General features: G+C 44.7%; 60 protein-coding genes, 3 tRNA genes and 1 pseudogene (2 of these 64 running past the window's edge). 46 read left to right on the top strand and 18 right to left on the bottom strand.

Annotated features, from left to right (window positions below):
* Nucleotides 1–956: the 5' portion of a recombinase family protein gene (locus tag MD535_RS01295; protein ID WP_265673093.1), read on the bottom strand. It extends 589 nt beyond the left edge of the window; only the first 956 of its 1,545 coding nucleotides appear in the window; its start codon is at nt 954–956; its stop codon lies beyond the left edge, outside the window.
* Nucleotides 957–1,017: 61 nt separating this feature from the next.
* Here MD535_RS01295 and MD535_RS01290 point away from each other — a divergent pair.
* Together MD535_RS01290 and MD535_RS01285 are read left to right on the top strand one after the other, a co-directional pair.
* Nucleotides 1,018–1,221, top strand: a pseudogene (locus tag MD535_RS01290) (PhzF family phenazine biosynthesis protein); the annotation flags it as partial.
* A 97-nt stretch (nt 1,222–1,318) separates the two neighbouring features.
* Nucleotides 1,319–2,350: a hypothetical protein gene (locus MD535_RS01285; protein WP_265673092.1), complete on the top strand. Its 1,032-nt coding sequence runs from the start codon at nt 1,319–1,321 to the stop codon at nt 2,348–2,350.
* 246 nt (nt 2,351–2,596) lie between these two features.
* Here the strand turns inward: MD535_RS01285 and MD535_RS01280 are convergent, their stop codons facing one another.
* On the bottom strand, nt 2,597–4,024 hold the full coding sequence (locus MD535_RS01280; RefSeq protein ID WP_265673091.1) for a DUF2867 domain-containing protein: 1,428 nt from the start codon (nt 4,022–4,024) through the stop codon (nt 2,597–2,599).
* A gap of 265 nt (nt 4,025–4,289) precedes the next feature.
* Between MD535_RS01280 and MD535_RS01275 the strand changes: the two genes are divergently transcribed.
* From MD535_RS01275 to rlmF, 6 genes are all read left to right on the top strand, one after another.
* The gene (locus tag MD535_RS01275; protein WP_265673089.1) at nt 4,290–4,961 is read left to right on the top strand and encodes an ABC transporter ATP-binding protein; all 672 of its coding nucleotides are present in this window, start codon (nt 4,290–4,292) and stop codon (nt 4,959–4,961) included.
* Nucleotides 4,942–7,395 (top strand): ABC transporter permease, encoded by a 2,454-nt coding sequence (locus MD535_RS01270; protein WP_265673088.1) that lies wholly within the window; start codon nt 4,942–4,944, stop codon nt 7,393–7,395. The genes MD535_RS01275 and MD535_RS01270 overlap by 20 nt, the downstream gene beginning before the upstream one ends.
* The gene (locus MD535_RS01265) at nt 7,396–8,511 is read left to right on the top strand and encodes a lipocalin-like domain-containing protein (RefSeq protein ID WP_265673086.1); all 1,116 of its coding nucleotides are present in this window, start codon (nt 7,396–7,398) and stop codon (nt 8,509–8,511) included.
* A 339-nt stretch (nt 8,512–8,850) separates the two neighbouring features.
* Nucleotides 8,851–10,020 (top strand): Na+/H+ antiporter NhaA, encoded by a 1,170-nt coding sequence (gene nhaA / locus MD535_RS01260; RefSeq protein WP_265673085.1) that lies wholly within the window; start codon nt 8,851–8,853, stop codon nt 10,018–10,020.
* 231 nt (nt 10,021–10,251) lie between these two features.
* Nucleotides 10,252–10,767 (top strand): YgjP-like metallopeptidase domain-containing protein, encoded by a 516-nt coding sequence (locus tag MD535_RS01255; RefSeq protein ID WP_265673084.1) that lies wholly within the window; start codon nt 10,252–10,254, stop codon nt 10,765–10,767.
* The gene (gene rlmF, locus MD535_RS01250; protein ID WP_265673083.1) at nt 10,745–11,773 is read left to right on the top strand and encodes a 23S rRNA (adenine(1618)-N(6))-methyltransferase RlmF; all 1,029 of its coding nucleotides are present in this window, start codon (nt 10,745–10,747) and stop codon (nt 11,771–11,773) included. Before MD535_RS01255 ends, rlmF begins: the two co-directional genes overlap by 23 nt.
* 3 nt (nt 11,774–11,776) lie before the next feature.
* Here the strand turns inward: rlmF and pilW are convergent, their stop codons facing one another.
* The gene (gene pilW / locus MD535_RS01245) at nt 11,777–12,487 is read right to left on the bottom strand and encodes a type IV pilus biogenesis/stability protein PilW (RefSeq protein WP_265673082.1); all 711 of its coding nucleotides are present in this window, start codon (nt 12,485–12,487) and stop codon (nt 11,777–11,779) included.
* Nucleotides 12,488–12,726: 239 nt separating this feature from the next.
* On the opposite strand from pilW, the gene MD535_RS01240 reads away from it, so the two are divergent.
* Nucleotides 12,727–14,388 carry an AMP-binding protein gene (locus tag MD535_RS01240; protein WP_265673081.1) on the top strand — a complete coding sequence of 554 codons (1,662 nt, stop codon included), beginning with the start codon at nt 12,727–12,729 and terminating at the stop codon, nt 14,386–14,388.
* A gap of 109 nt (nt 14,389–14,497) precedes the next feature.
* On the opposite strand, the gene metA is transcribed toward MD535_RS01240, so the two are convergent.
* Nucleotides 14,498–15,439, bottom strand: coding sequence for a homoserine O-acetyltransferase MetA (gene metA, locus MD535_RS01235; protein ID WP_265673080.1), 942 nt, complete (start codon nt 15,437–15,439; stop codon nt 14,498–14,500).
* Between the two features lie 194 nt (nt 15,440–15,633).
* On the opposite strand from metA, the gene MD535_RS01230 reads away from it, so the two are divergent.
* From MD535_RS01230 to MD535_RS01220, 3 genes are all read left to right on the top strand, one after another.
* Nucleotides 15,634–16,005 (top strand): ATP-binding protein, encoded by a 372-nt coding sequence (locus tag MD535_RS01230; RefSeq protein ID WP_265673079.1) that lies wholly within the window; start codon nt 15,634–15,636, stop codon nt 16,003–16,005.
* 138 nt (nt 16,006–16,143) lie between these two features.
* Nucleotides 16,144–16,581, top strand: a complete 438-nt coding sequence (locus MD535_RS01225) for a DUF3859 domain-containing protein (protein ID WP_265673078.1) — start codon at nt 16,144–16,146, stop codon at nt 16,579–16,581.
* Nucleotides 16,560–16,913, top strand: a complete 354-nt coding sequence (locus MD535_RS01220; protein ID WP_265673077.1) for a ribosome recycling factor family protein — start codon at nt 16,560–16,562, stop codon at nt 16,911–16,913. The genes MD535_RS01225 and MD535_RS01220 overlap by 22 nt, the downstream gene beginning before the upstream one ends.
* 112 nt (nt 16,914–17,025) lie before the next feature.
* On the opposite strand, the gene MD535_RS01215 is transcribed toward MD535_RS01220, so the two are convergent.
* Both MD535_RS01215 and MD535_RS01210 read right to left on the bottom strand, forming a co-directional pair.
* Nucleotides 17,026–18,132: a M20/M25/M40 family metallo-hydrolase gene (locus MD535_RS01215; RefSeq protein WP_265673076.1), complete on the bottom strand. Its 1,107-nt coding sequence runs from the start codon at nt 18,130–18,132 to the stop codon at nt 17,026–17,028.
* A 103-nt stretch (nt 18,133–18,235) separates the two neighbouring features.
* Nucleotides 18,236–19,210 (bottom strand): DMT family transporter, encoded by a 975-nt coding sequence (locus MD535_RS01210; RefSeq protein WP_265673074.1) that lies wholly within the window; start codon nt 19,208–19,210, stop codon nt 18,236–18,238.
* A 95-nt stretch (nt 19,211–19,305) separates the two neighbouring features.
* Between MD535_RS01210 and MD535_RS01205 the strand changes: the two genes are divergently transcribed.
* Complete coding sequence (locus MD535_RS01205; protein ID WP_265673073.1) at nt 19,306–20,214, top strand: LysR family transcriptional regulator; 909 nt, start codon at nt 19,306–19,308, stop codon at nt 20,212–20,214.
* Nucleotides 20,215–20,338: 124 nt separating this feature from the next.
* Here MD535_RS01205 and MD535_RS01200 read toward each other — a convergent pair whose 3' ends face one another.
* Nucleotides 20,339–21,049, bottom strand: coding sequence for a glycerophosphodiester phosphodiesterase family protein (locus tag MD535_RS01200; protein WP_265673071.1), 711 nt, complete (start codon nt 21,047–21,049; stop codon nt 20,339–20,341).
* 189 nt (nt 21,050–21,238) lie between these two features.
* On the opposite strand from MD535_RS01200, the gene MD535_RS01195 reads away from it, so the two are divergent.
* Nucleotides 21,239–22,003 (top strand): MBL fold metallo-hydrolase, encoded by a 765-nt coding sequence (locus tag MD535_RS01195; protein WP_265673254.1) that lies wholly within the window; start codon nt 21,239–21,241, stop codon nt 22,001–22,003.
* On the opposite strand, the gene MD535_RS01190 is transcribed toward MD535_RS01195, so the two are convergent.
* The gene (locus MD535_RS01190) at nt 21,987–22,535 is read right to left on the bottom strand and encodes a lipocalin family protein (RefSeq protein WP_265673070.1); all 549 of its coding nucleotides are present in this window, start codon (nt 22,533–22,535) and stop codon (nt 21,987–21,989) included. The genes MD535_RS01195 and MD535_RS01190 overlap by 17 nt on opposite strands.
* Nucleotides 22,536–22,688: 153 nt before the next feature.
* Between MD535_RS01190 and MD535_RS01185 the strand changes: the two genes are divergently transcribed.
* From MD535_RS01185 to MD535_RS01170, 4 genes are all read left to right on the top strand, one after another.
* Nucleotides 22,689–23,357: a DUF2726 domain-containing protein gene (locus MD535_RS01185; protein WP_265673069.1), complete on the top strand. Its 669-nt coding sequence runs from the start codon at nt 22,689–22,691 to the stop codon at nt 23,355–23,357.
* A 159-nt stretch (nt 23,358–23,516) separates the two neighbouring features.
* Nucleotides 23,517–23,593: transfer RNA gene (locus tag MD535_RS01180), tRNA-Val, on the top strand.
* Nucleotides 23,594–23,641: 48 nt separating this feature from the next.
* Nucleotides 23,642–23,718, top strand: a tRNA-Val gene (locus tag MD535_RS01175).
* 48 nt (nt 23,719–23,766) lie between these two features.
* A tRNA-Val gene (locus tag MD535_RS01170) sits at nt 23,767–23,843 on the top strand.
* Nucleotides 23,844–23,866: 23 nt separating this feature from the next.
* On the opposite strand, the gene flhB is transcribed toward MD535_RS01170, so the two are convergent.
* From flhB to MD535_RS01140, 6 genes are read right to left on the bottom strand one after another with little or no spacing between them, the layout of a single operon-like run.
* Complete coding sequence (flhB, locus tag MD535_RS01165; RefSeq protein ID WP_265673067.1) at nt 23,867–25,030, bottom strand: flagellar biosynthesis protein FlhB; 1,164 nt, start codon at nt 25,028–25,030, stop codon at nt 23,867–23,869.
* The gene (gene fliR, locus MD535_RS01160) at nt 25,023–25,802 is read right to left on the bottom strand and encodes a flagellar biosynthetic protein FliR (RefSeq protein WP_265673066.1); all 780 of its coding nucleotides are present in this window, start codon (nt 25,800–25,802) and stop codon (nt 25,023–25,025) included. Before fliR ends, flhB begins: the two co-directional genes overlap by 8 nt.
* Before the next feature lie 4 nt (nt 25,803–25,806).
* Entirely contained in the window at nt 25,807–26,076 is a 270-nt protein-coding gene (gene fliQ / locus MD535_RS01155) for a flagellar biosynthesis protein FliQ (RefSeq protein WP_265673065.1), read from the bottom strand.
* Nucleotides 26,073–26,816: a flagellar type III secretion system pore protein FliP gene (gene fliP, locus MD535_RS01150; protein ID WP_390902878.1), complete on the bottom strand. Its 744-nt coding sequence runs from the start codon at nt 26,814–26,816 to the stop codon at nt 26,073–26,075. The genes fliQ and fliP overlap by 4 nt, the downstream gene beginning before the upstream one ends.
* 20 nt (nt 26,817–26,836) lie before the next feature.
* A complete protein-coding gene (locus MD535_RS01145) occupies nt 26,837–27,187 on the bottom strand; it encodes a FliM/FliN family flagellar motor switch protein (protein WP_265673063.1) in 351 nt (116 codons plus the stop codon).
* Nucleotides 27,188–27,233: 46 nt separating this feature from the next.
* The gene (locus tag MD535_RS01140; protein ID WP_265673062.1) at nt 27,234–28,001 is read right to left on the bottom strand and encodes a FliM/FliN family flagellar motor switch protein; all 768 of its coding nucleotides are present in this window, start codon (nt 27,999–28,001) and stop codon (nt 27,234–27,236) included.
* A gap of 178 nt (nt 28,002–28,179) precedes the next feature.
* Here MD535_RS01140 and MD535_RS01135 point away from each other — a divergent pair, with 178 nt between their 5' ends.
* From MD535_RS01135 to MD535_RS01025, 23 genes are all read left to right on the top strand, one after another.
* A complete protein-coding gene (locus tag MD535_RS01135; RefSeq protein WP_265673061.1) occupies nt 28,180–28,527 on the top strand; it encodes a flagellar basal body protein in 348 nt (115 codons plus the stop codon).
* An 86-nt stretch (nt 28,528–28,613) separates the two neighbouring features.
* The gene (gene flgC, locus MD535_RS01130; RefSeq protein WP_265673059.1) at nt 28,614–29,042 is read left to right on the top strand and encodes a flagellar basal body rod protein FlgC; all 429 of its coding nucleotides are present in this window, start codon (nt 28,614–28,616) and stop codon (nt 29,040–29,042) included.
* A gap of 76 nt (nt 29,043–29,118) precedes the next feature.
* Complete coding sequence (locus MD535_RS01125; RefSeq protein WP_265673058.1) at nt 29,119–29,784, top strand: flagellar hook capping FlgD N-terminal domain-containing protein; 666 nt, start codon at nt 29,119–29,121, stop codon at nt 29,782–29,784.
* Between the two features lie 162 nt (nt 29,785–29,946).
* On the top strand, nt 29,947–31,179 hold the full coding sequence (flgE, locus tag MD535_RS01120) for a flagellar hook protein FlgE (protein ID WP_265673057.1): 1,233 nt from the start codon (nt 29,947–29,949) through the stop codon (nt 31,177–31,179).
* Nucleotides 31,180–31,182: 3 nt separating this feature from the next.
* Complete coding sequence (locus MD535_RS01115; protein WP_265673056.1) at nt 31,183–31,917, top strand: flagellar basal body rod protein FlgF; 735 nt, start codon at nt 31,183–31,185, stop codon at nt 31,915–31,917.
* 11 nt (nt 31,918–31,928) lie between these two features.
* Nucleotides 31,929–32,714 (top strand): flagellar basal-body rod protein FlgG, encoded by a 786-nt coding sequence (flgG, locus tag MD535_RS01110; RefSeq protein ID WP_265673055.1) that lies wholly within the window; start codon nt 31,929–31,931, stop codon nt 32,712–32,714.
* Nucleotides 32,715–32,854: 140 nt separating this feature from the next.
* Nucleotides 32,855–33,517, top strand: coding sequence for a flagellar basal body L-ring protein FlgH (gene flgH, locus MD535_RS01105; protein ID WP_265673252.1), 663 nt, complete (start codon nt 32,855–32,857; stop codon nt 33,515–33,517).
* Nucleotides 33,517–34,698, top strand: a complete 1,182-nt coding sequence (locus MD535_RS01100) for a flagellar basal body P-ring protein FlgI (RefSeq protein WP_265673054.1) — start codon at nt 33,517–33,519, stop codon at nt 34,696–34,698. Before flgH ends, MD535_RS01100 begins: the two co-directional genes overlap by 1 nt.
* Complete coding sequence (locus MD535_RS01095) at nt 34,698–35,396, top strand: rod-binding protein (protein WP_265673053.1); 699 nt, start codon at nt 34,698–34,700, stop codon at nt 35,394–35,396. Before MD535_RS01100 ends, MD535_RS01095 begins: the two co-directional genes overlap by 1 nt.
* Nucleotides 35,396–36,778 (top strand): flagellar hook-associated protein FlgK, encoded by a 1,383-nt coding sequence (gene flgK / locus MD535_RS01090; protein ID WP_265673051.1) that lies wholly within the window; start codon nt 35,396–35,398, stop codon nt 36,776–36,778. Before MD535_RS01095 ends, flgK begins: the two co-directional genes overlap by 1 nt.
* 6 nt (nt 36,779–36,784) lie before the next feature.
* Nucleotides 36,785–37,672 (top strand): flagellar hook-associated protein FlgL, encoded by an 888-nt coding sequence (gene flgL, locus MD535_RS01085; protein WP_265673049.1) that lies wholly within the window; start codon nt 36,785–36,787, stop codon nt 37,670–37,672.
* An 18-nt stretch (nt 37,673–37,690) separates the two neighbouring features.
* Nucleotides 37,691–38,569 (top strand): OmpA family protein, encoded by an 879-nt coding sequence (locus MD535_RS01080; RefSeq protein ID WP_265673048.1) that lies wholly within the window; start codon nt 37,691–37,693, stop codon nt 38,567–38,569.
* 131 nt (nt 38,570–38,700) lie between these two features.
* Nucleotides 38,701–39,087 (top strand): flagellar hook-basal body complex protein FliE, encoded by a 387-nt coding sequence (locus MD535_RS01075; RefSeq protein ID WP_265673047.1) that lies wholly within the window; start codon nt 38,701–38,703, stop codon nt 39,085–39,087.
* 15 nt (nt 39,088–39,102) lie between these two features.
* Nucleotides 39,103–40,779: a flagellar basal-body MS-ring/collar protein FliF gene (fliF, locus tag MD535_RS01070; protein ID WP_265673046.1), complete on the top strand. Its 1,677-nt coding sequence runs from the start codon at nt 39,103–39,105 to the stop codon at nt 40,777–40,779.
* 11 nt (nt 40,780–40,790) lie between these two features.
* Nucleotides 40,791–41,795, top strand: a complete 1,005-nt coding sequence (locus tag MD535_RS01065) for a FliG C-terminal domain-containing protein (RefSeq protein WP_265673045.1) — start codon at nt 40,791–40,793, stop codon at nt 41,793–41,795.
* A gap of 12 nt (nt 41,796–41,807) precedes the next feature.
* Complete coding sequence (locus MD535_RS01060; RefSeq protein WP_265673251.1) at nt 41,808–42,815, top strand: hypothetical protein; 1,008 nt, start codon at nt 41,808–41,810, stop codon at nt 42,813–42,815.
* Between the two features lie 58 nt (nt 42,816–42,873).
* A complete protein-coding gene (locus tag MD535_RS01055) occupies nt 42,874–43,161 on the top strand; it encodes a flagellar biosynthesis anti-sigma factor FlgM (protein ID WP_265673044.1) in 288 nt (95 codons plus the stop codon).
* Nucleotides 43,162–43,168: 7 nt separating this feature from the next.
* Nucleotides 43,169–43,570: a hypothetical protein gene (locus tag MD535_RS01050; protein WP_265673043.1), complete on the top strand. Its 402-nt coding sequence runs from the start codon at nt 43,169–43,171 to the stop codon at nt 43,568–43,570.
* Entirely contained in the window at nt 43,563–44,285 is a 723-nt protein-coding gene (gene flgA, locus MD535_RS01045; protein ID WP_265673042.1) for a flagellar basal body P-ring formation chaperone FlgA, read from the top strand. The genes MD535_RS01050 and flgA overlap by 8 nt, the downstream gene beginning before the upstream one ends.
* A 513-nt stretch (nt 44,286–44,798) precedes the next feature.
* A complete protein-coding gene (locus MD535_RS01040; RefSeq protein WP_265673041.1) occupies nt 44,799–44,996 on the top strand; it encodes a hypothetical protein in 198 nt (65 codons plus the stop codon).
* A 380-nt stretch (nt 44,997–45,376) separates the two neighbouring features.
* Complete coding sequence (locus MD535_RS01035) at nt 45,377–45,712, top strand: hypothetical protein (protein ID WP_265673040.1); 336 nt, start codon at nt 45,377–45,379, stop codon at nt 45,710–45,712.
* 76 nt (nt 45,713–45,788) lie between these two features.
* Nucleotides 45,789–46,550, top strand: a complete 762-nt coding sequence (locus MD535_RS01030; RefSeq protein WP_265673038.1) for a hypothetical protein — start codon at nt 45,789–45,791, stop codon at nt 46,548–46,550.
* Nucleotides 46,551–46,867: 317 nt separating this feature from the next.
* The gene (locus MD535_RS01025; protein ID WP_265673036.1) at nt 46,868–47,866 is read left to right on the top strand and encodes a succinylglutamate desuccinylase/aspartoacylase family protein; all 999 of its coding nucleotides are present in this window, start codon (nt 46,868–46,870) and stop codon (nt 47,864–47,866) included.
* Nucleotides 47,867–47,957: 91 nt separating this feature from the next.
* On the opposite strand, the gene MD535_RS01020 is transcribed toward MD535_RS01025, so the two are convergent.
* From MD535_RS01020 to MD535_RS01005, 4 genes are all read right to left on the bottom strand, one after another.
* Complete coding sequence (locus MD535_RS01020; protein WP_265673249.1) at nt 47,958–48,416, bottom strand: GNAT family N-acetyltransferase; 459 nt, start codon at nt 48,414–48,416, stop codon at nt 47,958–47,960.
* A 96-nt stretch (nt 48,417–48,512) separates the two neighbouring features.
* Complete coding sequence (locus MD535_RS01015) at nt 48,513–49,079, bottom strand: nucleotidyltransferase family protein (protein WP_265673034.1); 567 nt, start codon at nt 49,077–49,079, stop codon at nt 48,513–48,515.
* Between the two features lie 9 nt (nt 49,080–49,088).
* Complete coding sequence (locus MD535_RS01010; protein ID WP_265673033.1) at nt 49,089–49,757, bottom strand: glutathione S-transferase family protein; 669 nt, start codon at nt 49,755–49,757, stop codon at nt 49,089–49,091.
* A gap of 191 nt (nt 49,758–49,948) precedes the next feature.
* On the bottom strand, nt 49,949–52,027 hold the full coding sequence (locus MD535_RS01005; protein ID WP_265673032.1) for a flagellar biosynthesis protein FlhA: 2,079 nt from the start codon (nt 52,025–52,027) through the stop codon (nt 49,949–49,951).
* Nucleotides 52,028–52,202: 175 nt separating this feature from the next.
* On the opposite strand from MD535_RS01005, the gene MD535_RS01000 reads away from it, so the two are divergent.
* From MD535_RS01000 to MD535_RS00980, 5 genes are all read left to right on the top strand, one after another.
* Nucleotides 52,203–53,390, top strand: a complete 1,188-nt coding sequence (locus MD535_RS01000) for a flagellin N-terminal helical domain-containing protein (RefSeq protein ID WP_265673031.1) — start codon at nt 52,203–52,205, stop codon at nt 53,388–53,390.
* Between the two features lie 94 nt (nt 53,391–53,484).
* Nucleotides 53,485–54,807, top strand: a complete 1,323-nt coding sequence (gene fliD / locus MD535_RS00995; RefSeq protein ID WP_265673029.1) for a flagellar filament capping protein FliD — start codon at nt 53,485–53,487, stop codon at nt 54,805–54,807.
* Nucleotides 54,808–54,823: 16 nt separating this feature from the next.
* Nucleotides 54,824–55,228, top strand: a complete 405-nt coding sequence (fliS, locus tag MD535_RS00990) for a flagellar export chaperone FliS (protein WP_265673028.1) — start codon at nt 54,824–54,826, stop codon at nt 55,226–55,228.
* Nucleotides 55,212–55,544: a hypothetical protein gene (locus tag MD535_RS00985; protein WP_265673027.1), complete on the top strand. Its 333-nt coding sequence runs from the start codon at nt 55,212–55,214 to the stop codon at nt 55,542–55,544. Before fliS ends, MD535_RS00985 begins: the two co-directional genes overlap by 17 nt.
* A 2-nt stretch (nt 55,545–55,546) precedes the next feature.
* On the top strand, nt 55,547–56,800 hold the 5' portion of the coding sequence (locus tag MD535_RS00980; RefSeq protein WP_265673026.1) for a flagellar hook-length control protein FliK. Its footprint extends 99 nt past the window's final position; the window shows 1,254 of its 1,353 coding nt (coding positions 1–1,254); it begins with the start codon at nt 55,547–55,549; its stop codon lies beyond the right edge, outside the window.

Genomic DNA, 56,800 nt, shown 5'->3' with positions numbered 1-56,800 from the left:
CCTGAGCAAGTGAGGCGAGGTTTACCTCTGGGGCGTGTCATGTGCATTGGCTTGCCACAATAACAGCGTGAGGTACTTGCAACGAATAGGTTGACCGATTCTAGGCGGTTGGCTCTGCGTCCTACTCCTGTGCGTTTGAGTGCTTGTACTGCGTTGAAGTCGCTTTCGCTTACGATAGCTGGGTAGACATTTGGGTGGGCTTTCCACTCACCGATGCAGAGACGGTCAGCTAGCTGTGTGCTTACGTTGGCGGTTGTCCACTCTGTCTTTCCTGCTCTTAGCAATCCACGCTCGTTTAGGCGGGTGGCTATGTGTGTGACACCTTTTCCTGAGAGGTAGAGAGAGAAAACTTCTCGTATAGTGTTTGCGTGCTCGTTGATGCGGTACTGGGGTTCGTTCTCACGGTATTCAAGCCAATTAGGGAGGTGGCGATAGTTTACGGGTATACCTTGGCGCATTAGTGCATCACGAGAGGCAAAGGATTCTTTGATTCGCTTGGACTTAGTTTCGCTTTCTTCGTGTGCTCGTTGCATTACTGCTAGGCTTGATACTAGGTCGCCAAAGTCGTTTATCGTCTTGGTTGTGTGAAGTTTGTTGTCGGTAAGAGTTAGAACGTCTGCACCTGCTGTGATGATGCTTTCCAGTTGGGCTAGTGCAGTTAGAAGAGCTTGGCGACTGAGGCGGTCTAGTGACTCTACCAGTAGCAGACTATTTGATGGGACAGCTCCGCTTTTGAGGCCACTTAAGAATTGCCCTAAATAGCCAGTATTGATGTGCTCTGCACTGTAAGCCGATTTGCCTGCATCTGTCTCGATGGGAGATACTGAGCGTTTATGCTCGGATGCCCAAGCTTGTATTAACTTTTGTTGGCGTCGTACAGAGTCACCTAGCGCTTGAGAGTCTTTGCTGTGACGTATGTATGCGTATATATTTTGATATAATGAGAAATCGTGCATTGTAGCTCTCAGGTAAGTGTAGAGAAGGGTTTAGTTTACTGGATATGCAGTTCTTGTGCTAGCTAGTGGTGGTGACGAAGATCCAGTGACAGGCTCGATACATGCGGGATTGACACCTTATTGGAGCGAGAAACTTGGGAAAACGTCAATGGTCGCTTTTCAAGCGTCGCAACGAAGTGGCATATTGTACGCCGAGCTCTCTGGCGAAAGAGTGCTCGTTTCTGGTGATGCAGTTTTGTTTTCTAAGTCTGAGTTGTACATCTAAAGTCTCGCCAGTAAAAAAGGGTGAGGTTTATCGTTAGTGCTAAGTCGCACATTAACCTATACCTAGTTAGAGACAGGTACAAGACAAGAGCGATAGAATGAAGTTATCGAAAAGAGAAAGTCGTGTTGTAGAAAGTGCGATTGATCAATGGCTGGAGCAGGGTGTTATTACCTCTGAGGATTCTGATAGGCTGAAAGACAGCTATCAAATCGTAAAAATAGATTGGTCGTTGATCGCCAAATACTCATTCTGGATAGCGATCGTTTGTATTGTATTGTCAGTGCTGTCTGTGCTGCTTGATGAATGGCTAATTAAGCTATTTGAGGAAATTTTTACGGCCCCTGATATTGCGAAAAGTGGGTTTTTCGCGTTGATTTCAGCACTGTTTTACACATTTGGCCTTCGTCGTAAGAAGCTTTCTCCGGACAAAATGTTTAGCAATGAAGCATTATTTGTACTGGGAATAATCAGTACTGCAGTGTCGATTTATTTTCTGGGTCAAGTGATTCAAACGGACAGCGTCACTAAGTTAATACTCGTCGCCTCGCTTGTTTATGGCGTCTTAGGGCTTTGGATTCCATCGCTAATCGTTTGGCTATGTGCGTTACTGTCGTTAGGTTGTTGGTTTGGGTTTGAAACTCATCAGGCGAGTGAGCTGGGCTACTTTATTGGGCTAAATCTTCCGCTACGCTTTGTGTTGTTTGGTGTATTACTCATCGCTTCTAGTTCGTGGGCGTTGCGTCGTTGGGAATCAAAAGAAGACTTTGCCATTACGACACGAGCGGTAGGGATGTCAGTATTCTTTGTCTCTATGTGGCTGATGTCCGTATTTGGAAACTATGCTGACTGGTCGGTATGGAGTGATGTTACTCAATTCTCTTTGATTCATTGGTCGGTGCTACTACTTGTTGCGTCTATTGCTTCTGTCTACCACGGCATAAAGTATGATGATGAACTGACGAGAGGGTTTGGTTTGATCTTTATCTTCATCAATCTTTACACTCGTTTTATCGAGTACTTTTGGGAAGGGACACACAAAGCCGTGTTCTTTGCCATTTTAGCGATAAGCTTTTGGTTCTTTGGGACTCGAGCGGAAAAAATCTACCGTATTGGTCGGGAAAGTGAATAACCAGTTGTGATTAACAGGCCCGCTGTCGTTAACAGCATAGTTGCCATTAACAGAATAGTTGCCATGAACAGCATAGTTACCATGAACAAAATAGTTGAGTCGTTCGTTTGTCGTAGCAATAACATGATGTATTGAATCATCGGTGCAGATGAAGCCCCTGTCATCGCCGATGAGACCATTCAAGCATGTTCAGTATCAGGTTACGTAACACGCTTAAATTAAATTGAGCCGAATACGACTTTTGGCTCAGTCTTTTGCTTTATTACACACCGCGCGAACCATACCTTTGAAGATAAATAGATGTGCAGGCATCATGGCAAACCAATACAGTAGGCCACGGAACCCTTGGGGGTGCCACCATGCGGTGATATTTATTTCCCGCTTGTCACCTAGGTCGGTAATCGTGAATTCAAGTCTGCCGAGACCGGGTCCCTTCATACCAAATAGCAGAGAAAGAAAGCCAGGCTCTTCACAACGAATGACTTTCCATGAATCAATGAAATCCCCCACCTGAAGTTGTGGGCCTTTTGGCGCGCGTCGAATAGGGCGACCGCCGCCAAAGAAAATGTCCAACCACTCTCTTGTCCGCCATAGTACATTGGCAAAAAAGTAGCCTTCATCGGGGCTGCCGATTTTCTTCACAACATCCCATAACGCCTGACTGGATTTGCGGGTGGTTAACGTCGCGCCAGTCTTTTTAGGGTAGTAACCATATCCAGCTTGCCAGCGAGTCAGGGCGCTTGGGTCGAACCCCCAAACGTTGCTTAGGACAAAGTCACCTTCTTGCTCAACACTGGACTTTACCGCGTCAGCATAGGAAATTAATGGCTGAGGGTAACGTTTTTGGATTGAAGCCGAATCTGCAATGAAATCATGCTCTAATCCAGCGAGTAATGCTCGCCCTATATTTGATGGCACCGAAGTGACAACGCCTAGCCAGTACGAGGCGAGCTTTGGGGTGAGTAGGCTGGTTGCCCAAAGGCGAAGAGGCTTGTTAACACTGTCACATATAATTTGAAACTGTTGATGGTAGGATAAAATGTCCGGACCACCGACCTCATAAATGACATTGGAAGGCATGTCTTCAGCAATCAAATGCAAGAGATAATAGTTAAGATTCTCTAAAGCGATGGGGTTCGCTTTGGATTCGACCCATTTAGGGGCAATGAGGACGGGCAGGTTATAGACAAAGTCACGCATAATTTCATACGCGGCTGATCCTGGTCCGATAATAACACCAGCCCTCAATTCAGTTACTGCAACCTTGCTGGTTCTAAGTAAATCCCCTGTCGCTTTTCTTGCGGCTAAATGTTCGGAGTTCCCCGTTTGTGGTTGAATCGCACTTAAGTAAATAACGTGCTGAACGTCACTGATATCGAGAGCCTCTTTGACATGACGGGCAAGAGTCAGTTCGTAGTCGAGAAAGTCGTGACCATGAGCCATGCCATGGACAAGGAAAAAGACGATGTCGAAATGTGGTATGAGGGCGAGCGTGGCTTCTCGATTGGATAAATCGAGGTATTCAAATTTCAATTGAGAGTGTGGCATGACACGAGCTTTGAGATACTCAATTTGACGAGCAGCAGCAGTGACCTCATGCCCTTGTTCTAGGAGTTTAGGAATTAATTGCGAACCGACATAGCCAGAGGCTCCAAGCACTAAAATACGTTTCATTCATCACTCCGTTGAATCAATATTATCTGTATAAAACTTAACACGTTTTCTACGGTTTATAGCGCTATTTATTTCCATGCTGTTGTTTCTATTCACTGTGGTTGAGTAAACGAGTTCGTACCTAAGATTTATAAAAAACGATATTTCATTCTTATCTTGCCGTTAAAAGCGAACAGTTCGCCTTTAACGGCCTAAATTGGCTTCCTACAAAAGCCTTTTTAGTGTAGATTCACACTCCAATTTTGTATGTGATTGAAGTGTATTAATGCTTAAATTGTCTGACCTAAGTAAAGGCTATATCGACGGTGGGGAATTTCACCCTGTACTGCAAGGTGCAGAGTTAACATTGTCGCAAGGTGAGCAATTAGCGTTGATGGGTGAGAGTGGTTCTGGCAAGAGTACACTTCTGAATTTGCTTGCTGGTATTGATCGTGTGGATTCGGGTGAAATTTGGTATCCAGACTTCGCGATGCATGATTCTACCGAAAGCATGCGCACCGCTTACCGTCGAAATAACATTGGTCACATATTCCAGCAATTCAATTTACTTCCGACACTGAATGTTGCAGACAACATCCGATTCTGCCGTCAAATTAAAGGTTTACCAGAAGATCGAGGCTTATGGCGTCAGATATTATCTGCATTAGATCTCATGGCATTATTAGGGCGTTATCCAGAAGAAGTTTCCGGTGGTCAACAACAGCGAGCGGCGATCGCTCGTGCGCTTTATATGGAACCTAAAATTCTCCTTGCGGATGAGCCTACGGGGAGTCTTGATGAGCGTAATGCAGAAGCTGTGATGCGCTTGCTGACATCGTTAACCAAACAATTACAGTGCACTTTGTTGGTGGTCACCCACAGTGAAAAAGTGGCCAGCCATATGGATGGGTGTATACGCCTTCAAGGGGGGCAATTGCATGTTATTGCCCGTAGTTAAGGCGCTACTTGGGCATTATCGCCGCCATCCACTGCAAATATTATTAGTTTGGTTAGGGTTAACGCTAGGGGTTTCACTTTTAGTAGGTGTGACGGCGATTAACCATCATGCGAAGCAAGCTTATGCTAGCGGTGAAAAGCTGTTTGCCAATCCTGTTCCATATCGAATTCGACCAAAACACGCGGATACGAAAATACCGCAGGGTTTTTATATCCAATTGCGTCGTGAGGGTTTTAAACAGTGTGTCCCATTTGATATGCACAAAGTCACCTCACAAGATGGACTGGAGTTAAATCTTGTTGGTGTTGACCCGATAGCGTTACTGCAATTAAGAAACTCGGTCACGATCAGTGATATTGCGTCCCAAGACCTGATTAAAGTACCGTCGACGGTAATTGTTAGTGCTGACTTAGCCAAGCTTAAAGGCTGGGTTGCTGGTGATGTGATACCACTAGAGGATGGGGTATTACTCGGACCGATAAAAATCGACAAAAAAAGTGGTATCCGCGGAACGCGTATACTGACGGATATGTCATTGCTGCGTAGTCTTAAGCGCTCTTCCGGATTATCAGTTATTGCATGTGGTGAAATGTCCTCGGAAAAACTCGAAGCTTTGCGTAAGCGCATTCCCAATGGGATGACGCTTTCTCGGAGTTCTCAATCGCAGCTAGAGGCATTAACCAAAGCCTTCCACACCAATTTGACCGCAATGAGTATGCTCTCATTTGTTGTGGGTTTATTCATATTTTACCAAGCGATGTCTTTGTCCTTAGCTCAGCGTCAGCCACTAGTAGGTAGTCTACGTCAGTTAGGGGTGTCCGGCTGGCAATTAGCACAGGCGCTTTGTCTTGAACTCGCCGGCTTAGTGTTTTTGAGTTGGCTAGGGGGTAATGTCTTTGGTTTGCTACTTGCCAATCAGCTTATTCCTGCTGTATCTCAAAGCCTAAGTGACTTATATGATGCGAATATCGGGTTGACGATTGAGTGGAGTTGGCAATGGAGCATTTATAGCTTTTTGTTAGCATTTGCGGGTGCCGTTATATCTTGTGGCTGGCCTTTAGTTCGCCTGCTTAAATCGCAGCCAATTCGGCTTTCGTCTCGCTTATCTTTAATGCGCTTTACTGGTGCTGAGTTCACGTGGCAAGCGTTTGTTGCGTGTGGTTTTTGTGTCGCCGCGATCGCTATTTATCAAGCGCCTAAGTCGCAAAGTTCGGGTTACGCCATTATTGTATTGATGCTACTCAGCGTCGCACTCATCACGCCATTTATTATCTGGAAAGTGTTTACGGGGCTGTCCTTTTCCCTTAAATGGGTCAAGGTAAGATGGTTCTTTGCCGATGCGGCGGCCAGCATGAGTTATCGTGGTGTTGCGAATATGGCCTTTATGCTGGCTCTCGCGGCAAACATGGGCGTTGAAACGATGGTGGGTAGCTTCCGAGATACCACCGATAGATGGCTAACTCAACGTTTAGCGGCAGATATCTATGTTTACCCTACGAGTAATAATGCGAGTCGAATGAGCCATTGGTTAGAGAGTCAACCAGAAGTTGACCGCGTATGGTGGCGTTGGGAAGAAGAAATGCCCAGCAAATATGGCATGATGCAAGTCGTGAGTACTGGCGATTCTGTTGGCGAGTTGGACTCTCTGACGGTTAAAATTGCTATTCCAAACTATTGGTATCATTTACATCACTCAAGAGGCGTGATGATTAGTGAGTCGATGGCTCTAAAACAAGGCTTAAGACCAGGTGATTACCTGAATTTAGGTAAACCGTTAGGTCGCAATTGGCAAGTCATCGGTGTGTATTACGACTATGGCAACCCTTATCATCAAGTGCTTATGTCACAAAATCGTTGGCTCGCTCATTTCTCGGGATCAGGTGATGTTGCCCTTGGTGCGGTACTTAAGGATAAAGACCAATCAGTTTTGGTGCAGCGGCGACTACAGAGTACCTTTAGGTTAAACACCGAGCGTATATATGACAACACGACTATTCACAAAGAAGCGATGCAAACCTTTGACCGTACTTTTTCGATTGCCGATACACTGGGTAATATCACACTGGTGATAGCGGTTTTTGGTATTTTCTTCTCGACGATAGCAGGTGAAGTCTCTAGGCAGCGGCATACGTCGTTATTACGCTGTTTCGGTATTTCAGGAAGAGAGCTTGTGCTGATGGGCGGCCTGCAATTGTTGGTGTTCGGATTGATTTCCGCCGCCATCGCGATGCCGTTGGGTATCGCCTTAGCGCAGTTAATCGTCGATATTGTTATTAAGCAGTCCTTTGGTTGGTCTTTGCAGCTACAAATTGTGCCGTGGCAATATTTAACGTCATGTTTGTGGAGTATGTTGGCGCTGGTGATCGCTGGCGCGATTCCGGTGTTAAGACTCATTAGGAATTCACCGATCCACTCATTAAGAGATGCGTTGTAAATGAATCGACTGCAGAAACTTATTTTTTCATGTTGCTTAGTGGTGGTCGTAGCGGTGTCATTTGTTGGGATCCTTAAAGAGGATGAGCAACGCATCACTCGCTCGAAAACATCCCACATCAATACGATATTTGGCTCCCCGGGCAAGAAAGTTTTTGAACCGGTATTGCCTGATCGTGTCGTGACATTACCGAAGGATTTTCGCTTTCACCCCGAGTATCAACATGAGTGGTGGCAACTTGTTACGAAATTGACCGATGAGCACGGACAAACGTATTGGATGAGATGGCGCTTCTTCCGCTATGCCAGTGATGATCGAGTGAAGACAGGCTGGGAAGATCCACAAATTTATATCTCTAACGTCGTGTTGACTAGCCATCTTGGTATGTTTACCGACCAACGAATTGCTCGCGGTGGTGTAGGCCAAGCGGGGGGCGTGAGTCGGCCCTTTAGAGTATGGATTGATGACTGGTCTTGGCGTTCTTTATCGAACGATCCTATGCCTGGTAATTTAAAGATCTCGACGGAAACATTTAACGTTAACTTGCAGTTTGAACGTAACGGGCAGTATGCGGTTATCGGAGAGAATGGCTATCATATAAAGCATGATCTTTTACCCCGAGCCTCTTACGCGATTGAAGCGCCATTTATTAAGTCTTCAGGACAAATTTCGCTTCCTAATGGTAAGAGCTTTAAGGTGACAGGCAATGCTTGGCTCTCAAAAGAGTGGGGCAGTGAATTGGTGGGTGGTAATTACGTTGGTGAAGACAATTTTATTGTAAGACTGTCCGAGAAACGTGTTCTTATGGTTAGCCAGTACCGATATAAAGATAATATGCCTTTCGTCAGCGCAAGCGTGATAGATGATGACGGACACGTTACCACCATTGACAATGATGCGATTACGCTAAAAGCGCTTAAGTTCACAGAGTTCAATGGGGGAGCTCGCGTGCCTTTAAATTGGAAGATCAGCATACCAAGTCATGATATTGACCTTGTCATTAAGGCTGGAAAACAGGTGAACTGGGTTAACTTTGTGGTTCCTCAGTGGCAAGGCCCAGTCCGTACTAGAGGTTCACATATTGTTTCCGGCTATATTCAACTGAGCGGCTACTAGTACAAACACCCCAGCCTTAGGACAGTTCGCAAGCTTCCATTTATCTAAAAAATGTTGTTACTCAGCAACATTTTTTCTTTTGCTACTTTTTTTCAGAATTTTCTAAATCAAGATGATATTGACAGCCGTACAAGCTACGCAGCTGTTTGTCATCACCAGCATCTTTCTGCACTATACTATTCATAGTTGGTGTATTATTTTATGGATATCTCGAATAGTTTCCTGTTAATATTCGGTTATTCCTACAATTAACCTCCGTACAATCGATTTTTTCTGTAAATTAACTAGATATAGAATCTAACTATTCAAACAAAACGAATAACTATAAAGGGTTTATCTATGAACGACGTCATTCGTGACTTTTTTAAGATGGAATCAGCAGGTGGTATCATCTTGGTGATTACAGCTGCGATTGCGATGGTTGTTGCTAACTCTCCTCTCAATGAGCTTTATCAAAGCGTACTTCATACCTACGTGTTTGGTTTATCTATTTCTCACTGGATCAACGACGGCTTGATGGCGGTATTCTTCATGTTGATCGGTCTAGAAGTAAAACGAGAGTTACTAGAGGGTGCATTGAAGTCTCGCGAGACTGCGATTTTCCCAGCCATTGCTGCAGTAGGCGGCATGGTCGTTCCTGCACTTATTTACGTTCTCTTTAATTCAGGCGATCCTGAAGCAATGAGCGGCTGGGCGATTCCAGCAGCAACGGATATCGCTTTTGCTCTTGGTATTATGGCGTTACTTGGTAACCGCGTACCGGTTGCACTTAAAGTATTCTTGTTGGCGCTAGCAATCATTGATGACCTAGGTGTTATGGTTATCATTGCGTTATTTTACACCAGTGACTTGTCAACACTTGCCCTTACAATTGGCTTTGCAATGACAGCACTGCTGTTTGCGCTGAACTCGAAGCAAGTGACAAAACTGCCAATTTACCTCGCGGTTGGTTTGGTATTGTGGGTCAGCGTATTGGCTTCTGGTGTCCACGCAACGTTGGCTGGTGTTGTTCTTGGTTTCGCTATACCGCTTCAAGGTAAACCGGGAGAGCACTCTCCGCTGAAACACATGGAACATACACTCCATCCTTATGTGGCTTTTGGTATTTTACCGATATTTGCTTTCGCGAACGCAGGCATCTCGCTGCAAGGCGTATCAATAGAAGGTTTAACATCAATGCTACCTTTGGGTATCGCAGCAGGTCTATTGATTGGTAAACCTTTGGGCATCTTTACCTTTAGCTGGGCTGCAGTGAAGTTTGGCGTGGCTAAGCTTCCTGAAGGGATTAACTTCAAGCAGGTGTTTGCAGCTAGTGTGCTATGTGGTATTGGTTTCACCATGTCGATTTTCATTGCTTCACTTGCGTTTGTGGGTGTTAGCCCTGAATTTGATACCTACGCAAGATTAGGTGTCTTGATGGGGTCGACGACTGCGGCGATTCTTGGTTACGGCTTACTTAATGCCTCGTTACCAAAGGAAGCAGCACCTGAGCCAAAAGAGCAATATTAAATCCTCAGGAATAACTTGATGTAATTAAGCCCAACTTCGGTTGGGTTTTTTTTGTCTTAGAGGTCATGGTGACGTTAGCTTGCGGTGACTGTGATGGGGCGTGCAGACTGATTTTTATCCAATGGTGTTCACTTTCGCCCTTAGGGTGAGATAAAGGTAAGATATTCCTCTAATCGCTTTCTTTAGATAGGATGCATCGCTAGAATGGCGCTTCTTTATAAGGGGAGTTCAATGCACCAATCACTGAAGTATATCACGGGTTATCCAGCAAACCTGATTGAGCAAGTCTCAGGATTAGTAGAGTCGAATCGTTTTATCACGTGGTTTGAGCAGCGTTACCCTGACACGCACCAAATAAAAAGTGAAAAGGCGTTGTTTGATTACACGATGCAAATCAAACAACGATTTATGAAAAAAACGGCCCCAATCACTAAAGTGGTTTGGGATAGCAAGATTCATCTGATTAACAATGCGCTAGGTCTGCATACTTACGTCTCCCGAGTTCATGGTGGGAAGCTGAAAGCAAAGAATGAAATCCGTATTGCGAGCATTTTTAAAGATGCCCCGGAGCCTTTACTAAGAATGCTAGTGGTGCATGAACTGGCTCATGTTAGGGAGAAAGAGCACGATAAAGGGTTTTACCAATTGTGCTGTCATATGGAACCTAACTATCATCAGCTTGAGTTTGATGCCCGTCTTTTTATGATTTACAAAGAGTTGATGAATGAAAACGCCAAAAAACGTTAACAAAAATACCGCTGAAGAGTTGCAAACGACGCCTGTTATCGAGAAACGAGCGGCGGCGGGCCTACATAAAAATAACCGACATCATGGGCGCTATGACTTCGATGCTTTGGTGAATGTCGTTCCTGCATTGAAAGCGGTCATGACGAAAAATCCCAATGGCGAAGATACGATATCGTTTTCTGATCCTTTGTCGGTTAAGTTGCTTAATAAAGCGCTACTTATGTCTGAATATGGCGTTGAGTTTTGGGATATTCCGGAAGGGTTTTTGTGCCCTCCAATTCCAGGGCGAGCAGATTACATTCATTGGTTAAGTGAGCACTTAAACCGAGATCTAGCCAAGCCCGGTGCAAAAATCAAAGTGCGCGCGCTGGATGTAGGCGTCGGGGCTAATTGCATTTACCCTATTATTGGTGCATCGCAGTATCACTGGAACTGGGTTGGTTCAGAGATAGACGCTAGTGCCATTGAAGCTGCAAGACACATTGTTGATAATAATCCGTCGCTGGCAAAAAAAATCGATATTCGTCAGCAAGCGAACCCAGATACAATTTTTGAAGGGGTGATTCACCCTGGAGATTTCTTTGTTGTCACCACGTGCAATCCACCGTTTCACAAATCATTAGAAGAGGCGAAGCAGGGCTCGGAACGTAAAGTTAAGAACCTTGGGCAGAACCGCCAGCAAAGGGGCAGTAATGCAGCATCAGTTGAAACATCAGCCCTTAACTTTGGTGGACAAAAAGCTGAGTTATGGTGTCCGGGTGGCGAAGCCGCATTTGTCGCCAAAATGGCACAAGAGAGTGAGCGTTTTTCTAAGCAAGTGATTTGGTTTAGTACCTTACTTTCCAAAAAAGACAATATAAGACCACTGACCAAAAAACTGGAGCAATTAGGCGCGACAGAAATTGTGATACAAGAAATGGCGCAGGGTCAGAAAAAAAGCCGTTTTGTCGCATGGAGTTTTATGTCAACACAGCAGCGAAGTCAGTTTGCTAAAACGTTGAAGTAAGCGTTACTGAGAGAGCAATGATTGGTACTTCTTGACCATTGCTCTATTGCCTGCTTTCGATTCAAGGTCGATCAACACCCTCAAACTTGCCTTTTGATAGCCGTAGCGTTGGTTAAATGCCAACAAACGCAGACGAGCTTCTTTCAATTGATGGTTTTTAACCTCTATAGCCGCGAGTTGTATTGTCGCGTTTGGGCGTAGAGGTTGGTGATCAAGCGCTTTAACAAAATATGCTTCGGCTTTCTTTAGGTGGTTCGCCTTCAGCGCACACAATCCGGCATTTTCATAACTTGATGAGACTTGATAATAAAAAGGCTGCTCAATGGCTTGGTTAAAGTAGTGTTTTGCTTTTTTATAGTCCCCTTTTTTACACAGAAATGTCCCGTAGTTGTTTAAAACAGTTCCGTTGTTGGGGTAAGCGTTGGTCGCTCGTTCATAGGCGTGTTGTGCTGCTTTGACATCTCCAACAGTTTCATAGTAATAGGCTAGGGTTAATTCTGTGCGATAGTACTTAGGCGCATGTTCTATTGCCTTTTCAAAGTTCTGTTTTGCTCGGGCGTAATCCCCTTGCTTCATGTAACCGAGTCCCAACTCAATACGTGATTCGGCGATAGCAACTGGGTCTTTTTGCACATTATTCTTACTTTCATCAACCGTCACGCAGCCAACTAAAAGTGACATTACGATTAAAGCGAATGTCTGCCACTTCACCATGTTATTTACCTTTTTTGAACGCTCAATGTTATAAGCTCATGCTCTACATGATAAGCACTTAGACTCTTATCCGGTGTGGTTGAGCGCACCAGTGCGAGTGAACGCTCAGAAATAACGGACGTTGTAAAAGCAAGTTGCTCATAAAGTAAGCGAACGAAGTTAGAATAACGACTCTAATCTATATCTGGCGTATGAACTTCGCTACAGTATTGGCGAAGAAATTAAGTGGTGGCGCAAGAATGACTTTTGAAAAAAAACCATGGTTAAATACCTACCCAGATGATGTGCCAGAGAACGTCAACATAGACCGTTTTCCAAACATCAATGCGCTGTTTGAGCGCTCATTTACAGAATTTGCCGATAAGACTGCCTTTATCAATATGGGCCACTCTCTAACCTACAGAGAGTTAAATGAAAAAAGTGACGCCTTTGCGGCGTACCTGCAGTCGACGCTAGGTGCAAAGAAGGGCGATAGAATTGCCTTAATGATGCCTAACTTACTGCAGTATCCGATTACCATCTTAGGCGCATTAAAAGCAGGTTTAGTGGTAGTTAATGTTAACCCTCTCTATACACCTAGAGAATTGGAACATCAGCTGAGAGACTCTGGCGCGACCATCATTGTTGCTGTCACCAATTTTGGTGATAACTTGCAAAAAGTCGTCGCGAAAACCAGTATAAAACACGTAATTTTAACCAGTATTGGTGATGCGTTGGCGCCCCATAAGCGAACATTAGTCAACTTTGTGGTGAAATACGTGAAGAAAATGGTGCCTAAGTATCATTTACCTAGCGCGATTTCTCTGCGTCGCGTGTTGACGGAAGGTAAGAAGCTAGACTTTAATCCACCGAGCATAACAAGTGATGATTTAGCGTATCTACAGTATACCGGTGGCACAACTGGTTTAGCGAAAGGGGCGATGCTGACGCATCGAAACATCATCGCCAACGTATTACAGGTGTTTGGTCATTTTGGTCCGCGTACGGCTCAAGAGCAAGAACACGCCGTCACACCTTTGCCTCTTTACCACATCTTTGCCAATTCGGTGAGTATGATGTTGATGATGTATATGGGTGGCACAAACTTATTAATTACCAACCCAAGAGATCTGGATTCTTTTGTTAATGATCTCAGTAAATACCCATTTACGATGGTGTTTGGCTTAAATACTCTGTTCGCTGCACTCAACAATCACGCCAAATTTAAACAATTGGACTTCTCTCATGCCGAATTCACCATCGCTGGAGGGATGGCAACACAAAAGCATGTCGCCGATGAGTGGCAAAAAATCACCGGCATGCCAATTATTGAAGGGTACGGTTTAACGGAATGCTCCCCAGTAGTGGCGGGTGGTATTCATACTCAGCAATGTTTTGTTCCTGCCGTTGGTGTCCCGTTACCGAGTACAGAATTACGCATTGTGGATGAACAAGGTAATGAGCTAGGTATCAATCAGGTCGGGGAAATTCAGATCCGTGGCGATCAAGTGATGAAAGGTTACTGGAAGCAGGAAGCTGAGACTCACGCGGTGCTCACGGATGACGGTTGGCTGTATTCTGGCGATATTGGAAGAATGGATGAACGTGGGGTTTTCTTTATTGAAGACCGTAAGAAAGACATGATCCTAGTGTCTGGATTTAATGTATTCCCGACGGAAATTGAAGAAGTTGCCACGTTACACGCAAAAATTGTTGAAGCTGCTGCTATTGGCGTGCCAGACGATGTCGCAGGCGAAAGAGTAAAGTTGGTGGTCGTCACCAACGGACAAGTGACAGTCGAAGAGATCAAGAAGCACTGTCGACAGCATTTAACCGGCTACAAAATACCGAAAGTAATCGAATACCGAGATTCATTACCAAAAACCAATGTTGGTAAAATCTTACGACGAGAGCTGCGATAAGTCAGTCGCGGGAATGCAGAATTAGAAATCCCTAAAGATGTGCGTCTTTAGGGATTTTTTCTATGCTAGCCGTGGTGGCTTAATGCTAACCATGACTCAATTAAGAACACTAGTCAGTCACGGTAAAATTGTCCGCGCTGAAGTGATCCAAATCGTACGGTGTTTGCTGATAAACACAGTAGTTCAACCAGTTGGCAAATAGCAGATGTCCATGACTACGCCAGCTGGCACAAGGCTTGTTATCTGGGTTATTGTTGGGGTAATAGTTAACCGGAATCGCCGGCTCCATTCCCTCGCCAAGATCACGAACATACTCGTTATGAAGAGTCAGTGCATCGTATTCCGGATGACCAGTTACAAATACGTTTCGTTTATCTTTTGTCGCTGCTAGGTACACACCAGCGACGTCAGATGTTGCGAGAATGTCGAGGTCGGTGTGTTCTTCTAAGTACTCAACCGAGAAGTCTGCATAACGTGAATGTGGCGCAAGAAACGAGTCATCGAACCCACGTAGCACAGGGTGATAGGGCTGGTGGACTGAATGGTGATAGACACCAGATAGTTTTTCTTTACGTGTCCGTTTTGGCAAATTATAAAGCAGTTTTAATCCTGCTTGAGCTGCCCAGCACACATAGAGCGTTGAGGTCACATGCTTGTTTGCCCAATTCATAATGGTTTGTAGGTGATCCCAGTACATGACATCTTCAAACTGAACTAAGCCAAGAGGTGCGCCTGTGATGATTAAACCATCGAAATTACGGTTTTTAACCATCTCAAATTGGCGATAGAAATTGTCGAGGTGTTCTGTTGGTGTGTTTTTACTTGGGCGATCGTCAATGCGCAGTAGCTCTATATCCACCTGAAGAGGGCTATTTGAGAGTAGTCTTAAAAATTGAGTTTCCGTTTCAATTTTTTTAGGCATGAGGTTGAGGATGAGCACTTTAAGCGGGCGGATCTCCTGAGAAGATGCACGAGTTTCCGGCATGATAAAGATGTTTTCTTCACGAAGTACATCGGATGCGGGCAGTTGGTCAGGAATCTTAATTGGCACAGCTTACTCCCTAAGCTAATTGGTGTTTTGGACGTCTATACATCTAAAGTTAACTGAAACATGTAGTCTTGTCGACCGTTAATTGGTACCAAGTCGACCACAACATTGACTTACGCGAGATTTCCCCCTGATGACGAAAGTAATTTCTGTATAATGAACCGAATATAACCGCAGCGTGTAATCATTGGATTATTGTGACGAAATTGATATTAATTCGGGGTTTACCGGGTTCGGGTAAATCAACCTTGGCGCAGACCCTATCAGCCTTCCATATCGAAGCAGATATGTTCTTTGTGGATGACTGTGGTTTGTACCAATATGACGCGTCTCGTATTGAGGAGGCGCACCTTTGGTGCCAGGGTCAAGCTGAACAACAACTGTCGCTTGGTAACGACGTGGTGGTTGCCAATACGTTTATTCGTCGCTGGGAAATGAAAGCGTATCAACAGATGGCGATACGCCATAATGCAGAGATTGAAATTAGAGTGTGCCGGGGGCGTTATGCCAATATCCATGGTGTAGAGCAAGCTGTGATTGATAAAATGCAACGTCGCTGGCAAGACTAAGTCGTTGCATTTTTTTAATCGCGAAGCAGCTTGATATTAAGCGGCGAGTTCGCTATTGATGATAAGCAATAAGCAATAAGCAATAAGCAATAAGCAATAAGCAATAAGCAATAAGCAATATGAAATAGGAAAAGATAGATGGCAAAACGCTCACCAATTGTTGAAATGACGTCATATGGTATTTACTCTACGTGGGATTCTAGCGCGAAAACATTGCCGAAAATTCAGGAGTTTACGACTAACGTTACCGCCGATGAACAGGTGGAGTTTGGTTTCACTGTGAACATCAAAAAGGCCAAAGGCGAGCGAATTCAGTTTTGTATTTTCCATCCCGGCATTGTCGGTAAAAAAGGGCAAGTATTAGAGCCTTTTGATGGGGAAGAACACATCAATAGTAATGATTGGGACTTCTATTTAGGCGATACGATTCAGTTGCTCCATCCAACAGAGGGACTAGAAAGCAATTTGGGTGAATGGAAGATGGAAATGTCGTTACAAGGCAAAGTCGTCGCGGAGAAAAAATTCAAAGTGATGGCGAGAGACGAGGGGCAGTTTTGGAAAAATCGCGGCTTCTAGTGACCATTCGGCTGAATAGCTTTGTACATAGAGTCGATGATAAGCAACGTTTAATCCAGCTCGCGAGTGATCTGAAGTGTCAGTTGAAGCGTATCCGACGATCTCGAAACTGGACATTAATTGGCAACCCCCAATCATTGACCCGCTTCGCTCTTGAATCTGATGTGGGGTGGATTGCTGTGGCGGTTGATAAAGTGTTGGCAGAGTATAAGTCACCTATTCAGCAGGTGTTGGAGCAAAATCCCGATATTACCGTGGCTGAACTGATGCATGAATCTGGTTGTAGCTTGGTAGAGGCACGAAAAGCCATTGATGAGTTTGAAGGGTTGTAGAAACGAACAATTCGACCCTGTAAATAATTCTGAGCGTATTCTTCTTTGTGATTTGGATTTAAGGCATAAAAAAGCCACTCCGAATTCAGGGAGTGGCGTCAAAATACGTACTCTATGCTGTAACGTAAGCAATCACGAAGTCAGTGATTTTTACCATGTCATCAATCGCAATGTATTCTTCAGTGGTGTGTACTTTCGCCATACCTGTTGAAAGGTTGACGGTGGTTAGCCCTTTCTTATTGAAGTTATTTGCATCACTACCGCCACCCGTGTGTTTGGTGGTTGCTTCAATGCCATTCTTGGCAAAGGCTGCTTTTACTTGCAGTACGTGTGCATCATCTTCTGCGATAACAAAGGCGTTGTAAGCACGTGTTGATTCGATCTCAACCGTCGCGCCGAACTTTTTCGCTGAAGCTTCGAACGTTGCAATCATGTGCTCAACTTGTGCAGCCAGTTTGTCACCGTTCAAAGAACGTGCTTCGGCGATAACAGTGAGTTCAGGCATTACGATGTTTGTTGCCTGACCACCATTGATCATACCGATGTTTGCCGTGGTTTCTTCATCAATGCGCAGTAGCTTCATGTTCATGATAGCATCGGCAGCAACACTCGCTGCGCTAATGCCTTCTTCAGGAGCAAGACCAGCGTGAGCGGGGCGACCGGTGATTTTTGCAATGATTTTCTGTTGCCCTGGTGCGCCAGTTACAATGCTACCAATTGCGCCGCCTGTATCTAGAACAATGGCTTTGTCAGATTGGATGAATGACATGTCGAAGTATTCAGAGCCAAACAAACCACCTTCTTCATGAACGGTGAAAGCCACTTCAATCGTTTTGTGTGCAACGTTTTGCTCTTTTAGGCATCGAACGGCTTCCATTACGGCAGCGATACCAGATTTGTCGTCTCCACCAAGGATCGTGTTGCCTTTCGAGCGAATAATACCATCTTCGATGATTGGCTCGATGCCAATACCAGGAGAAACGGTATCCATATGGGCGCTAAAAACAATGCTGCCTTCTAGGGTGCCTTCAAGTCGACCGTACACATTAAAACCATTGGTGTACTTCTCTGGGACGGGAAGTTTGCTAACGGTAAATCCAAGCTCCCCTAGCTGTTCAGATACTGCTTCTGCGATGGCTTTTTCGTTGCCAGATTCACTGTCGATTTTTACAAGTTCAAAGAAATGGTTGACCAAACGGTCCGTATTTACATGGGTCATAGAATTCTTTCAGGTTTAGAACAGGGAGGATTACTTTACACCCTATGTTTACGTGCTAGACCTGAGATAAATCAAAAAAACCGCCGCATTTCAGATTTATTGCTTAGTTTTGAGAGGATTTTTGCTTAGAAAATTGGTAACACGCGGCCATTGTAGTAGAAACAATCAATATGCTGCCTCCCCACTGCAAAAGCGTGAGCACTTCACTTAGAAAAAACACCGAAAATAGCAGTCCAAATAATGGTTCGGTTGCCATGAGTAATGAAGCATGACTGGCACTTAGAAATCTCACGGAGTAATTCTGTAGAAAAAATGCCAGCAACGTACAGGCTAGTGCAAGGTATAAAAGATAAAGGGTTTCTTCTAGCCCAAATAATGAGAGCATCTGCATCGTTTGGGTGGCGTTATAATTGTAAATAATGAGTCCAAGCATCGACATGGTGACGACGGTGAGCTGAATGAATGTCACCAATTCTAAACTTAGCGCCGAATCACTCAATGCTTTGCGGCAAGCCACCACCATAATCGAGCGTAGGATGGCTGCGGTCAGTATCAGAATGACACTGTCGTTAAGGACTATGTCGTTAAGGTCTATGTCGTTTAGGACAATGGCATGCCAATTGGTATTGGACGCTAATACGATGCCTATTACCCCTAACAAGCAGTACAAGTAGAGAGACACGGGAAGTATTGTTTTTAGCCAAAGACGTTCTATAAACGGGGTAAAGAGCACACAAAGGCTTATAAGTACGGCAACTTCACTTGCTTGCGTTAACATTACGGCCCACGTTTCGGTAATGAAAATACCGGTAAGAATGAAACCGGTCGTCATGCCTACCGTTAGGTAGCGACGAGGAGAGACGAAAAAGTCCGCCACCACATTTTTTCTAACAAGAATCGATCCGAGTACTAGGCTACTTATAGCAAAGCGTGCAAATAGAAGTTGTTCTAGTGGCATTAGGGTCAGTAATTTCTTTGATACCCCATAGCTCGTTCCCCACATGACGGAAACGAACAACAGTCCCAATATGGCAATACTTGATGGTAGTCCATATGCATAATGTCGGCTAATCTGCATTTGTCTGATATTCTTCCGTTAAATAACACTGTGCTTATGCTAACTTATGAATAGCGAAATAATAATATCTCCAGTAGTCAAAGGAGTGATGACCAGTGGACACAAATAAATTGATGGGTCTCTTACCCGACATTGCCGCGTTTGTCGTTGTTGTTGAATCAGGAAGTTTTACGGCTGCCTCACAACGTCTTGGTGTGACGCCATCTGGGGTGAGTCGTCAGGTGAGTCGGCTTGAGTCGGCGCTGGCGACCGATTTACTTGAAAGAACGACACGAAAGCAGGTCACCACAGATGCTGGTAAGGCCGTCTATGAATTTGGGAAAAAAATCATGGAGGCAGCCACTGATATTTCAGTTATCACAAGTCAAGGTGACCAAGAGATAACTGGCGAGTTGAGGATTGCCGCCCCAAAAGCCTTTAGCCGTCATATTTTGGAACCGCTGCTGCTGTCGTTTTTAAGGCAATGTCCCAAGGTCAAATTGAGGCTATTTGTGAGTGATGATTTTGTTGATCCGTTTGGTCACAATTTAGATATCGTCTTTGAGTTGACACATTCACCGCGTGAAAATCTTGTCGCCAAGAACCTAGGGAACATTAAAACAGTACTATGCGCGAGCAAAACGTATTTGCAATCAAATGGTGTACCATTTGAACCTAACCAGCTATTGCAGCATCAGTGCTTATTCTTAAACGAATCACCTAATGACAATCAATGGGTTTTTACTCGTGATGACGATGTGGTGAAAGTACAAGTCGATGGGCGCTTTAGTGTGAATCATTCAGAAATGCGACTAAATGCGGTACAACAAGACTTTGGTATAGGGGTATTTCCGGAGTTTGTTGTTCGGGAAGCCCTGCTGAAAGGAGACGTACTTCCGGTACTGCCTGATTGGAAAATTAACTCACGGTATCAGGGGCTCGTGGTGATGCAGTTTCCACAATCCAAATATATGCCAGCACGTCGGCGAGCGTTTATCGACTATATAGTGGACGCGATGGCATAGTGGACGCGATGGCAGAGCCGTCGACGTAGCAAGTAATAGAATGCTCTGGGGTGTGAGATGAAGCGCATGTCGTGATGAAGGCGCTTCATTATCGTGATTGTGGCCGTCGAATTGAGTAAAACGTTTAACGAGTAAAACGTTGAGGAAAATCGCTAAAAATACCGTCAACGTAATCACGCAGTTTGAAAGATTTTGGATTGTTGACGGTATAACACCAAATAGATACCTGTTTTCGCCTTAATGCTTGTACATGCCGTTGGTTCAGCCAGCGGTAGTTTAGGTGGCAGCTATAGGCTTCCACGTCGTCGATCAATCGAAGTAATTTGTTATTGAGTCTGTTTCCCAATACACCTAGTTTGATTCCCAGATTAGCCGAGTAGAGCGCTTGCATGACGCTGGCGCTAAAACTGGAAAGGAGCAGCTGTTCGCGGTTGATAGCGCTAGCGGCAAGATCGCGTTCAAGTAACGATACAACGTGATGGGCATCATGTGTGTCTATCTTGATTTCCAGATTGACGCAAAGCTGGTTCTCATCGCAATACTGCAACAGCGCCTTTAACGTTAATATGGGCTCTGCTCGATATTGTTTGTCTTTCCATGCGCCAAAATCGAGTTGTTGTAACTGCGCCAGTGATAATTTGTCGACACGACCGTGTCCATTGCTGCAGCGATCAACCGTATGATCGTGACAAATCACAAGAATGTCGTCCTGAGTGGGCTGTACATCCACTTCAATCCAATTCAAACCCAGTCGTTTGGCTTCCCTGATACTAATTAAGGTATTCTCCGGGTGGGTTCCTGCAACACCACGATGTCCAGCCACAATTAAGCTCATAGATTAATCCTGTTTCTTTTTACGCTTGAGCTGCGTCAGTCAATGGGATCATTCTATGGCTTAACTCAATGAACGACAATTGAAAATACGCCGCAACGATAGGTGGGGGTATTCGAGGATGTGGTTATGTTGCGAATTTGTAAATAAAAGGCTATCTTATCGAAAGAGATTAGACCAGTTGAAGTCATGATGAAAATACATAACATAAAAGGCTATATTCAACAGATATACTTAGTTGAATATCCAGATAAATTGTTACTGCTTGATGGTGCAAGCCGAGCCGACGTTAGCACTATTTGCCACTTTATTACTAAAGAGCTGACTCGTCCATTGACTGACCTAAAAGTCGTGGTGGTCACTCACATGCACCCTGACCATGCAGGCGCAGCCAATCGCCTTAGAGCACTTTGTGGCTGTGATATAGTGTCTTCTAACGAAACCCATCAATGGTATCGAGGCATTGACGGATTTTTCATGCACCTTGCTGATCTTTCATTAGCGTGGTGGATGGCGAGTCGTATGGGGAAACCACGAAAGAATTTATGGTATAAAAAGTCGCTCACTCCACAGTTTGGTGTCGTAGATGGTGATCGGATCCCCAATTTTTCGGATTGGCAGGTCATTGCAACGCCCGGTCATACCGATAGGGATATCTCTGTTTACCACGCAGGGCAGGCGGTTATTTACGTGGCGGACCTTATGGTGCAAGTTAAGCAAAATTTGGTGGCACCATTTCCAGTTTTTCACCCTAATCAATATCGAGCGTCGATTAAGAAAGTGTATCAACTGAATGCGAAGCAAGTGCTGTTAGCGCACCGCAGTCCGGTCACCTTTGATCAAAAAGCCATGGAGCACTTGTTGGATACGGCGCCAAGAACGCCAGTGACTCACTGGCGGGTGGTTAAAATTAAAACCAAAAAGCTATTGAATGGATTGTCTAATCGTTTTTCTTGATCTGAGCTTTGTCTTGCTTTGGAAAAATGAGTGAGTCGGTATCGAACCCCGCTTTATTTGCTTTTTGAATATAGTTGTCTAGTGCTTCTTGGGGTAGGGTTGGAGTTCGGGAAAGAAGCCAGAAGTAATCCAAATTGTAGCCACTCACTAGTGCTACCGAGTAGTCGTCCTCAAGATAGTAAACGACATAACTACCATAGAAAGGCCCAAAAAAAGACACCTTTAGATGGGCGATATCTGGTGTATCGACGAACTTAGCTTTCCCTTCTGCTTCGGACCATTCATTGTCTTCACGGTTCCAACCACGATTGACGACTTTTACTGAGCCATCTTTGTTAATGGAGTAAAATGCGGAGACATTATCTAAGCCGCGCTCAAAGCTATGATCCAATCGAGCGACTTCGTACCATTGTCCGAGATAGCGATTAAGTTCAAATTGGTTAATGGGCTGTACGGTGCTCGGCATACCAGTACAAGCGGTCAATAGCACCATCATGCTAAGCATCATGAATTTACGAATGTGAAGGTCCATCTACGTTTCCTGATTGAGAATACTTCTTTGATTATAAATGTTTATTTGAAATATCAACGATCAAACTCGACAAATATTGCATAAAACTGGTATTACGCATACTCTCGTTAACGGTCTAAAAGTCAGAGTTGGCTACAAAGGTAATCACAATTAATGTTTGAAATATTTCTCGTTCTTGCAATGCTGGTCGGTTTGTTCTTTGTCGCGCTTAAATTTTTCGTTAAACAAGAAGATACCAAAACCTATCGATATAAAGCGAAAGGACCCATCTTATCGGCGCCTCAAACCGCATTTTATAATGCATTAAGAGAAGCGGTAGGCGAGCATGGGTTGATCCTTACGAAAGTCAACCTTTCCAATGTGGTTACACCGACCCAAACGGCCAATAAAAAACAGTGGTACATCGCCAACAACGTGATAGCAAAAAGCTACTTCGATTTTGTTATTTGTGACCCACGTACGCTGCAACCTCGCGTGGTGATTGAATATGATGATGGTCAAAAGTTGCACCAGGGGAAGATAGAACGTCAAAAACTAATTATACAAGTCTGTAAATCTGCGGAACTGCCGTTGATTGGTGCAAGTGTTAAAATGAGCTACCAAGTGAGTAAATTACGCCGCCTTATTGGAGCGCACATTGATCTTATCGAGCCAGAGAAAGAAGTTCGGTTCTGTAAACGTTGTGGTAGTCCAATGAACATCAAAACGGCAACGCAGGGCAATTTGAAAGGTCGTCGATTCTTCACCTGCAGTCGCCAGCCATTATGTCAGTACACAGAAAATTATAATGTTGTGTTTGAAGACGACCCTGAACGTCCTTAGTGACCACTGAGAAAATGGAAAAGAGTTGTATTTTCAGGGACAAAAGCACAAAAACAAAGCGAACTGGTGATATAAGCGCCAAACAACATCAAAAATACAAAAATGTGCTTGCACAGCCCAATATCTCTCGTTAATATCTTCCTCGTTCTAAGGAATAACGCCCGCTTAGCTCAGTTGGTTAGAGTACTTGCATGACATGCAAGGTGTCACTGGTTCGAGTCCAGTAGCGGGCACCAAATCCTTAAGTTTACCTTTTAGGTAAGCCGTTAACAGCGTAACAATATGCCCGCTTAGCTCAGTTGGTTAGAGTACTTGCATGACATGCAAGGTGTCACTGGTTCGAGTCCAGTAGCGGGCACCATATCTTTAAGTTTATCTTTTAGGTTCGCGGTTAACAGCATAACAATTTGCCCGCTTAGCTCAGTTGGTTAGAGTACTTGCATGACATGCAAGGTGTCACTGGTTCGAGTCCAGTAGCGGGCACCAAATTCAATACAAAAAAGCCCACTTTATGTGGGCTTTTTTGTATCTGCAGAATCGTTGATATCAGACCATTCTTTCGGTATATAAAAAGCGGGCAATCGTGCTGGCTTAGTTCTTTTCCCTTGTCGCCACTGCTTGAGTTGATTGACATAAGTTAGGATGTGCGCGACGGCGACAAATAATTGGTTCGGTACCATTTGGTCTATTTGTGTGGTGCGATAAATTGCGCGCGTCAGTTCAGCACTTTGTATGACTTCTACATGATGCTTCGTTGCTAATTTCTTGATATAAATCGCGACATCGTCTCTACCTTTCGCCACGACGAAAGGCGCTTCTGCCTGCGATAGGTCATAGATCAGAGCGACAGCGTAATGCGTTGGGTTGACCAAAATGACGTTAGCTTTAGGCACTCTCTCATTAGCATTTCTTTTTGCGTTCTGTATTTGAATTTGTCGAATGCGCGCTTTGACTTCGGGTCTCCCTTCTTGCTCTTTGTGCTCATCCTTCACTTCTTGCTTAGTCATTTTCATTTGCTTGGTAAACTCGTGGCGTTGGTAAGGGAAATCTAACAAGCCAAATAGCAACACGAGAAAAAGTAGATAGCTTAAGTACTCTACGGTAATGGAAGAGATGGAAAGTACGACTGTATCAAAATGCGATCCAATTAAATTGGTAATAACAGAGATGTAGCGAGAAATTACCCAGTACAAAAGCGTGAAGAATAGCGTGACCTTAACGCTGTTTTTCGCCAGTTCAACCAGAGATTGGCTGGAGAATATGCGTTTCAACCCTTTAATGGGGCTTATTTTTTCAAACTTCGGTACCAATAAGGAAGGGCTAAAAACCCATCCACCAAGCAATGTAGAACCAATTACCGCAGCGATAGCTTGATAAATTAACAAGGGGAAAAAGAGCATAATCATGCCAAACAAAGCACTGCCGAGTAGCTCTATAGCGGAAATAGGCTGGTGGATGTCATTAATGGTAAACTGGAAGCATGCTAAGAATAACTCGACGAATGTCTGTTTAATGGTTTCTAGGCTCGCAATATAGTAGCCAACGACGCAAATCAGTGTGACGGAGGATACGAACTCTTTAGCACGGGGTATTTGCCCTTCATTGCGTGCTTTATTGAGTTTGTGGTGACTGGGTTGTTCGCTTTTATCGCCAGAATCTTGATTGTCAGCCATTGGGTAGCCTTAGCATATAAAGCAAATGGTCGTTGAGCTCAATGACCAGATCGAAGTAATGGTCTCCAATCCCTGTCAATGAAGCCATCAGAGCAAAGAGTCCAAGTAACATTGTCATTGGAAACCCTAGAGCGAAAACGTTCAGTGCTGGTGCTGCTTTATTCATTAGACCAAAAGTAATATTACTAAGTAGCATTACAACAATTGCAGGTACCGCAACGAGTAAGCCGGTTGCGAACATCCATGACACCATTTTAAGTACATATTCTATGCTGTTGAATGGAAAAACTGAGTCCAGAGGCCAAAAGTGAAAGCTTTGTTTAAAGACGTAAAGGATAACAAGGTGGGCGTCTAAGGACAGAAAAAGTAACATAGCAGTGATAAACATAATTCTTCCAATAATCGCAATGCTCACACCATTGGCCGGATCATTCATGACAGCCATTGCCAGCCCCATTTGCATAGAAATGGCTTGTCCTGCCACTGAAAAGATAGTGAAAAATATCATTACGGCGAAGCCAATTAAAAATCCGAAAATTAACTGATATAAGGTAAAGATAAGGGTGTCGATTGAAAATGGGTTAAACGCGGGAACATGGTGAATAAGAGGCGCGAGCAATAAGGAAAAGAGGAAGGCAAACAGTACTTTTACGCGAACCGGAATAACCTTATCTCCAAAAAACGGCGCGATAATAAATAGCCCGGTTAACCGAACAAAGGGCCACCATAATATGCCGAGCCACTGAGTTATGTCGGTAAACGTCACGGTCATAACATTAGCCAATTTCACTTGGAATGGCGGTAAAAACGAAGATAAAAAGGTCGCTGATTTCTTGAATTAGCCAGTGGCCAGCCAAAATAATGGAGAGTAATGTCACCAAAAGTCGCGGTAAAAAGCTCAATGTTTGCTCGTTGACTTGTGTTACCGCTTGGAAAATAGCCACAACTAAACCAACAATTAAGCTTGGTAAAATGAGCACAGAAACCATTAAAATAATGACCCAAATAGCTTGGCTAACGAGTGTGACAGCTTGTTCTGGGCTCATGCGCTAATCCAAAAGCTACTCGCCAAGCTGCCCATTAATAGGCCCCAACCATCCACTACAACAAAAATAAGCAGTTTAAAAGGAAGCGAAACAATCAGTGGTGATAGCATCATCATCCCCATGGACATGAGTACCGAGGCGACAACCAAATCTATGACCAAAAATGGCAAAAACAGCATAAACCCAATCTGAAAAGCAACTTTGAGTTCGCTAAGTAAATAAGCGGGGAGCAAAATGAGAAACGGAATCTCCTTGTCAGTGGCCAGTGCTGATTCACCAGCAATTTTTGTCACTTGCTCTAACGCTTTACGTTGAGTTTGATCCAACATATATCGGCGTAATGGGACCTCTGCAATCGCAATAGACTGTTCCAGCGTAATTTCATCTTGAGAGTAAGGGAGGTACGCTTTATCGTAGATCGAAGTCCAGACGGGTCGCATGATCAGCAAGGTGAAAATGAGGGCAATTCCGACCAACACTTGATTGGGAGGCGTTTGTTGTAAGCCCAATGCTTGTCGAAGTATCGCAAGAACAATGACGATGCGGGTAAAACTGGTGCACATGATGACGAATGCAGGAACAAAACTTAACATCGTCATTAGGATTAAGATCTGCAATTTGACGCTGTATTCATTCCCTTCGGAGGTTTGAGATTCGGTAAGAATGGTCAGCGCTTCAGCATGCACTGTATTCGGCATTAGGGCGAGCGATGCGCCTGCGATAAAGTATGTGAGTATCATCATCCTTGAAGGTACCTGCATTACTGGATTGGTTTCTTCGTGATACTAAGCAGCCTGACACCGTACTGACCATTTTTGGCGACAATTTCTCCTGTGCCAAACGCTGTACCGTTAATTTTAATATCAACAGGCTCACCTTCGTGTTTCTCTAGCATAATGACATCGCCAGATTTTAGGCTGAGTAGTTCGTCTAGGATCAACGTTTTCCTCGCTACTTCAACGGTTATGTCGACAGGAATGCTCTTAAGTAGCGTGACGTTATTAATGCTTTGATACGACGAAGTTTCTGGTTCATCGTCTTCGAGATCATCAAGATCTAAGTCGCCTAAATCGGGAAGTTCATCATGCAGATTTAAATCGTCAGTGGACATAGTATTACCCTCGTGCGTGTTATCGTTTGCCTCGTGCCTGTTATTGTTAGCCATCAATAATTACTCCTAATTCAGAGTCAATAGCTTGTATTTTCCCAATAAACGTCGGTTGACCATTGACTTTAACCTGTAAGGTTTTACAAAGAGTGAGTGGGATGAAATGCCCCGGTTTAAGCTGTGATACCTCATGCATCGAGCACTGTCCCTTCATCAGCACGCAGCCTAATTCCACGGGTTGATAACGTAACGTGTTTAAAATTTCATCACTATCGAAGCTTTCGTCGTTGTTAAGTAGCGAACGAAGTTTTTTAACGTATTTGCTGTCAATCATGATGGTGATAACAGCCTCACATCCATCGAAATTGAAAGTCACAGAGACGCCAATATCAGAAGGTGGATGATCAGTGTGTTCCACCGCATAATGCCCAGCATCTGCAGTGAGAATGTTGGTAATTGCCATGGCAAGTTTTTGGAATAATCTGTGATGGGTTTGAGTGAGGACTAGTGGCACCTTCTTATTTTTTTTTGTGTTTTGAGGAGCATGATTATTTAAATGTTGGTGCAGTAATAAGTCGATGGTCTCGGGGGCAGTGTAGAAAAAAACATGACCAAATTCTTCGATATGCAAAACGGTTTGAATGTCGTCTTTGGAAGCGCTAGACGCTGAGGCAAAGTGCGTGCGTACGTGTTTTCCCGAGAAGTTAAATTTAAAAACATCCACGAGTTCATTAGAGAAGTGACTCGTATGTTTAAGCAAAAACTTACGCATTTTTAAATTGGGATTACCAAATTCAGTCAACGATATTTTATTCATGTCAAGTCCATATTGCTTGTTTTTTGACGCGGTCTCAAGTTTGACACGTCGATTATTCCTAACTATAGGTTATAGCAACCTCATTTCAATGTGGTTTGATTAGGAATTGAGGATGAGTGGTAATAACAATAAGGGTCTGAGTGCATATTGTGCAACAGTGACCTGAGAAGGCTAGGATATGATTCACTTAGACAAAGCATTGGGCGTGCATCCTGAAGTGGTGCAGTTTCGATTAGACCGAGCCGCGGTGTTAAGTTCAAACATTGCCAATGTAGATACACCAAACTACAAAGCAATGGATCTTACGTTTAACGCTGTTTTAAGCGGAATTGGTTCGACCAAAGCATGGGCTATGGACAGCAGCATGCAATATCGCATACCCGTTCAACGAACCCGCGATGGCAATACCGTTGAGTTGGAAACGGAGCAGGCTCGCTTTGCCAAAAATGTGATGGACTATCACCAAAGTTTGGCATTTTTACAATCAAAGATTAATGGCTTGAAGTCAGCGATTAAAGGGCAATAGTTACCGACTTTCGTACGGGTGTCGATTCGTACTCGAGGTACTCAGTAAAAGCGACGATTATGTTAAACGACTAAGGTAGGGAAACCATGTCATTTTTAGGGATCTACGAAACGGCTGGCTCAGCAATGAGTGCGCAAACCGTTCGGTTAAATACCATTTCTAGTAACCTTGCGAATGCAGATTCTGTATCTGGCGATCCGGCTAAGGTCTATAAACCCCTTAAACCTATATTTTCAGCGATTTATAACCAGTTCGATGCACAAGAATCTCATCGTAATGGTGTCGTGCCCATTCGAATTGCCGATGTGGTAGAAGTCTCCTCCATGATGGAAGGGCGTTATGAGCCAAATAATCCATTATCTAACCCAGAAGGCTACGTTTACTACTCTGGAATCAATGTAGTGAATGAGATGGCCGACATGATCTCCGCGACACGCTCTTTTGAAGCGAGCGTCGAAGTGCTAGGGAATGTTAAGTCAATGCAGCAATCGTTAATGGGCTTGTGGCGTAACTAGTCGCTTGAGACTTTAAGACCTTGAGACCTTGAGACCTTGAGACCTTAAGACTTTGACAATAACCAAGGAATGGCAGATGACAACCATTAATGGCGCGGCGCAGGCAACCACTATCGAATCGGCATCAACATCGCCACCACAAAGTAACCCGAACAGCGCAGGGGCGCTGAAGAATGAATTTATTACCTTGATGGTGGCTCAGATTGAAAATCAAGATCCGTTGAATCCCACAGACGGTACGGAATATGTGGCGCAACTGGCACAGTTTTCTCAAGTGGAAAGCTCTGAGAATTTGGTGCAGCTTATGCAAGCGAATACGACGATGTTGGATAATTTGCAGGTGCTGAGCACCGCCGCGTTAGTGGACAAAACGGTGACGGTTAAAAGTGACCAACTTATTGCTTCATCGAGCAGCCGCCATCAGGGGTATTTGGATCTCACCCTTTCCTCGAACAATGTGACAATTGAGCTTATCGATGCCGTCGGCAATGTAAAAGCGTTACCACTGGGCGCTCATCCAGCAGGTCGAGTGGACTACGCCTTTGACGCCGATAACTTGGGTTTAAATGGCGTGTACCAGATGCGAGTGCAATTGGATCAGGGGCAGGAATATCAACCTGCAATTTACCAACAAGGTAAAGTTCAACAAGTCACTACACCCTTGGTCGGGGGAACGAGTCAGATAGACGTGACGGGAGTGGGGCAAGTTGCGTTTTATGATGTGGCAGCGTTTGCTCAGTAGATTGGTTATTGATTTGAGTAACAGTAACGGAGTAATCGAGGAAATTAGTCAATTTTAGGTTTGGTCTTTGACCAATATTTGTAAGTAAGGTGATGGCTGTCGTTCTCCACGAGATGATGTCTGGGTGGAGATAGCCTCTTTTAAGATGAAGAGGAAGGCACAATGAGTTTTAGTATTGCATTGAGTGGGCTAAATGCCTCGAACTCAGAGCTAAATAGTATATCCAATAATATTGCGAACGTATCCACCACGGGGTTCAAAGAATCACGAACAGAGTTTGCTTCTGTTTATAGTGGTAGTGAAGCGGGTGGTGTTGAAGTGGTCGGCGTATCGCAAAACTTTGAAAAAAGTGGCACGGTGACAGGGACCGGACGCTCGTTAGATATGGCACTGTCTGGTAACGGTTTCTTTGTTCTAGAAGACAGCAAAGGGCAAACCTTGTATACGCGCTCTGGTATATTCAACATGAATGCCGATGGCATGATTACCGCCAATAACGGTGGGTCATTACAAGGTTATTCCGTTGATGCTAATAATAATTTATTGCTTGGCTCGGTCGGCTCGGTTCAAATCAGTACCGCATCCTTACAAGCTAAGGAGTCGGACAGCGTCGAGTTTGTCGCTAATCTAGATGCCAGAGAGGCCGCGCCAGCATTGGCATTCGACTATAGCGACTCGTCAACTTACAACCATTCTTATACCACGCCCGTTTATGATTCTTTGGGCAATCCTCATACCATGAGCCAGTACTTTGTGAAAACGGCAGCCAATGATTGGCAGGTACACGTATTGGTTGATGGCCAAGCCATTGATGGTACAGACAACTTAATACCCGCCGGCGCTCCAACCACGACCGATACTGCAACATTTTCGTTTAACGCTGACGGTACTATTGATGCTGCTGGGACAACGGTTTACCCGATTACATTTAATCCTGCGAATGGCGCCAACAGCGTGACGGTTAATGTTGATTTGTCATCGGTCACGCAATATGGCAGTGATTTCGTCGTATCCAAAAATAGCCCCAATGGTTACACCTCGGGTGATTATGCCAGTGTGCGAATGGAAAACGACGGTCGTATTTTTGCAACTTACACCAACGGGCAATCTCAGTTGCAGGGCCAAGTGGTGCTTGCCAACTTTGCATCACCTCAAAACCTCATTAAGACAAGTGATACCGCTTGGCTGCAAAGCTTTAGTTCTGGGACTCCAGTATTGGGAACCGCAGGCAGTGGCGTGTTCGGTGACTTAACGTCAGGGGCGCTAGAGGGTTCAAATGTTGATCTCACTTCAGAGTTAGTGGCGTTAATGACAGCGCAGCGTAACTATCAAGCCAACACGAAATCGATATCGACGTCTGATCAGCTCACCCAAGCACTTTTTAACGTGGTGTAGATTATGAACCCCATTTTATTTAGTGCCGCCAAAGGGGCGGAACGAACCATGTTGGCTCAGCATGTTCGAGCCAACAATTTGTCCCATGCCGACACCATTGGTTTTAAAGCCTTGATGGAGCATTCGACCCCAATGAAGTTGGAGGGATCAGGCTTTTTAACTTCAGTTACATCGCGTAGTAATTCCGCCATTAATAATTTTGCTCAGGGCGAAGATATTCGCACTGAGCGGCCACTGGATGTCGCCATTAATGGTGAGGGGTTCTTTGCGCTGCAAGGGCTAGAAGGCGAGCCTAATGAATTGTATACACGAGCGGGAAACTTTCGCTTGGATGGCGCAGGGCAATTATATCTTGGTGAGCGACGGGTGATGTCTACCGATGGCCCGATGATCTTTCCTGATTTTGAGTTTGTCAGTGTGAGCGCAAATGGGTTGGTATCTGTCACGCCTATTGGTGGAGAGGCGTCATTGGAAGTGGGTTCATTAAAAATGGTGAAGCCAGATACGGCCGATATGACGATGCATGCCAGTGGTCACTTTGTTGCCAAAAATGGCGAAGAACTCGATGAAGACTTTACCGTTCTGGTTCGCTCCGGTTATTTAGAAGCGAGTAACGTGTCAAGTTTGGAAGAACTGGTCAGCATCATGTCATTAACTAGGCAGTATGAAATGCAAATTGAAGTTATGGCATCTGCGGATGAAATTGCTCAAATTGGCAATCAGTTACTTAAGGCTTAAGGAAGGTCGATATGCACAGCGCATTATGGATATCTAAAACAGGGATGGCGGCTCAAGATGCAAAAATGACCGCTATTTCCAACAATTTAGCGAACATCAATACGGTTGGTTTTAAGCGAGACCGCGTCGTGTTTGAAGACCTATTTTATAGCGTGGACAAACAAGCAGGAACGGAAACCAGCGAACTCAATGAACACCCAACAGGGGTGCAATTAGGTAACGGTGTGCGTGTGGTTGGCACAGAGAAAGTCTTCACGCAAGGCAGTATTCAAAATACTAATCAGCAGTTTGATCTTGCCATTTTGGGTGATGGTTTTTTCCAAATAGAAAATGCTGATGGAGAGTTACTTTACACCCGAAACGGGCAATTTCATGCTAATTCAGATGGTCAACTGGTGAATACGCAAGGTTATCCGCTGATCCCTGAAATCATTATTCCACCAGAAGCCACCTTAGTCAGTATTACCGCCGATGGTGTCGCAACGGCAACGATTCCGGGGCAAGTTAATCAAGAGGCTTTAGGGCAAATTACCATCGTGAAATTTATGAACCCTGCTGGTCTTTCAGCGCAGGGGGGCAATTTATTTTTAGAAACAGAAGGCTCGGGTGAAGCGGTAGAGCTAGTCGCTGGGACCGAAGGCTCTGGGCAGCTAAAGCAGGGCGCACTCGAAGGCTCCAATGTTCAAGTTGTCGAGGAGATGGTAGACATGATTGCGACGCAAAGAGCGTATGAAATGAGCGCAAAAATGGTCAGTGCCGCCGATGAAATGCTGCAATATATTGCGCAGCAAGCCTAGATAGCTCAGTAAAGGTGAAGATACGGTTAGGGATGATTACGATGCGACAGACGCAAGTTGTCAATGTAAAGAATGGCCTTGTTCATGTGTTGGTAGCTCAGAGTGAGGCCTTAATCAGACAAGGTTGCACGACATTGTTGATGGCTATTTTAGCTCTGATGGTAATGGGAATCAGTGGTTGTGCTGGGCGCTCTGATGATTTTATTCCCCCTTCTCCTAATGACGAAGCCTATGCGCCACCAAAGCTTGATTATAATGTGACGCGAGTAAGCAAAGGCAGCCTTTATACGGGGACTACCGCCATGACGTTATTTCAAGATCGTCGAGCTTATCGAGTTGGGGACATATTAACCGTCGTTTTAGATGAAAAAACCGAATCAGACAAAAGTGCTTCCACACAGTTTGGTAAGGACTCCAATGTCACTGTCTCGGCACCAACATTGGGCACAACCGTCTACGACGAAGGAACGGTGGCGCTAGATGCCAGTCGTGACTTTGATGGCGCAGCTGCAACGTCACAGGGTAACAGGCTAACGGGCTCTATTACCGTAACCGTCTACGATGTATTACCCAACGGTGTACTTAGAGTACGGGGAGAGAAGTGGCTGAAATTAAACCAAGGCGACGAGTATATTCGTCTTACTGGGAACGTTCGTGTCGATGATATTCAAGCCAATAACACCCTGTCTTCACAGCGAATCGCTGATGCACGCATTACCTATGCCGGTCGAGGAACGTTTGCGGACAGTAATACCGCAGGTTGGCTCACTCAATTTTTTACTTCACCTTGGATGCCGTTTTAATGGAAGTCATACGTCCACTCCATTTGGGTTTTGGTAAAAGCATTGATGCTTGGCTCTTCCCCTGTGCGTATCTAACCAACTGGTTTAGCTTGGTGGCACTTGTGCTGTGTTTATTGCCGTTAACGGTTTTTGGCGCTCGACCTATCGCTGAAATATCAGTGGTGTACGGCGACAGGCAAAACCAGTTAATTGGTTATGGGTTAGTCGTTGGGCTTGATGGATCCGGTGATAAGTCTCAGGTCAAATTCACTCAGCAATCGGTGGTGAATATGATCAAGCAGTTCGGTGTCCAGCTGGACGATGCGACCAACCCTAAATTGAAAAATGTGGCGGCGGTAAGTGTGACCGCGTCGGTTGAACCTCATATGGGAGCGGGTCAAACACTGACGGTGACCGCCTCATCACTAGGGGATGCGAAGAGCCTTCGTGGTGGCACATTATTACTTACGCCACTGCGCGGTATTGATGGCGAGGTCTATGCCGTCGCGCAGGGTAGCTTGGTGGTGGGAGGCTTTAATGCTACTGGAGAAAATGGCACGAGTGTCACCCGAAACACGCCAACAGTGGGGCGAATTCCAAATGGCGCGACGCTTGAAAGAGAAATCACCTCAGGGTTCGACAGCGATCCCACGATTCGTTTGCAATTAAAGCAACCCAATTATGAAACGGCGCTGAATATATCCAAGGTGATTAACCAAACCTTCGGCGGTCAGGTCGCTAAGGCGATAAATAAAGGACAAGTGGAAGTATCTGCGCCACAAGATAGCGAAGACAGAGTGATGTTTGTGGCGATGATTCAGGCACTTGAAGTCGATGAAGGACGAAAGTTACCTAAGGTCGTCTTCAATTCACGAACGGGGACGGTGGTCATTAGTCAGAACGTCACGGTATCTGAGGCGGCGGTAAGCCAAGGAGGGATTACCGTGACGATATTGGAGTCAGAATCGGTGTCTCAGCCCGGAGGGGCGTTCAATACCGCAGGGGAAACCGCCGTGGTTCAAAATAGCCAAATTACTATAGATGAAGAAGATGCGACGACGATGGTGTGGCCAAGGGGAACCAATTTACAAGAAATCGTGGATGCCATTAACAATATCGGTGCGTCTCCAGAAGCACTCATGCAAATATTACAAGCGCTTGATGAAGTTGGCGCGATAAATGGGGATTTGGTGGTGATCTAATGATTGATTCAACGGCCCTGACCAGTATAGCAAAGCACTCAATCGTAGAGCGTTTTGTCACCGCTAAAATAGCGGCTGATACGAACTCGAATCAGCAAGGGCAGGAAGGCGTGCCGCGGTTAAAGCCTAGTGTGGCGGCGCAGAGTGCCGTTACCCCTAAGATAATAGTTAAGCAGAATATCGCTACGTCAACGGTCGTGAAACAAAACCCCATCGGATTGGCGACGCAAGACGCTTTTCAAAGCAGCGCCCAGCGTGCTGAACCATTTAGCTATCCACAATTACATAATCCATCTCCGTTGCCACACTCATCGGCGCCTTCGCATCTTTATCTTGATAACGTCTCTCTGGCACAGTTGAAACATGACAATTCACAGCAAGGGCTGATTGCCGCCGCACAACAATTTGAAGCGCTGTTCTTGCAGCAAATGCTGAAAAGAATGCGCGCCGCAAGTGAAGTGCTTAGTGACGATGACAACCCTCTTTCAATCAAATCAGCAGGCATGTTTCAAGAAATGCGAGATGCACAACTGGCACAGCAAATCAGTCAACAATCTTCTTTCGGTTTAGCAGAAATGATTTATAAGCAGTTGTCGGCTCAGGTGCCAGATTTAGGCGTTCAGGTATCCAACACTAAACAAAAGACATCGCAGTTGATGAGTGTAAATGAGATGACACTCGCTAAGGAGCAAGAATAATGGGATTGGTGAATATAGGGTTAAGTGGTGTGTTGGCAAATCGTGTTGCTCTTAATACCACCGCGCAAAATACAGCCAACGTGAATACACCGGGTTACAGTCGGCAGATTGTCAATTTTGACGCCACTTCCTCTGGTAATTTCGTTAACGGAATGAATCTTGGGGCGGGAGTGGAAGTGAACGGTATTCTAAGAATTGCTGAACAGTCCACCACCAATCGATTAAGAGAAGCAACCGAGTCATCCCAGTATACGCAGACCTATTACAGTGGATTATCGAGCTTAGAAAATCTGTTAGGAGCCGATGGACTCAGCTTAACTCAAGGATTGAATCAATTCTTTGCTGCAATTGATGAAGCCAGTGTCGCGCCGGAAAGCTTGGCATTTCGTCAACAGGTATTAACCAACGCGGACGCGTTGACACAACAATTTAATTCCATCTATTCACAGCTAAATCAGCAAGAAGCCGCACAATCTGAACGTTATAGCGCTGTAATAATGGATGTAAACAGCCAGTTAGAGAGCATTGCGAAGCTAAACCAAAAACTGCAAGAAGACGCCTTACTTGGAAAAAACGTGGCGGGTTTGCAAGATGCCATGGATAAGCATCTAAATGAATTGGCAACATCGGTTGATATTCAAGTGATTTATATGGAGTCAGGTGGCGTTGAAGTCTCCACCCCTAATGGTCAACCTTTGGTGATTGGTGGTTTTTCTGGTTCATTAGCAAGGGATTTATCTAATGGGGATCCATATAGCACAGATTTGACGCTGTCTTTCCAATCCATGACCTCCTCAGTGGACGCTTCTTTAGGTGGAGAGCTTGGCGCCATGGAGCGCCTGAAGCAGTTGCAGTTTGAACCGATTAAAGCCACGCTCAACGATTTAGCGCTAGGCTTTGCTGGTGGTGTTAATTCTGTTCTCAATGCTGGGTTTGATCTTAATGGCTCGGTGGGTCGAGACCTATTTACCTATACCGGCGGAAGCGAAGCGGCGTCATTGGCCATTGATTCGACGCTGTCGGCGCAACATCTCGCTTTTTCATCGGATCCTTCCGTCGCCGGTAACGGCGATACCCTGAAGTCACTATCTCAGTTGTCGCAAACGACGTTAAGCAATGGGTCCGTTGTCGGACAAACGCCTTATAGCGCTTATTCGGGTTTGTTGGGACAAATAGGGATATTTACTCGACAGGCAGAAAGTGAAGCGAGCGCTGCGCAGATCAGTCTAGAGGATGCCCAAGTGGTACGCGACAGTCTAAGTGCGGTTAATTCTGATGAAGAAGCCGCGAACATGATGCTTTACCTCAATGCGTATGAAGCCAACATGAAAGTGATTAGTACTGCCAATCAGATGTTTCAAACTCTTCTGCAGGCATTTTAGGAGCAAATGATGCGAGTGACAGATTCTCAATTTAATGCGGTGATGCAGCGTTCACTAATGGACAACAACATCAGGCTCAATAAAGTGTTTGAGCAAATGTCTACCGGTAAAAAACTTAATCATTTGTCCGATGATCCTATCGCATCAGTGCGGCTAGAAGGGCTTAAAAAGACCATGTCGGACAACCAGCAGTACCAACGGAATATTGATAATGTCCAATCCCAGTTGACCCGTTACGAAACCAATGTGGATACACTGGAAGAGCTATCTCAGCAGGTTAATGAACTGTTGCTACAAGGGATAAACGGCACGCTAGACCAGCACAGCCGAGCAGGGATAGTCCTGGAGCTCAAATCGCTTAAGAGTGAAATGCTCACTACGTTAAATCAGTCAAACGACGGCAGTTTTTTGTTTTCTGGCACTGATATTTCAAACCCATCCATCGACATCCTCCCTCCTTATACCATGAACACGAATGGTGATTATAGAGAGACTAAAGTCGGCGATGACCAATACGTGGCGAATAATATTACCGTCAGCGATGTGATTGGCAGTAGCGCCATTTTTACCGATTTAGACAACGCAATCGCTGAATTAGAAGTACCGTCGGCGACATTTATTCCCACGATGAAAAGCGCGATTGATAGTAATCAATCACTTCATCAAAACGTGTTATTGACGCTCACTGACATAGGCAGCCAATACAACTCTTTGGATAGGCTGAAAGAAACCAGTATCGACATGGTGTTTTTTGCTGAAACAGTAAAAACAGAACTAGAGGCGTTGGATTACGCTCAAGCATCGGTGGAACTGAATCAAAGTATGATCGCCTTAGAGGCGACACAAAAGACCTTTATTCAGATTGCTGGTATCTCATTATTTGATTTGATTTGATCTTACATGGGGCGAAGGATGCGCAGAGCGGGTGAAATAAACAGTAATAATTTGATGGTGACTAGCCAAACACTAGGGCTAGTCCTGTTACTTATTGGGTTTTCAGCTCAGGTATTTGCACAGCGATATATTGTCCCGTTTGATAGTGTTCAATGGCGTCATGGACAAGACGTCGATCGCTGCACTTTACAATCGAGCGATCCACATACTGGCTTTGATGTTCAGTTTGTTGTCATCGCCGCCCAGCCACTTCAGATTAGAGTGGAGCGGCAAAGTGGTCGAGCGCTTCCTACTTCTACCTCGTTTAATACCACGAAACCAGTATGGGCAAACGCAACAGGTTATGCCACCACAACGATTGAGGATGTGGAGCTAGAAGGGAGCACCTTGATTGCCAGTCATGGCGCGGCTTATATGCTAGAAGATATGACACGCGGCGCCTGGTTTAACATCAATGCGATGGATTTTGACGTCTATTTCCCGACCACCAATTTTAAACCAGCGTTGCAAGCCTTCAATCAATGCCAACGCGAATTACCAGCAGTGAATTTTCAGCATGCCCGACGTGTTGAATTGCAGTTCAAAGAAGGGGCAATGACGCTCACAGAGCAGCAAAAAAACATGATAGACGACATCAGCACATTAATAAAAAAAGACAACGCCATCGTTAAGGTGCTCATTGACGGTTATACCGACAACACAGGAGACTCGGTCAGCAACTTGCAGGTCGCGAAACAAAATGGCTCGGACGTCGCGCAGTGGTTTGTCGAAAACGGTGTATCGAAAGCCATGTTAGAGATCCGAGGGCATGGCGATCGTTACCCTAAATATGACAACGCAACGCGAGAAGGACGAGAGAAGAATCGCCGAGTAGAAATTCGCTTAGTACGTAAATAAGTGAGTACGTAAACAGGTTAGTAAGTAAATAGATTGGTAGATAAACAGATGGCTAGGTAAATAGATGGTTAGGTAAATAGATTCGTGCCGCATAACAATACGCGAAATAACAGGCAGTAGGAGACCGAGCAATGGATAAAATCAGTGTAATGGAATTACAGCAACAGTTAGTCGGGAAAATGGAAGTCCGGCAGCAAGTTGCAACCAATCCGTTGTCTAATCAACCCATATCCTCACCCTTTGTTCATGGTGTGTCAGGGCAATCATTGTCAGATGTTAACCCTATATCGCAAGGGTCATTGGAATTTGGTCAGGCATTGAAAGGGGTGTTAGATACCGTTAATCAATACCAATCTCATGCATCTGAAAAAGTCACCGCGGTTGACCTTGGGAAAAGTGATGATCTTATCGGTGCCACCGTTGCAGCGCAAAAAGCTCAGCTCTCTTTTAATGCACTCATGCAAGTGCGAAATAAAATGGTGTCAAATTTTGAAGACATCATAAAGATGCCAATTTAGCAAAGGGGAACGGCAATGGCAGCAGAACTGGAAAGTAAGCCGGCATTGACCAACGAGATGGGGGCGGCAAAAGTGCAGCTGGGCAAAGTCTCAGGGTGGGTGGCCGGATTTTGGAAAAGCTCTCAACGTAATGTCATTATTATTACTATTTTTGCGACCATTACCGCCGCGATTATTGTCATTATGCTTTGGACGTCAGCGGAAAGGTTTCGTCCTCTCTATAGTCAATCGGCAAATTACGACTCTAGCCAAGTGCTGCAAATGCTTGATGAAGAGTCGATTAAATATCAGTTAAGCCAGGATGATGGTCAGATACTCGTCCCGGAGCGGGATGTGGCAAAAATACGCATGGTATTAGCGTCGAAAGGGTTGAAAGAGCAGCTTCCAAGCGGGTTTGAGTCGCTCGACAACTCAAAGAGTCTTGGTGAAAGTCAGTTTATGGAAAGTGCCCGCTATCGCCATGCGCTTGAAGGTGAACTCGCCCGCAGTATTTCCACTATGAGCGCTGTGAGTTTAGCCAGAGTGCATTTGGCGATACCCAAAGAAAGCCTATTCATGCGTGAAGAGGCAGAGCAGCCAAGAGCATCAGTCATTGTGCATATTATTAATGGTATGGATTTAAAACCTGCTCAAGTAGAGTCGGTGATTAATCTCGTGTCTGGAGCGGTGATTGGTTTGAAATCGGAACACGTTAGGGTGATAGACCAACACGGCCGTTTATTGTCAAACGACGCCACCGTAGGTGACATTACCGTGACCACGGGTAAGCAGACCGATTATAAACGCAACGTAGAGCGCACCTTGGTGGCTCAGGCAACCGATATGCTCACACCTATCTTAGGGGCGAGTAATTTTCGGGTTCAAATTGCCAGTGATATTGATTTCTCGAAGATAGAAGAAACGGAAGAGATTTACGCTGACCCTGTAGTGCGCAAAGAAACGCTGTTGAATGACGTGAATGAATCTTCAATGGCCCTCGGTATTCCAGGCGCACTAAGTAACACACCTCCGGTTACTGATGGAGAGCCACAACCCGATCCCAACGCCAAAGTGAACCGCAGTGAAACCTCTCGAGATTATGCGGTGAGTGGCAAAATTAGGCATACCCAACACCAGCAAGGTGTATTGAAAAAGCTCTCAGTCTCGGTGGTGGTGAATGATATGGCGAATGGCGAACAAACGTGGACTGATGAAGAACTCACCAATATTGGAAATATTGTCCGTTCTGCGATTGGCTTTGAGGTTGAACGCGGTGACGTCATCCACATTACTCACTTTCCATTTGTTGTCGCGGCCGTACCCGATGCATTGAAAATACCGTGGTTTGAAAATACGAATATTATGCAGCCAATCAAATATTTATTAGGGGTGATGTTGAGTGGCCTCATGATTATGGTGGTGTTAAAACCCTTGGCTCAGTATTTAACAAAATCTGCCGAGCGAGAGGACCAACTCGCTGAAAATGTAGACTACGACAGTGATGTTATTACTAAGGAAGAGCGAGTTGCAGAAGTCGCACTGCAGTCAAAACTGGAAGCCTTAGGCATTGATGCCACAGGAATTAAGGCGCTGGATGATAACCTTCCATCTGCGGATAGCCCACTAGAGGTACAAATTAAACACCTTAAGTTAATCGCGAAAGAAGACCCCAATCGAGTGGCTGAAATATTACGCACCTGGATTCAAGCATAGAAGGACATACCATGGATGGTAAACAGACTTACCAGTCAGTAGATGGCGTTGCAATGTTAATGCTGACGATGGGCGAAGACATTGGCGCAGATGTGCTGAAAGGCTTCACACATGAAGAGATAAAACAAATCACGCACGCTATGAGTAAAATGAAGGACATCAAAGCGAAGGATGCGCTCGTGTCTCTAACGGGATTTTTTGATGATTTTCGTAAGCACTCAGGCATTCTCGGCGGGACAAGAAACTACATCACCAACGTGTTAGAAAAAACACTGAATGGTAATTTGGCACGAGATTTAGTATCCGAAATCTATGGTGATGAAATACGCTCACACGCAGAAAAGTTAGCATGGATTCCAGCAGATTTACTGGTGAATGACCTGCAAAAAGAGCACATTAATCTGCAAGCATTATTGATTGCTCACCTCCCTTTAGAGTACAGCTCAAAAGTAATGGAAGAGTACAGTGAAGCGCAGTGTCACGAGCTTATTTTGCAAATTTCCAAAACGCAGGTGCTGACCTCCGGATTGATGGAGACCCTGAAAGACTTAATTGATCGGTGCAAAATCAATTATCACAGTGGCGGGTCTTCCAGTTTGCAAGGTTCGAAAGTGGTCGCGAATCTGATTAATCGTTATTCAGGCAACAAAAGTAATTTATTTCAATTTTTACATGATCAAGATGAAGAAACCGCAGAGCTGGTGGAAGAGGCTATGTTTGATTTTTTCACCTTATTTAATCAAGATTTGGAAACCATCAACCTCATTAATGAACGTGTCAGTTTAGAGCTTTGGGCGTATGCGCTCAAAGGGACAAACAAAGATTGCCGCTTATACATCATCAATTCTATGCCGTTAAGAGTATCGACAGAGCTTAAAGAAAACCTCGTTCGTATTGGGGCGGTACCAGTGAGCCAAGTGGAACAAGCGAGAAAAGACATTATTGATATCGTTAAGCAGCTACAAAGCGAAGACATTATCAAACTCAATTTCGCTAATGAGCCAAGGTTGACCTAGGAGGGCATCGTGATGAAACTGACCGGTATCCCGAACAATAGAAACAAAGTCAACGCGACATCGACAGGCAAGATCAAAAAGCCAGATAAGCTGCAAACACGCCCGTCGTCCGCCAGTCTGTTAAAACAGCAAATGTTGACGATGAATCTGCAGGAGCGACCTAAGCTCATTGCTGAGGTGTCCGATTCGCATAAAATGTACAGTCGCTTATTAATGGCGGGGGAAGTGTTACGTACTGTCGCCAGTGAGCTATTAAAACTTCGCCAAATTGCAGAATTGCCCCAGTACACCCCTCAGCAAGCCAATCAAATCGACGCCATTAAAAAGAAGCTCATCTTTTGGAGTAAAAAGCGCTTATTTGATCAGCACGTGGTCGATGTGTCCTTTGCGCCTATTCAAAATGATCATCCGATCATTGAGTTCACGATTCCTGGTTTAGATCTTAATCGCGAGCGTTTTCGGGATGAAGTGGTGTCTTTGTATATTAATAATCGGCTTGTCGCCTTAGCATTTGAAAGAACAGAAGAAAGAGACGTATTAGTCGAGCAATTTAAGTTAATGTTTGCCTACGCGCATCTGCAGTTAAGAATTAACTCGCAGCAACAATTCGTGGTAGGGATGCAAGATCAGCACTGGCGTCAATGGGATGGCCAAGTGTATGTTTCAGGGCAAGGGGGGAGATACGCGGAAGGTCCACCTGTTGCAGTGAATGTAGAGCCGTTGTTTCCATTACTTGATCACATCACACGTTTACCCGTGAACGAAGAAGGGGCGATAGAGCAAATCAGTTGGTTGATTGAACGGGTGAATTTGATGTATCGAGCACTATCCAAAGTGCTGAAAAATAAAAAAGAGAAAGCGAATCAGTTGATTGCATTTTGTACTCATCCGGAATTACAACAGTTCGGCAGTTTCAAAGAGCATTTAAAAACTAACCCAGAGTTATCCCTAACATCGATACAACGAGGCTTTACCGGACCAACTCGAGATAATGTCATTAAATTGTTGAAGAAAATATGAAACAGGCTGCCAAAATTGCCGTTATAGTTAGATGAGTGGGTGAAGTGAGGGCTATACGATGAGCCAAATCAAGGTAGATAACATTAAACATATTGTGCCGCAGTCACAGGTTGATGTTATTCAGAACAAAAAGGCCGAGACCGATAAAAAGTCGCCCGTTAAGTCGATTAATCTATCTCAACACGAAGTTGACTTAATGGATAACGCGAAACGGTTATTTGATGGGGTAGGAGATATAGATACCAGCAGAGTTGAGTCCATTAAAGCGCAGATTGCCTCCGGGGAATTAGCGTTTGATATGGATGAACTCGCAAAAGTACTGGTGAGAATTGATCATGGCAAATAAGAGGATAATGCTCAGCTATATCGATTATGGACAGAGAATGCTGCAATACACTCGACAACTGTCAGACAGCTTAGATGAAGTTAAACACGCTGTTTTGAAGGGGGAATACCAGCGCTTGGAGTCACTTAATCAAAAAATCATTTCTTTGTCGCATCAATTGGCTGAAGTGGATCTTGCCCGGTTTGCAATGGCGAAAAAACTCGGTTGCCAAGATAGGCAATATGCCAACGTTATTCAGACTAAGCTGAAAGGGCGACTTAAAGAGAAAATTGCCGCGATGGACGAAAAAATTGAGGCATCCGTCATGGTGTGTAAGGAAAAGCTTGCTCGACAAGGCAGTGTGATGATTCTACAACACCAAGTGATGGAAGAAGCGCTGGCGAAACACAAGTTAAGGATCAATGTCTAGCTCTGATATGGTGCTATCAACGCTCGCCACCGTTATAGGGTTGTGCAGCGTAGGGTCTGTGTTTGCCAACGATATTAAGCAACAGCCACTCACTCGACAAGGTCGGTTGTCTATTGCTATTGAAAACCAGATAGAACAAACAATGAGGTACCGTTATCCTCAACAATACCAACTTGAGGTAAAGCAGCGCTTCTCAAAAGCGCTGAATAAACTCCCCTCATGCTCTGGCGTAGAACAGGTCTCGACTAAAAGTGAAATCAAGCTCGGTACTCAAAAATGGTCTATTCACTGTCCTAGTGAAGGATGGACAACCGCCGCAACGACAACAAGCAGGATTACCGTCCAGGCCGCTATCACGACGCGCGCGATAAAGAAAGGCGAGCGCTTATCACATGAAGATGTGACGTTTCAGTCCGTGACATTATCCAAAGACCAAAAAGTCTTCTTTGAACCGAATCAACTGGTGGGTAGCAAAGTTAAACGTTCGCTGAGTCAAGGTGAGCTGCTGACCACGTCACGCTTTTATCTAGATTACGATGTAGAGAAGGGCTTACCCGTTAATGTGGTGTATCGCTCCAAAACCTTCAGTTTACAAACGCAAGGCACCGCGCTAGAAAGCGGGTTAATTGGTGATACCATTGCGGTAAAAAATAACCAATCAGGTAAAAGGCTTCGTGCTGTTGTAATAGATAGTCATGTTGTACAAGTGTATTAATTGGTGTTGAGTTATTTTAACTTGCTTTTCACATTTTGCGTTATGTATATATCAGTGCCACATTCTTTGCTGGGTGTGCTTGTCCATATTAGCTAGAATCTACTTCCGACTCGATAGTTTATAGTGGCAGTATTAGTGAAAACCTGAAAGTCACTAATCTAAGCTATTGTATTTGCAATATCTGGCCTGTGTGAATAGTGAATTATATTGTTGAATATCTCAATGAAATGTTACCTGGTTGTACACTGTTTTTCTGTGGTTATTAAATAATGCGTAAGTGTGTTTTTTAGGTGGGGTGATTTGATTTGTGTCGAAATCTTATATAGGGGTAATTATTGTTTTTGTCTTGTTTTTATAGTGCGTTACCATTGATAAATAAGACAGTTTTATTAATTTTGAGATGTGGCTCATAATTAATTTATATTAATTGATTTGGTTTTTAAAATGTATCTAAATCATGTTAATTATTGCATATGCTTTATGTGTATTTATATTAAATTAACAGGGTTTATTATGTGGTGGTTAGGGGCGATTGCTGGTGCTGGCGCTAGTTATTCAGGGGCTTATGGAGAAGCGGGGCTTTTGTCTGGAGGGGTTTCTGCTGATTTTTCTCAAGACGGGGCGGGCGTTGGTAAAGGTTTTGTTGGTCCTGGAAGTGGCATAGCTGCTGGTGTTCAATTTTGTGATGTTAAGATACACGGATGCGATTAGGTCAGAAGTATCAGTTGCTAGCATTCATTTGTTGGTTACTTATTATGAGTTCGTTTTGGCTAGGGAAAACAAATGTCCTATCTAAAGAAACAAGTTCCGTATTATTTCTTATAATATGGTTTGTGGGGGGGCTATGTGTTGTTGGTGGACTTAGAGAAGCCGTCATATTATTCCGGCGTAGCAATAAGTGATGTAAGTTAGTAGGAGAAAATAGATATGTTTTATTTTTTCAAAGAGCCGGACCCTGTTAATAATTCCGTGTAACTGCTTTTGATTACAAGTATTCGGTTAGTCGATCTTCGAGCACAATTATAAAACGGTTTAGCGCTTGCTTCCAGTGATGTATGCGCCAGGTATAATCGGAGTTGGAGCTTGGGGCTATGAGAGATATGTACGAGATGACAACTAGAACTAGAATTGTCACATTTGCGCTGTTTGTCACTTGCACACTGTTATGGGCAGATCTAGCTAAACAAGTAGGAGGTAAAGTTAAGGTAGAGTCAACAGCTTTGACTTTTGTTGATACGGGGTATCTCGGCAGGGACAGCACTCGTAACTATTATTATTTCTTAGATAGCGGGATAAAGGTTCGGGCTCCAGAAAATAATGATGAAAACCGTGTTTTTTTGACAGAATACCTTCGTAGCGACTACAAATGTGACGTTGTGTACTTTGAAAATAATAGCCTAATTAATAACGAGGTTAATCATTGTTAATGAAATAGACTGTGGTGAGAAGATTATTTATCGATACAACGATTAGATATAACTTAAACAATAAAATGGATTTCTTATGAAGAGATATTACGCGTCAGTGCTAGTGTTACTTGTAGGTTGCGGTGGAGGAGGCAGCGGTAGCAGCTCTTCCTCTTCAAACTCAGAGGATAGTGTCGCTCGTTACAGTAGTGATTATGCAGCTTCTGATTTACAAGTGTTCTTTACGTTGTCGGCAATAAGCTCATCCGAGGCTGAAATCAAAGGATATGTTCAAGATAGTTCGTTTAACTATGTTACAATTAATGGCAGTGATCAACTTGTCTCTGAAGTTGATAGTCAGAGTTTTTCATTAACAGAACTCCCTATAAGTGGTGGGGGTTATTATGGTACGAATGTATCCGCGAACGCTACTGAGTATATTGTAAAGCTATTAAGAGATAACGTGGTTCAAAGTTCACTAACTATAAATGAACTGCCGTTACCATTTACATTAACGACAAGCTTCGTTGGTGAGGTGATAGATGTCTCATGGGCTCCGGAAGCAGACCATACATACTCTTACCTAGTGGAAACGCTAACTTGTAAAAATAGTACTGAGACCAATATCAGAACTGTGTCACCAGATATTAACGCTGGTGAGCATCTACTTAATTCAGGCTCTTACAATAAGAGCTTGAGTGAAGTGTTTGGGCAAACGCAAGCACAGTTAACTCAAGGTTTCGATAGCTGTGTTTTTGACGTAGATATTATAGCGAATAAGGACTCGTTACCATCGCAAACCAATGGACAGTTAACTGTTGATGTTGTCCAAAAGAGAAAGGTCAGGATAGTGCTTTAACCTTGTTAGTGTGGATTTGGTTTAATTAGCCTTTTCTTTGTATATTAGCCAATGTGTTTTTATTATTTAATAAATATGCCTCTTGGAGAACATTGAAATTGGTTTGAAGTGCTAGGCGAATAAATGAGAATGTAGAAAGTATGAGAGGTCTGGGTGATTAAGTTACCGTACTAACGACAACTTAATCGCTACAGCGAACGCCACTTATTGAGGCTGATCTTTCTTGCTGTCATATTGCTCCGGAATAAGGTAGTTTGAATTAGCTAAACGCGACGTTGAATCCTTTAACCGTCACTCATTTTATCTCCGGAGAAGTTATGTCTACGCCCCTCAATGATTGTATTGTTCCTATGTATCCAACGATTCAAGCGTTAGATGTGGATGGCTTAGAGCCCGGAGAGCATAAGTTCTGGTTTGCCGTTGCCACCGATGCGATTGGTCATCCACAAACGCTTCCTGTGCGCGTGTTTAAAGGTAAGCGTCCGGGTAAGCGGATTATGATTACCGCAGGCATTCATGGTGATGAGCAAAATGGCATTTTGACCGCGCAACAATTGGCGAGAGAGTTAATTGGAAAAATGCATGCTGGTGTGGTCACCATTGTACCCACTGTGAATTTGTCTGGTATTGCGCGCCATAGCCGTGACTTTCATTCCGCCGCGCCTGATAGCTCGTCTTCTAACTTGAACCGAGTATTTCCTGGTAATCCTGATGGTGATGAAGCGAACCGCTTTGCGGCCAATTTGTGGCAAAATTTATTGAAACCGAACGCCGATTTAGCGATTGATTTGCACTCGCAGACATCGGGATCAGCCTATCCGCTATATGTTTTTGCGGATTATCGCTTAGACGACTCTATTCGTATGGCAAGATTACTTAACCCTGATGTCATTCTTAATGACCCTGGCGACCCGGGCATTCTTGAAACGGCTTATAATCGCGCGGATATTCCTTCTATCACCATTGAAGTGGGTATTGGACGTTACACGGACTTACCTATGGTCGAGCGAGCCGTCAATGGTGTGCTTAACGTACTACGCTCTTATGAGCTGATTGCTGGCGAGGTGGTATCACAAACCGTGCCTTGCACGGAAGGAGAAGAAATTATCAGTATCCGAGCCGATCAAGGAGGATTTGTCCTTTGCCAAGTGGCATTGCTTGATGAAGTGGTAAAAGGGCAGCAAGTCGCCACGCAATACAATAGCTTTGGTGATGAGATAGCGCATTATATCGCGCCTTCAAATGGGGTAGTGATCAGCCACAACGTGGAATCGGTAAGGGCGCCAGGGTCGTTAGTGGTGCGTTTGATTAAGTAATGCGCTGCAGGGCGGTAAATTAAGATGATGAGGCACGTTGACGGACATGCGTTTGAATGGAAAATCGAAGCCTCATCAATACGAAGCCGCCTTAACCTACATTACGCGCCACCATAAGCACTTCATCAGCGGAGTACAGGTTTGAAATGGTCGCTTCTACTTCAGCGCCTAACGTCGATTTGTATAAGTTCTGGGCAAAGTTGTCCGCGCGCGTCGTAACGTATATATGTTTGAGTACCGAGTCATTTTGCGCCAACCTTTCTTTTACTAAAGGTAGGGTTTGCGTAATGAGCCCACGTCCTATGCCTTTTCCTTGGTGATCGGGAGAGACCGCTAGCTGCTCTATTTCGAGGATGACTTCTGGGCGAAAGCCACTCTTTTGAGTCCAAATAATAAAGCCAGAAATTTGTTTGTCGTTATTTTCCGCCACAAAGCACAGCACACGAGGAAACGCATTAAAGTTACATTGCAGCCATTCATAAGATTGTTTTTGTCTGACGAAAGTGAGTTTGTGTATCTCTGCTGCTGCTTCTAAATCGGACGTGTTCATCAATCGGACGTTCATTTTTACCTCAATACTTAGATTAAATACAGCGCGTTCGCGGTGAGTGAGCAAGAGGGTTAAGTGTACCAAATGTTAGCGTGTTCACTTTGTAAAAAGCGTGTCAGGGTCGCAGTGATTGGGAACTGTGACTAACTTAGGCCATTGATTTAGCCAGTTTTTCGAGTGTACTCGTTGCCAAAACAGTGCGATAGGTGTATTGGGGTTATGAGACAGCTTCCCCGCCAGCAAGGTGTCGGCACCAAATGCTGAAATGCACTCTAACTGATTACTGATCTTGCGTACGGCAATAGCGGTTTCTTTTTCTGGCCAGTAACTCATTGCATCGATGATGTCAGCATAGGGTTGGTGACCATTTCTGTTGTGCATTAATGCTTGATTGCGTACTTGCCAGTTAATGTCAGGCATTGTGTTATTCAGATAGGCTTCTATGCGCTGTTGACCACTTGAATCTATTTCTGATGGGTCAAAGTAAATCACGTCAACATCGTTCAATGGTGTTGGGATTGTACGGTTGTGCAAATCGTCCCAAATTAAATTACGAACAAACCCTGCAGCGACGTAGCAGGGTTGAACACTGACATTTTCGACACAGCTTAAGATTTTTGATCTGAGTGCGTCTTGTTGCATTAATTCAAAGAGCTTTTTCATCCCTCTCTATCACTTTACAACGTGATGGCTTAAAGGTGAGGGCTGAAAAGGGCGGAGATCAATTTCTTCTCGCTCGCATACTGCTTTAATCGTTGGGTGTGAGGATAGTCGCGTGAGATACGCGGACAAATGGTCAAATTGCAGTGGAGATGTCTGAGCGGGTAGGCTCCATTCCGACAGCATGAACAGAAAAAAGTCACAAGCAGAGAGTTGCTCGCCGAGCAGGTATCGACGGTCTTTAAGTTGGTCATTTATGACAGAGAGAGATTCTGCAATCCGTTCATCTTGAGCGGCGATGATAGTTGGAATGGCGTGTTCATCGTTGGTGTGTCTGTGCGGGTAGTATCGGACCATGAGTTCAGCTTGCAGCGTATTATTTAAATAGGTTAACCACTGGAAAAAATGCGCGCGATCTTTACTGCCTAGCGAAGGGATAAGACTATGCTGAGGGTGCTGTTCGCAAAGGTGAATGCAGATCGCTGGGCTTTCAAAAATAACGGTGTCATCATCGATAAGTGTTGGGATTCTGCCTGCTGGGTTGAGCGCAAGGTAGTCGCTGGATTTTTGTGAGTTGGACTGTTTATCAACAAGGATAAGCTGATAGTCGAGGCCCATATGATGCAGTAAAAAGTGTGGGGCTAAGCTTGCGTTATTGGGGTAATAATAGAGTTGATACAATTTACAGTCCTTGTTCGATTGGGGCTTCCCTTGGCGATGTTTCGTTAGATGCTATCGGAACAGATGCACATCATTGGAAATAACATCATCAGAAATAATAGGAATCCAGTATATCCGCCAGCGCCAATGTTATCACCATGCGTAGTGAGAATGAGTGAGGTGCCTCATACCTGGCTTGTCATCTTGTTTGCTTACTCAACTTCGCCAAGGACATTGAGCCCATATTCATTGGGTATCTCATTATAGCTCAGCACGATAAGCTCCTTGGCAAAGGCTTTTGCCAGCTTTGCTATCATAGGTCTTGTCGTTGGTGGCACTACAAGTACAGCAGGTAAATTTTGGCTTTGCATCGTTTGAACAATAGTTGGCATGCGGTTTTGACATTTTTGCAGTATTGTCGCTTCAATGGGAATGGCATCTAACGGAATATTAGGGTCGCTTTGTTGCGAAAGAGAAATGGCACTTTTAAGCTCGCCTTCTAAAGACGTTCCGATAATAAAGGCGTTAATGGTCTTACTGTTGGGGGAGATGAGGTTAACTATGGTGCGCTTCAGCGCAACTCGAATATTGGAAGACAGTAAGATAGGGTCCTTCACGGTATCAATACTTTCTATGATGGTATTGGCGATGGTGCGTACATTGATAATGGGTACTTGTTGAGCGAGAAGCTGACGTATAACCTGCATTTGCAAGTTGGGTGAAATGACGCTGGCTAGGTTTTCTGCCAGTTCGGGATGATGAGTAGCAAGCCGATGGTTTAGGGCTTTAACATCATCGTAATTGAAAATATCGTTTAAGTGTTCACTGCAAACCTTGCTGACATGGGTGGCAATGACGTCATAGATATCAATGACTTGAAAGCCTAAGTTGATGGCTTTGGTTTTATCGGCTTTATTGATCCATAGTGCTGGAAGTTGGTAGGCGGGATCAACGCCGACGATACCATCTAAATCAGGGTGGTCGATTCTGTTGCCAACGGCCATCGATTTATCGACATAAACTTCCCCCCGTTCTATTTCATCACCATCAATACTGATGGCGTATTCAGATGGTTTCAGTGAGAGATTGTCAGTAATGACGACTTCGGGGATCACAAAGCCAATTTGTTCACTCAGCGTTTTTCGGCTGCCGCGAATACTCTTTATTAGGTTACCGCCTTTCTTCGTTGTCGCGAGGGGAACGAGTTTAAAGCCCAAGGAAAGTGCAATCACATCAATGGTTGGAATGATATTCCAATCTATCGTGGTTTCAGAGGGGGGCTGGTGCAGTAATGCTGTATCGGGTTCAGGAAGGGTTTCAATGGCTTTAAACTTGCTTTGTCGCCAACCAACGAAGGCGAGTAACACGGTAAAGGTATAAAAAGCAAGGTGCGGCATGTTAGGGACGCTACCAATAACAAACATGACACCCGCGGCCATATAGAGGTTAGAGGGAGAGGCAAGAAGCTGCTTTTGAACAGTTTGTGCCATATCATTATCGTTGTCGCTAATACGGGTCACGATAATGGCGGCGGAGGTTGCCAGTAGTAGCGACGGTATTTGCGCGACGAGACCATCTCCAATGGTGAGTAATGCGTAAGTCTGAAAGGCATCTTCTGCAGAGAGACCATGTTCAAAAATACCAATCAGCACACCACCAATTAAGTTAATGAAGAGAATCAGTAAACCTGCGATGGCATCGCCTCGAACAAATTTACTCGCCCCATCCATCGCTCCATAAAATTCCGCTTCTTCGCCTACTTCCAAACGGCGAGCTTTTGCTTCAACTTGGTCGATAGCACCTGCGTTTAAGTCGGCATCAATCGCCATTTGTTTACCCGGTAGCGCATCTAAGGTAAATCTCGCCGAGACTTCTGAGATACGTTCACCCCCTTTGGTGATAACAACGAAATTAATGATCATCAAAATCACAAACACCACAATACCCACGACATAGCTGCCGCCAATCACCACTTCACCGAATGACTGAATCACTTTACCAGCCGCATCGCCACCGTTGTGACCTTCCAGTAATACGATTCGAGTAGACGCTACATTGAGCGTTAATCGTAGGAGCGTCGCAATGAGCAATAGGGAAGGGAAAATAGAAAACTCAAGCACTCGAGTGACGGTACTGGCGACGAGTAAGACCACAATCGCCAGCATGATATTAAAGGTGAAGAAGGTATCGAGTAGTAGTGGTGGCAAGGGAAGAATCACCATCGCCAAGATCATTAATAGAACGATGGGGATGGTCAACCGAGTAGTGATTGCCTGAATTACCTTTCTCATAACAGCCAATTTAGTGGTTATCGTTAAATTAGATACTAGGATATTTTTCAACCACTTCTCACTTTTGATACTTGCAATTTACATTTTAAGTGAGTTTTTTTGAAAAAAGATGAAATGGAATTTTTCCTCTGTCGTTAGCAGTTAGTGAACAGCAAACACAGATGGGGAACATCAGATGGGTATTTCAGTACAAACTAACTACGCGAGTTTGGTGACGCAAAATACATTGCAGTCAACCAATGCTTCACTATCAAAGTCCTTAGAAAAACTGTCTACAGGCTTTCGTATTAACTCGGCAGCAGATGATGCGGCAGGGTTACAGATTGCTAATCGACTGAACCTTCAGAGCCGTGGTTTGAACGTGGCGATGAGGAATTCACAAGACGCGATATCAATGATGCAAACAGCCGAAGGTGCAATGGAAGAAATGACCAATATCGCCTATCGGATGAATGACTTAGCGACTCAAGCAGCCAACGGTACTGTGACGAGTGCGGACCGCGAGGCAATGAACACCGAGTATGGTCAGTTAGGTGCTGAGCTACAAAATATTTATAACAACTCAAACTTTGGTGGACGTTCTCTATTGGCTGGGGCTGATTCGTTCACATCAGGCCAAATTACTTTCCAAATTGGTTCAACCGCCAGCGAAACGTTAGACGTTAATCTTGCAGGGCAACTCTCGGCTGTGGGTAACACACTCGGTCAGTTTGATATTCTTTCTGATATTAGTGCGTTGAAATCACAAGCTGAATCTGACTATCAGTCTGAACTTGACTTGTTTGCGGCCACTGCTGCTTCTGCGACAACGACCAGCGGACTGAGCGATGGTACAGATTTTACTGCTAGCGGTACGTTTGGATCTTATACCGATTATTCGGATTTAAAAGCAAAAGCGGATGCGGGTGTGGGTACGGCGGTTGCGGATTTAACGGCCGTTGAAACGGCTGCTGCGGCTAGTGTCACAACGGAAATAGTTGGTAACACGGATGGCAATTACGTAGCTGGTGCGTCAGGTGTGGCATTAGGCACCTCGACCTATGCGAGTGTGACAGCATTAAGTGCAGGGTTAACTGACCAGGCGAGTGCAACGGCCGGAATGGCGACTATGGCGACCTTCATTGATGATTTAGGCGCGGCGCGTGCCCAGTTTGGTGCCAACATCAACCGACTGGATCATACCATCACCAATCTTGGCAACATGACGGAAAACCTAGAAGCATCTAAAGGCCGAATCATGGATACCGATTTTGCTTCAGAATCAGGAAACATGAGTAAAGCGCAAATGCTAATGCAGTCAGGCGCATCGATGTTAAGCGCATCAAAAATGGTGCCGCAACTGGCTATGAGCCTATTGGGGTAAATGCCTTGAGTGTTCTGGAGGGTTGGGTTGTCCCTCCTTACTCAAAGCGTAGAGGCGTAATCTAGAGAGAAATATCACAACGTAGGGGGAGAGTATGAATGTCGATGCCGTGCAGCTTGCCAGTAACTTCGCGAGTTTAGATGTCCAGCCATTTGAGCTGCGTTATAACCAAAAGTTGACGAATATTACTTCGCAGACGTCGGCAATCAGCAAAGTCAAGACCGCGTTACAACAGTTGGATGACAAAATCTATGACTTTACCAAAGCGGGTGCAGGACTCACACAGACCGCCACGACTACGTCGAGTGATGAGTATGTGACTTTGTCGGTGTCGTCTGGCGTGGATGATATCGATCTGGATGTCTTTGCTAAACAGATGGCGGAAACCCATCAGGTAGTGGTGGATGCCAAATCGACTGACCCAAATGATGTGATGGCATCAGCAGGCACTTTTTCTGTCACACAAGATGGTGTGACCACCGACTTAAATATTATGGATGCCGATAGTGACGCGAGTGGGGATGTTACTTACAGCGAATTTGTTACTTATTTTAATGACCAGTTTGACGATTCGATACAAGCAACGCTAGTGAAGTCTCAAGGGGCAATGAAAGTGTTATTTGCATCCGATAATGAAGGCGCAAATGCTTCTTTCACTTTGTCGGCCGACGCTGCTAGTGGTTGGGATGGTGATATAGCGTTAGCCAGTGCCGCGCCAATAAAAACAGCCCAAGATGCAATTCTAGCGATTGGCGGCGAACATGGCACAGAATTAACCAGTACTACCAACCAATTTGAGTCGTTGATGGAAGGCGTGGATCTTACAGTCGTTAAAGCCAATAGCACTGGTGATGACGCGACTAACTTGCGGATTGGTGACGACCTCGGCGCAACGATGGACGCGCTTAAAGAATTTGTAGATTCATATAACAATGCGGTTTCAGAGATAGCAAGCCTTACCGCGACAGGCGGAGAAGACGCTGTACGTGGCGTGCTTGCATCGGATAGCACGATTAGAAATATCAGTTATCAGTTGGGCAATGTTATCCGAGCCGATTACGGTGGTACGCGGTTATTTGAGTTAGGTATTGAGATCGATCGTGATGGCAAGTTGTCGTTGGACAGAACGGCTTTTGAGCAAGCAGCAGAAACCATAGATATTGAAGAGATTTTTACCGGTGAAGAGGGGGTGTTTGCCAGCTTTACCAGCAAACTTGATAGCTACATCGACTTTTCTAGTGGTTCATTAAACCGCAGAATTGATACGTTAGATGATGAGAAATCCCGTATTAATGACGCACTATCGGTATTGGATAGCCGCTACGAAACCTATTACAACCGATATTTATCGCAATTTACTCAACTGAACTCACTCGGTAGTCAATTGGATTCAGTTTCTGGGTTATTTACTGTTTAAGTAAGGAGTGTTTCAAATGCTTTTAGGGAAACAGCAACAAGCGAATTATGCCAATGTGCAAGTGAGTGCCAATGCCTCCGTGTCTTCAAGTTTTGAGCTGATCTGCATGCTTCACGAGCGCTTAATCCAAGAATTGGAAAGCGTTAAGTACGCCATTGAACATAAGGATTTGGAGCTTAAATCCAAAGCGTCTCAAAAGTCGATTGATATATTCGTGGGTTTAGATGCTTCCTTAGATCTCTCTAGTGGAGAGGAGCTGATAAAGAACATCCATGCCTTGTATGAGCATGGGATAGCGACCGTGTTTGAAGCCTCCAAAGAGATGAATGGTGAACTGATTGATAAGTTGATTGTGGTGATCGTCGATTTGAAAGAAGGCTGGGAAGGGGCGATGGAGTGGCTGGATGAAAGCCGTCAATAAGAGTCCAAGCACTAAAGTCACTATCTCGCCAAAGCACCTGAAGGTTATGGTCTCCAAGTTTGAAGCGGCCATAATGAAACGGGATTTTACTGAAATAGCAAAACTCAATCAGCTGGTGGAGCAGATATTACCGAACATCGACCAGCATGATGCTGACTTGCTACCGATAGTGGTTAAATTGCGTCAAGAACATGAAAAGTGTCGGGCGTTGGTAGAAACGGAACAAGCGGCCCTTAGACAGCGTCTGACTCATAATATGTGTTTGAGGAATCGAGATAAAGCCTATACCAAGACCCAAGTTAGGGGGGAGGAATAACAATGGATTTGCACACGAAAGTACAAAGTGACGCCACGTTTTCTCGCTTAATCGCTGAAATAGGTGAGCCAGTTAAAGACAACGCCTTACTTACGTCTGCCCATCAAGACCCTGTTATCGGGATGAAAACACACACACTTGGTGAGACAAGAATGACGCCGCTGGCACAATCGTTTCAAAGTCTCTTTTCTGTGCTGCAACAAGTCTCCGGCTCACTGGGTATAGACGGCGTCAGTCATACCCTATCGCTTGATGTGGCGCCTCAGTTAAGCCATATGGACAAACATGGAGTGTCTGATGATAGTGCCCCGCGTCAACCTTCTCCCACACGTCTCGCCTTGCTCAGTGATCAGCTTTCTAGAGCGACAGGTCTAGCATCGGCGGACTCACTGTCTCTTTCCAGTACGTATTTTCCCCAAAGCTATACGCCAAATAGCCATTCTGGAAACTCCGTAATTGAGCTGGCTGAATCTGCGTTACAGCAAGTCTCTCGCCATAGCCAATTGCCCTATATTGCGATAGCAACGAATGGATTGCAGTATTCGAACTCGAGAAGTAACGCCGTAAGTCATCCATTGACTGCAGAGTGGAAAGCCAGGGTTGAAGGTCATCAAGATGAATTGGCGCAAACCGTAGCAACTGGTAATGCGGGGGGAGCAGAGCGTGGGCTGACTGAAGGGTATTATGGTTCAGCACTAAGGGGGCAGCCGTTTATGGGGGCTGCGACTCAAACGACGCCAGTAAAACCAGAATTTACGTTGGCGACAGCGCCGATATTTACATCGGGCATGGATTCGAGTTATTCCATGTTGGAAAGCACCATGACTCGGTTATTAGCGCCTTCATTAGAAATAGAAAAGCCGTTGACACCAGAGGCTCAACGCCAGATCTCTCACGCTATTCGAGACAAAATTCAGCTGCAATATGACAGTGTGAATCAAACGGTTCGAATACGTTTTGACCCACCTGAGTTAGGTAAGGTGGATATGATCATTCGTGTTGATGGTGACAAGCTGACAGTGCAAATCAGCGCCAGTTCAACATTAACGCGAGAAGCGATTATTGCAACGTCCGATCGCTTAAGGGCAGATCTGATTCAGCAAAGCAATGCGCTAAATGAAGTCAATATTGCCTTAGCAAATAAAGAGTCTATGCGAGGTCTCTTGCAAGAACAGGCACAGCGACAACAGGATTTACAGCAAAACGAATGGCAACAGCATGGTCAGGATAAAAATAGTCAGTCTGAGTACGGTAAT

Source organism: Vibrio qingdaonensis, from assembly GCF_026191675.1.
In the GTDB taxonomy this organism is placed as follows: Bacteria; Pseudomonadota; Gammaproteobacteria; order Enterobacterales; family Vibrionaceae; genus Vibrio; species Vibrio qingdaonensis.
Note: the sequence above shows the minus strand (reverse complement) of the source record. Positions and strands in the feature narration are given on the sequence as shown.

Coding starts and splice junctions, on each gene's coding strand:
- MD535_RS01285 (WP_265673092.1), top strand. CDS start 1,319: ATGAAGTTATCGAAAAGAGAAAGTCGTGTTGTAGAAAGTGCGATTGAT.
- MD535_RS01280 (WP_265673091.1), bottom strand. CDS start 4,024: ATGAAACGTATTTTAGTGCTTGGAGCCTCTGGCTATGTCGGTTCGCAA.
- MD535_RS01275 (WP_265673089.1), top strand. CDS start 4,290: ATGCTTAAATTGTCTGACCTAAGTAAAGGCTATATCGACGGTGGGGAA.
- MD535_RS01270 (WP_265673088.1), top strand. CDS start 4,942: ATGTTATTGCCCGTAGTTAAGGCGCTACTTGGGCATTATCGCCGCCAT.
- MD535_RS01265 (WP_265673086.1), top strand. CDS start 7,396: ATGAATCGACTGCAGAAACTTATTTTTTCATGTTGCTTAGTGGTGGTC.
- nhaA (WP_265673085.1), top strand. CDS start 8,851: ATGAACGACGTCATTCGTGACTTTTTTAAGATGGAATCAGCAGGTGGT.
- MD535_RS01255 (WP_265673084.1), top strand. CDS start 10,252: ATGCACCAATCACTGAAGTATATCACGGGTTATCCAGCAAACCTGATT.
- rlmF (WP_265673083.1), top strand. CDS start 10,745: ATGAAAACGCCAAAAAACGTTAACAAAAATACCGCTGAAGAGTTGCAA.
- pilW (WP_265673082.1), bottom strand. CDS start 12,487: ATGGTGAAGTGGCAGACATTCGCTTTAATCGTAATGTCACTTTTAGTT.
- MD535_RS01240 (WP_265673081.1), top strand. CDS start 12,727: ATGACTTTTGAAAAAAAACCATGGTTAAATACCTACCCAGATGATGTG.
- MD535_RS01225 (WP_265673078.1), top strand. CDS start 16,144: ATGGCAAAACGCTCACCAATTGTTGAAATGACGTCATATGGTATTTAC.
- MD535_RS01215 (WP_265673076.1), bottom strand. CDS start 18,132: ATGACCCATGTAAATACGGACCGTTTGGTCAACCATTTCTTTGAACTT.
- MD535_RS01210 (WP_265673074.1), bottom strand. CDS start 19,210: ATGCAGATTAGCCGACATTATGCATATGGACTACCATCAAGTATTGCC.
- MD535_RS01200 (WP_265673071.1), bottom strand. CDS start 21,049: ATGAGCTTAATTGTGGCTGGACATCGTGGTGTTGCAGGAACCCACCCG.
- MD535_RS01195 (WP_265673254.1), top strand. CDS start 21,239: ATGAAAATACATAACATAAAAGGCTATATTCAACAGATATACTTAGTT.
- MD535_RS01190 (WP_265673070.1), bottom strand. CDS start 22,535: ATGGACCTTCACATTCGTAAATTCATGATGCTTAGCATGATGGTGCTA.
- MD535_RS01185 (WP_265673069.1), top strand. CDS start 22,689: ATGTTTGAAATATTTCTCGTTCTTGCAATGCTGGTCGGTTTGTTCTTT.
- flhB (WP_265673067.1), bottom strand. CDS start 25,030: ATGGCTGACAATCAAGATTCTGGCGATAAAAGCGAACAACCCAGTCAC.
- fliR (WP_265673066.1), bottom strand. CDS start 25,802: ATGACCGTGACGTTTACCGACATAACTCAGTGGCTCGGCATATTATGG.
- fliQ (WP_265673065.1), bottom strand. CDS start 26,076: ATGAGCCCAGAACAAGCTGTCACACTCGTTAGCCAAGCTATTTGGGTC.
- fliP (WP_390902878.1), bottom strand. CDS start 26,816: ATGATACTCACATACTTTATCGCAGGCGCATCGCTCGCCCTAATGCCG.
- MD535_RS01145 (WP_265673063.1), bottom strand. CDS start 27,187: ATGTCCACTGACGATTTAAATCTGCATGATGAACTTCCCGATTTAGGC.
- MD535_RS01140 (WP_265673062.1), bottom strand. CDS start 28,001: ATGAATAAAATATCGTTGACTGAATTTGGTAATCCCAATTTAAAAATG.
- MD535_RS01135 (WP_265673061.1), top strand. CDS start 28,180: ATGATTCACTTAGACAAAGCATTGGGCGTGCATCCTGAAGTGGTGCAG.
- flgC (WP_265673059.1), top strand. CDS start 28,614: ATGTCATTTTTAGGGATCTACGAAACGGCTGGCTCAGCAATGAGTGCG.
- MD535_RS01125 (WP_265673058.1), top strand. CDS start 29,119: ATGACAACCATTAATGGCGCGGCGCAGGCAACCACTATCGAATCGGCA.
- flgE (WP_265673057.1), top strand. CDS start 29,947: ATGAGTTTTAGTATTGCATTGAGTGGGCTAAATGCCTCGAACTCAGAG.
- MD535_RS01115 (WP_265673056.1), top strand. CDS start 31,183: ATGAACCCCATTTTATTTAGTGCCGCCAAAGGGGCGGAACGAACCATG.
- flgG (WP_265673055.1), top strand. CDS start 31,929: ATGCACAGCGCATTATGGATATCTAAAACAGGGATGGCGGCTCAAGAT.
- flgH (WP_265673252.1), top strand. CDS start 32,855: ATGGCTATTTTAGCTCTGATGGTAATGGGAATCAGTGGTTGTGCTGGG.
- MD535_RS01100 (WP_265673054.1), top strand. CDS start 33,517: ATGGAAGTCATACGTCCACTCCATTTGGGTTTTGGTAAAAGCATTGAT.
- MD535_RS01095 (WP_265673053.1), top strand. CDS start 34,698: ATGATTGATTCAACGGCCCTGACCAGTATAGCAAAGCACTCAATCGTA.
- flgK (WP_265673051.1), top strand. CDS start 35,396: ATGGGATTGGTGAATATAGGGTTAAGTGGTGTGTTGGCAAATCGTGTT.
- flgL (WP_265673049.1), top strand. CDS start 36,785: ATGATGCGAGTGACAGATTCTCAATTTAATGCGGTGATGCAGCGTTCA.
- MD535_RS01080 (WP_265673048.1), top strand. CDS start 37,691: ATGCGCAGAGCGGGTGAAATAAACAGTAATAATTTGATGGTGACTAGC.
- MD535_RS01075 (WP_265673047.1), top strand. CDS start 38,701: ATGGATAAAATCAGTGTAATGGAATTACAGCAACAGTTAGTCGGGAAA.
- fliF (WP_265673046.1), top strand. CDS start 39,103: ATGGCAGCAGAACTGGAAAGTAAGCCGGCATTGACCAACGAGATGGGG.
- MD535_RS01065 (WP_265673045.1), top strand. CDS start 40,791: ATGGATGGTAAACAGACTTACCAGTCAGTAGATGGCGTTGCAATGTTA.
- MD535_RS01060 (WP_265673251.1), top strand. CDS start 41,808: ATGAAACTGACCGGTATCCCGAACAATAGAAACAAAGTCAACGCGACA.
- MD535_RS01055 (WP_265673044.1), top strand. CDS start 42,874: ATGAGCCAAATCAAGGTAGATAACATTAAACATATTGTGCCGCAGTCA.
- MD535_RS01050 (WP_265673043.1), top strand. CDS start 43,169: ATGCTCAGCTATATCGATTATGGACAGAGAATGCTGCAATACACTCGA.
- flgA (WP_265673042.1), top strand. CDS start 43,563: ATGTCTAGCTCTGATATGGTGCTATCAACGCTCGCCACCGTTATAGGG.
- MD535_RS01040 (WP_265673041.1), top strand. CDS start 44,799: ATGTGGTGGTTAGGGGCGATTGCTGGTGCTGGCGCTAGTTATTCAGGG.
- MD535_RS01035 (WP_265673040.1), top strand. CDS start 45,377: ATGAGAGATATGTACGAGATGACAACTAGAACTAGAATTGTCACATTT.
- MD535_RS01030 (WP_265673038.1), top strand. CDS start 45,789: ATGAAGAGATATTACGCGTCAGTGCTAGTGTTACTTGTAGGTTGCGGT.
- MD535_RS01025 (WP_265673036.1), top strand. CDS start 46,868: ATGTCTACGCCCCTCAATGATTGTATTGTTCCTATGTATCCAACGATT.
- MD535_RS01020 (WP_265673249.1), bottom strand. CDS start 48,416: ATGAACACGTCCGATTTAGAAGCAGCAGCAGAGATACACAAACTCACT.
- MD535_RS01015 (WP_265673034.1), bottom strand. CDS start 49,079: ATGAAAAAGCTCTTTGAATTAATGCAACAAGACGCACTCAGATCAAAA.
- MD535_RS01005 (WP_265673032.1), bottom strand. CDS start 52,027: ATGAGAAAGGTAATTCAGGCAATCACTACTCGGTTGACCATCCCCATC.
- MD535_RS01000 (WP_265673031.1), top strand. CDS start 52,203: ATGGGTATTTCAGTACAAACTAACTACGCGAGTTTGGTGACGCAAAAT.
- fliD (WP_265673029.1), top strand. CDS start 53,485: ATGAATGTCGATGCCGTGCAGCTTGCCAGTAACTTCGCGAGTTTAGAT.
- fliS (WP_265673028.1), top strand. CDS start 54,824: ATGCTTTTAGGGAAACAGCAACAAGCGAATTATGCCAATGTGCAAGTG.
- MD535_RS00985 (WP_265673027.1), top strand. CDS start 55,212: ATGAAAGCCGTCAATAAGAGTCCAAGCACTAAAGTCACTATCTCGCCA.